The following is a 57,671-nucleotide window of genomic DNA, read 5'->3' on the forward strand; positions in this document are numbered from 1 at the left end:
TGAGCTGCAAAACGTTTCGCACCGGAATATCTTGGAAATTAATCGACATTAACTTAGCGGGTTTGCCGTCATCGGTTCTAAAATTCACACCGTCAGCTTCGTTACCAACCACGGAAGGGCTAACGGTGAGGCTCAAAATAATCAACCATAGCCAATTAAACGTTACGTACTTCGTAACTTGTGTCATTACTCAATCCTTTTATTTAAACCCATTCCGTTATCCATGTCTGGATGCATAGAGGCTTTGTCTTCTAGACTCTGTCTTCTAGGCTCTGTTTTCGAACTTAGTGCCTTTTTTATTACTGTTTTTAATGCTGCTTTTTAATTACTTGGCTCATCGCTTTCTGGCCGAGTTCATCGATAATTTCGTTTGCCGTTTCTGCCAACACCCCAGCCCATCGGGCAAGACTTCTTGAACCAACACATATTGATTGGTGACTTCGACGACCTTGCCATTATTACGCCCAATATAATTCCCCTTAGTCACCTTACTCATAATTCCTGTCGGTAAATGAATGATGCCCGACAAGCGCCCTCCACTGCCCATGACGCCGTTGAGCCTTAGCTGTTCCAATGGATATTGTTCTAATTTAGAACGTTTACTGCGAGCCTTAGGCTGCCAACAATCTAGGCTTTCATGCGGTTTAACCGCGGCCTTAGCCACTTCTGGTAATACAAAAGGTTCCCGCTTTATCCCCGCATCAAATTGAATCGCTTTGAAGGCATGGACTTGCTTGAGATCGCTCACATGCGCTTTGGCATTCAAACGAGATTGAGCAATGAAGACATCAATGGGTTCCGACTCCACCTGACAACCTACCAACAGCCACACTCCAACCACTACGATGATCCCTTTCTGCTTACTTCGCATCGGTAACCTCAGGTTTGAATTGGTAGGTGTAGGCTCGAACTCGAAAGTGTAAGGTACTGCTTTCTTGACTTACTCGCTGCCAGTCTACGTCTTCAAAGTTAATCACCCGTGGTAAAGCCGCAATCGACTCAACAAAGCGGCCTATATCGCCATAGTCTCCAGTGAGCTCGATATTCAACGGCAATTTATACAAATAGGATTGGTTGATTTTTTGTCCCCAATCAATCCGTGTAAAAGTTAAGTCGTGCTTGATGCCTTGCTCATTCACTGCCGCCAATAAGCTGGCTAATTCTTTTTGTTCTGGCAGTTGTTTCAAAAGGAACTCATAACGGCGATTAAGCTCTTCAAGCTGCTTGGTCAATTTAGGCACAGCGGTAACTCGATGAGTTTTCGCCACCAATTGGGTTTTTAGCACCTGTTCTTGGGAAATCAAACGTGTGAGTTCGTCGTTTTCTGGCGTTAAATAAAACCAACTGCCCGCACCTTGAATGATCACAGCGATGAGGGCTAACACAACCATTTGGGGTAAGCGAGGCCATTCAGGTAGATCTTCAAAGTCCAGATCTTGCCAATTCATCTGATCCCTCCTTCGGAGTACTTAGCAGTACAAATGACACCTTAAATGTTTTGAATATTTGCCCGAACAACGCTTTACCAGACACTATTGAATGTATTTCCACCTCTTCGACTGCGCCTGAACGCTCAAACCTATCTAACATGGTTGCCAGATCGGCGGTGCTATCACTGATGCCGTTGATTTCAACCAGTCGCCCATTCATATCTATTTTATCGACGTAGACCCCTTCGGGAATCAAGGTCGGCAACAGGTTCATAAATTGCGTTACCTTGTTTCGACTATGCTGAAGTGTTTCAACGGAATCCAACCGAGTAACAATGCTTTTATGGTTCGACTTCGCTTTGTCTAGCGTACGAATCTGTTGATCTAAATAGTGAATATGCGCTTTTATTTCGGCGTGACGGGCCAACTGAATGGATTGTTGCTTAATAAGAAAATAGCCCGCTAACCATTGAACTAGAATCGAAATCGCTACCACAAAAATCAGAGCAAAAAAGAAACGCTGCCGATATTGCTCCCTGCGATATTCACGCCACGGCATGAAGTTGATGCTAGTCATCTCGGCGCTCCTTTAACCAAGCTAAACCCGTTATCGCCAGCCCTAACGCCGTACTATAACCAATATTTTCATCACGATGGCGGTGATCACTCACCTGATGCTTACGGCTTTGTTTCACGGTGTTTGTAACTAAAGATAAAGATGAAAGGACAGCCACCGCCACCTGGCAGTGTGCTTTCAAGTATTCAACCAAGTCGGGGGAATTCGCTCCTCCCCCGCTCAACCAAATCCCTTCAATTGATTTATCGCCATGCACTGAGTTATGCAAGGTGATTTGCCGTTTAATATTGTCGGTTAATACCGTCATCACTTGCTTCTCGCGCCCCAAACCCGCTTGGATCTGTTTCATGCCGCATGGAATGTCCTTGAAAAACCCGCCTTCACGAGAAAGAGCATGAAATAAAGCGGTATGTTGATGACCAATATCAACCAACATCCAATGCGCTTTATCCGCATGCCTTTGGACAGCCAGCCGCCAGAGACTGCTCATCACATTACTGTGGATATCCAACGTTACTGCCTTAAGTCCCGATTTTTTAAAGGCCAATAATCGACCTTCCACGACTTCTTTTCGTGCTGCATAGGCCTGATACGTTATCGTGCTATTGCCGGCTGGCTGGGCTGACTCAAAAAGAGAAAAATCAAAAGCTTGACCTATTGCGAACTCTAACTCTCTTCCTTCTAAGCCTTGGGCAACTTGAACCATTTTGCTGTTCACGGCACCATCTGGTATCGCCGCGGCTATATTTCGGTAGCGCCAAGGTAACTTACGTTTAAGTTCTGCCAATTTCTTAACAATGCTCTGATGATCAAGTGTGTGGTTATCGGCAAAAATACCCTCAGGCATCAACAGCTCATGGAAGTGCATCAGCTCCAGTTGCTCTTTTGACTCTCGCAGCACCACCGCTTTCATACTGTAGTGCCCGATATCAATCCCTGTAACTAAGACTTTCCCCATGACGACGTTGCCCTTAAATCAGTGGTACAATTACGACTAATGACGATACTTAGAAAAAAACATAGCCGAACCATGTGGTTACTTTGTATCCTAGTCTAAAATGTTTTGTTATATATCAGCCTAATCAATCAGGGATTATTCGGTGAAACTCATAAAGAATTTATTAATATTTTCATTGGTTTGCATAATTTTGGGAGTCGGTACAATTATTGGCTTCTATTATTACGTGAAGCCTGAATTACCGGATGTTGCCACGCTACGTGATGTGCAACTTCAAACACCGATGCAGGTTTACAGCCAAGATGGCAAATTAATCGCCCATTTTGGTGAGAAACGTCGAATCCCGGTGAAATATGAAGATATCCCGCAACACCTCATTGAAGCCCTTATCGCAACCGAAGACAGCCGCTTTTATGATCACCCAGGCATAGACCCTATTGGTATTACTCGTGCCGCCTTGGTTGTCGCTATGTCAGGTTCGGCAAAACAAGGGGCGAGTACCATTACTCAGCAATTAGCTCGTAACTTTTTCTTATCCAATGAGAAAAAGATAATGAGGAAAATCAAAGAGATTTTTATTGCCATCCATATCGAACAGCTTCTCAGTAAAGAAGAGATCATGGAGCTGTACGTTAATAAAATTTTCTTAGGGCATCGTTCTTACGGTTTCGGCGCGGCGGCTCGTGTGTATTTTGGTAAAGATTTACCCGATTTAACGCTCAGTGAACAAGCAACCTTAGCTGGCATGCCAAAAGCGCCTTCTACGATGAACCCTATTTATTCGGTCAAACGCGCGACTCATCGTCGTAACGTTGTTTTGATGAGAATGTTGGATGAGCAGTACATTACCCAAGAGGAATATGATCAAGCCCGAGCCGAAGACATCGTCTCTCGTTACCATGGTGCTGAAATTGAACTCAGTGCCCCTTACGTTGCTGAGCTTGCACGAGCTTGGATGGTTGAACGATATGGAGAAGAGGCTTACACCTCTGGCATGCGTATCTACACAACGATTAAATCTGACTTACAATCATCCGCCAACGATGCCGCTATCAACAATCTATTAAATTACGACGAACGACACGGCTACCGTGGTGAAGAACGTGTTTTATGGAAAGACGGTGAAGCGAATTGGGACGAAGAAACCATCGTGAAGCACCTTAAGAAGGTACCAACTTATGGCGAAATAACGCCTGCGGTTGTGCTCAACGTCACCAACAAGAGCGCCGATGTTTACATAAAAAATGAAGGCTATGTCACGCTAGAGTGGGATGGCATAAAATGGGCTCGCCGTTTCATTACCGATAAAAAACAAGGTTCGGCTCCAAAAAGTGCAGCAGAAGTCATCGCTGCAGGTGAGCAAATTTGGGTTCGCCAAGTGCCTTCACCCGCAACGGATGAAGAGTTAGAGCAACAAACTACCTGGAAGTTAAGCCAAGTCCCGGTAGCCAATACCGCTTTCATTGCGATGAACCCTGAAAATGGCGCGGTCATGTCTTTGGTCGGTGGCTTTAACTTTGTTCACAGTAAGTTTAACCGTGCGACTCAATCTGTTCGTCAGGTGGGGTCGAGTATTAAGCCGTTCATCTACTCTGCTGCTATCGATAATGGCCTAACCCTCGCGAGCCTGATTAACGACGCCCCTATTAACCAGTGGGATAAAAGCCAAGGTACAGCATGGAGACCTAAAAACTCTCCTCCGACTTACGTCGGCCCAACACGTTTACGTATTGGCTTAGCGCAATCGAAGAACGTCATGGCCGTTCGCGTTTTACGCCAAGTCGGTTTGGATAAAACACGAGAATATTTAACTCGCTTTGGTTTTGATATCAACCAAGTACCTCGTTCTGAAACCATCGCTCTTGGTGCTGGCAGTTTAACACCAATGAAAATGGCTCAAGGATACTCAGTATTTGCTAACGGCGGTTACTACGTAGAGCCTTTCTATATTGAGCGTGTTGAAAGCCCATTTGGTGAGCTAGAGTTTGAAGCTTCTCCAAAAGTGATATGTCATGACGATTGCCAATCACCGACAACGGATAATCAATTCGACGAGCAAGATGTCGAAACTGAAACACAATATGCTCCTCAGGTTATCTCTGAGCAAACCGCATTCCTGGTTCGTGAAATGATGTACAGCAACGTATGGGGCGGAGGTAACTGGCGTCACAAAACGGGTTGGAATGGCACAGGCTGGCGCGCACAGAAACTAGGCCGTCGTGATATCGGAGGTAAAACCGGTACAACCAATGACTCGAAAGATGCCTGGTACAACGGTTACGCCCCTGGAATGGTCGCTATTTCTTGGGTAGGTTTTGATACTCATAATCGTAACTTAGGCCGTACCACTAAAAATTCGAACCTAGGTAAAGAGCAAATAACAGGCGCTGAAGCCGGTGCAAAAACAGCGCAACCAGCGTGGGTTGATTTCATGCGTGTTGCATTGGAAAACGTACCAGCCCAACGCAAGCAAGTACCCGCTAACATCGTTCGCGCTCGTATTGATCTAGAAACTGGATTGCTAACGCACAAAAGTGATGAAAGCACCATGTTCGAATATTTCCTACGTGGCACCGAGCCTACAGAGTACGTGAAGAAAACAATGACCGATACGATCTACAATTCCGGCGATGAGGGTGAGGAGTTGTTTTAACGATGAAGTACTAAAGCGGTCGCAAGCTCCCTACTAAAAGCTAGACCGCTTCGCTTCGAGTAAGAGCAAGAGCTAAACGTTCTAATTTAGCCCCTTGCTCTTCTATTCTCTTTTCTCTTCTCTTCTTATTACTTAGCTTTTATTACCTAGCTTTTAGTACTTCGCCCTTAGCACTTCGCCCCCCCCCCACCACTTCACTAATACACTTCGCCAATTGCTCAAAGCGATGTCTTAACGGTGAACCTGGGCGGTATGCCAATACAATTTGGCGGCTTGGTTTAGGCTCTGTTGCGTGTAAATAGCACACACCATCTCGTTCTTTATCTTGGGGAACGGATAACTCTGGCAATAACGTAATGCCGCCACCAGCGGCGACCATATTACGCAGCGTCTCTAAACTGGTAGCTTTAAAACGCTCATCATCTTTTGCTCCTGCGGCAAAGCAGTAACCTAATGCTTGATCTCTCAGGCAGTGCCCATCACCCAGTGAAAGCACCGTTTTTCCGTTTAGCTCTAGCATTTCAATCTCATCGAGTTTCGCCCACTCATGCTCACAAGGCACGGCCAATCGAAGAGGCTCGTCATACAAGAGAAGTTCTTTAAACGGCTCTGTTTCTTTAACCGCCGCCAATACGAGGCAATCTAACTGCCCTTCGGCCAATTGACGCACCAACTGATGTGTTTGCGCTTCATAAAGATAAAGTTCTAAGTCAGGAAAACGAGACTTAAGCTCTGGCACAATCTTTGGCATTAAGTATGGCCCGACCGTAGGAATAAACCCCACATGCAGTGGCCCACACATCTCATTGCCTTGCAGGCTAGCCAGTTCTTTAAAGCTTTTAACTTCCGCCAAAATGCGCTTCGCTTGATCGACTAACTGCAATCCCGCTTGAGTAAACAACACCCGACGACTACTGCGCTCAGTCAGCACCACATCCAACTCTTCTTCAAGCTTCTTTATTTGCCCACTTAACGTTGGCTGACTCACAAAACACGCTTCAGCAGCTTTGCGAAAATGCTGATGCTCCGCCAATGCAACCAAATATTCCAAGTCCCGAATGTTCATTACTCCCCCTTACCAATCAAGAATCCACCACTTCCAATACTTACCTCTTAGTACCTAGCTTTTAGCACCTAGCCTTTAGTACTTAGCTTTTAGTACTTAGCTTTTAGTACTTAGCTTTTAGCACTTCAATAGCCAGAACCTATCAAAACGATAACACCAAACGATTAGAGCTATCAAACGTTTTATTGAATAATAGCTTCATCGAAACAAAACGGGCTGAAGCAATCAGCTCTATAATGAATAACTCAACGCTGATTGTTGAAACTAACCAAAAATTTTAAGGGTACCAATTATGTTTACATCGAAAGAAGGCCAAGCAATCCCACAAGTGACTTTCCCAACTCGCCAAGGTGACGCATGGGTTAATGTAACAACAGAAGAACTGTTTAAAGACAAAACAGTCATCGTATTTAGCTTGCCAGGAGCTTTCACTCCAACGTGTTCTTCAAGCCACTTACCACGTTACAACGAGCTACATTCGGTATTTAAAGATCACGGCGTTGACGAGATTCTATGTGTTTCTGTTAACGACACCTTTGTAATGAACGCTTGGAAAAATGACCAAGAAGCCGAAAACATCACCTTCATCCCAGATGGCAACGGTGACTTCACAGACGGCATGGGTATGTTAGTTGACAAAAATGACCTAGGCTTTGGTAAGCGTTCATGGCGCTACAGCATGCTGGTTAAAAACGGCGTAGTTGAAAAAATGTTCATAGAAGAAGACGTAGCGGGTGACCCGTTCAAAGTTTCTGATGCTGACACAATGCTTAACTTTGTTGCACCAGAGTACAAGTCGCAGGAATCAATCACAGTATTTACTAAACCTGGCTGCCCTTTCTGTGTGAAAGCGAAACAAAACTTGATTGATCACGGTCTTCAATATGAGGAAGTAGTTTTAGGTAAAGACGCGACAACCGTCAGCCTACGAGCAATCACTGGCCGCACAACGGTTCCACAAGTTTTCATCGGTGGTAAACACATCGGCGGCAGTGAAGAGCTGGAAGTGCATTTGGGTTAACGGGTTACGGGTTACGGGTTACGGGTTACGGGTTACGGGTTACGGGTTACGGGTTGATTTTTACTCCATAGTCACTGCTGTCAACGCTTTTCCCGTGACCTGTGACCTGTAGGACAACCTCCTCCGAATTCACCCTAAGTCTTTCTTTATATAAATAATATCGGACAATAATCATGAATCAATTAAGTGTAGATGTCGCAATTATCGGTGGTGGTACTGCTGGTTTGGGTGCTTACCGGGCTGCTAAAGCTCACGGAGCAAAAGTAGTCATGATTGAAGGTGGCCCTTATGGCACCACATGTGCTCGCGTGGGTTGCATGCCATCTAAACTCTTGATTGCAGCAGCAGAAAGCGTGCATCAAATTGAAAAGGCACCGGCTTTTGGTGTTTACCCTCAAGGTGAAACCGTCATTAATGGCCGTGAAGTCATGGACCGCGTAAAACGTGAACGTGACCGCTTTGTTGGCTTTGTTATTGAAGGTGTTGATGAGATTCCAGCTGAAGATAAAATCTCTGGCTACGCAAAATTCGCTGACAATGAAACTCTCATTGTGGACGACCACACTGAAATTAAAGCAAAGCGCATTGTCATGGCAACAGGTTCTCGCCCTGCCTACCCGGGAGTTTGGAATGAACTGGGTGATCGCTTAATTGTGAACGACGATTTGTTTGAGTGGGACGATCTTCCTGAGTCTGTTGCGGTATTCGGCCCTGGCGTTATTGGCCTTGAGCTCGGCCAAGCGCTGCATCGCTTAGGCGTGAAAGTGAAGATGTTTGGTCTTGGCGGTCAAGTTGGCCCAATCACTGACCCAGAAGTCATGGCTTATGCCAATAAAACATTCCAACAAGAGTTTTACTTAGACGCTGATGTAAAAGTAGAGAGCATCAAGCGCATTGAAGACAAAGTAGAAATTCAATTCATCAACCACGATGGTGAACTGGAAACATTTAATACTGACTATTTATTAGCGGCAACGGGTCGTAGACCCAATGTTGACAAGCTAGCACTAGAAAACACAGACGTCGCTCTGGATGAACGTGGTGTGCCAACGGCCGACCACTACACATTACAAACATCAGTGGAAAGCATTTTTATCGCTGGTGATGCAAGCAACCAATTGCCGCTGCTGCACGAAGCCGCAGACCAAGGCCGAATTGCGGGTGACAATGCAGGTCGCTTCCCTGACATTCGTGCTGGTTTACGTCGTTCATCGATTTCAGCCGTATTCAGCGACCCTCAAATTGCGATGGTCGGTGAAACATACAAACAAATTACCGAACGTCTTGGTAACTGTGGCTGTTTTGCAACGGGTGCCGTTTCATTTGAAAACCAAGGTCGCTCTCGTGTGATGCTGCGTAACAAAGGCGTTTTGCACGTCTATGGCGAACAAGGCACAGGCCGCTTCCTAGGTGCTGAAATGATGGGACCAAATGCGGAACATTTAGCGCACTTACTGGCATGGGCTCACCAAAATAAGATGACGGTATCTGAAATGCTAGACATGCCTTTCTACCACCCAGTGCTTGAAGAAGGCGTGCGTACTGCACTACGTGATTTGAATGCGAAACTGCATTTAGGCCCAGAGATGGTGAAACATTGCCTAGATTGTGGTCCAGGGTGTTAATAAGCCGCTGCGCGGTTTAGGTTCTAGAGCGGTCGCAAGCTCCCTGCTAGGGGCTGGGCCGCTTCGGTTCTAAGTTCTAAGTTCTAAGTTCTAAGTTCTAAGTTCTAAGTTCTATAAAAATGTTACAACCACCGATAACCAATATTCTACATTCTTCCTCGACTAAATTTCCCTATCTCGTTATCCTATTCCGCTTTCTTATAGATAAAGTTGTTCCTATAAATGCAAGATAAACACGGATTGCTGACCGCACCGATTGATGTGGTTCTGCGTCAAATGACAGTACCTATGGTGTTTGGCATCGTTGCAATTTTAATGTTTAACTTAGTTGATACCTTCTTTATCTCTTTGCTTGGTACCCAATCGCTTGCTGCTATTAGCTTTACCTTCCCTGTCACCTTTACGGTGAACTGTATTACGATGGGGATCGGGATGGGGCTTTCAACCAATATAGGCCGACTTCTAGGCCGAGGGGATAATCAACAAGCAGCTCGATTCTCTTCTCATGGCCTATTACTTGCTGTGCTGTTGGTCATCGTCGCCTCAAGCTTTGGCGTGACTTCTATAGAGCCATTATTTCGATTATTAGGTGCAGAACCACAACTTATTCCACTCATCGAGCAATACATGCAGGTTTGGTATTTGACCATTCCATTGCTTGTTATACCAATGGCGGGCAATGCCGCGATTCGCGCTGGCGGCGATACAAAAACACCGGCAAAAATCATGATGTTAGCGGGGTTGATCAACGGTATTCTCGACCCATTATTAATTTTCGGAATTGGCCCTTTTCCTGAACTCGGCATTCAAGGCGCAGCCATCGCCTCAGCACTCAGTTGGTTAGGTGCACTCACAGGCTCGCTTTATGTCCTGATCAAACGCGAAAAATTGCTGGCGTTACCTTACTTCCCGACTCTGTTTTCAGACTGGCGACAGATCTTAAAAATAGGCACACCAGCGGCAATTTCCAATGCCATGACTCCGCTTTCTGGCGCAGTACTGATGATTCTGTTAGCCAAGCACGGTACCGAAGCTGTGGCTGCTTATGGTGCGGCTCAGCGAGTGGAATCGGTATTATTGTTGGTGATGATGGCGCTGACCTCCGCCTTAACGCCATTTATGGCGCAAAATATCGGCGCCAACAACTACCAGCGAAGCTTCAAAGCGCTTTTCTTAAGCATGCGTTTTTCTATTGTTTTTCAACTGCTGATATTCATCATGATGGTGCCTTTAAGCCACGCATTATCTGAACTCTTCTCCCAAGAGCAAAGCGTTCGCGACCTACTCTGGCACTACTTACTGTTCGTACCTTTCAGCTATGGTTTCCAAGGCATCATGATGGTATTAATCAGCGGATTAAATGCAATGCATAAACCGATGCAGGCATTCTGTTGGAGTGGTTTTCGATTATTCGGATTAACCCTCCCCTCCGCATGGATAGGCAGCTTGATATACAGCATTGAAGGCTTGTTCATCGGTATCGCCGTTGGCAATATCCTAGGTGGGATTTTAGGGTATTTGTATGCGGTGAAGTTGAGGAAAGAGTTTGAGTGAAGAAGGATCTTAGATTACAGAGACGGGCTTTGCCCTGAGATTACAGAAAAGTGCGGAAGCACTAGATCGGCCGCTGGCTCCCTGCTAGAAACTAGAACGCTTCGCTGCTATAAGAGCAAAAGCAAAACTGCATCGTTTCCCCTCTCACCCCTGCTCTTATAGTCTCTAGTCTCTAAGTAAGCGAAGCGCATTCTGTAATCTGTATTCCGCTTCTATATCCCATCCCCACCCACAAACGTTTGTGATTTACCATTAAACTGCTGATCCATATCCAGTGATGGTTTGTCTGTTTGTGGTTTACCAACGATTTTTGCAGGAACGCCAGCCACTGTGGTATGCGCCGGTACGGCTTGTAATACGACGGAGCCTGAACCAATTTTAGCGCCTTGGCCGACTTCGATATTCCCTAGAATTTTCGAGCCTGCACCAATCATAACGCCTTCTCGAATTTTAGGGTGTCGATCACCGCATTCTTTACCTGTACCACCCAGCGTCACGTCTTGAAGAATAGAGACGTCATTTTCTACAATGGCCGTTTCACCAATAACAATCCCGGTAGCGTGATCGAGCATGATGCCGTGACCAATGCGCGCCGCAGGGTGAATGTCGACTTGGCAAGCCACTGAAATTTGATTTTGCAAATAGGTCGCTAAAGCACTTCGCCCTTGCTTCCATAACCAGTTAGCGACACGGTAGCCTTGCAGTGCATGGTACCCTTTCAAATAAAGCAATGGCATGGAATACATAGCAACTGCGGGGTCACGATTTACCGTCGCGCAAATATCACAAGCCGCTGCACCAGTAATAGACGGATCGGCTTTAAACGCTTGCTCGACAACTTCACGCACAGCCATCGCAGGCATTGATGCCGTCTTAAGTTTATTGGCTAAGATATAACTTAACGCAGCGCCTAGGCTATCGTGATTGATGATCGTGGCGTGATAAAAACTCGCCAACATCGGCTCTTGTTCAGACTGCTCACGCGCCTCACGAACAATCGCTTCCCACACTACTTGTTTTTCACATCGCTTCATTGTTTTTTCCAATCGTCCTTGGAGAGATAAGAGTATTAGAGTACAGAGACGGGCTTCGCCCTGAGAATACAGAAATGAGATCGCTTCGCTACTAGAAACGAGACCGCTTCGCTCCTATAAGAACAAAAGCAAAACCACCTTACGGCCCCGCTCTTATAGTCTCTAGTCTCTAGTAAGCAAAGCGTATTCTGTATTCTTTACTCTTCCCCACCTACGCCTCTGATTTCTTATCTCGAGCTAATAGATCTTGCGCAGCCATACGTGCATCTTTTCCTTGATACAGTACTTGATAGATTTGGTCAACTATCGGCATCTCTACACCAATGCGTTTTGCTAGTACCCACACCTCTTTGGTGTTGCGGTAACCTTCAACCACTTGGCCGATTTCTTCTTGTGCTGTATCGACGTCTTTGCCAGTACCTAGCGCCAAACCAAAACGTCGGTTACGAGATTGGTTATCGGTACAAGTGAGCACCAAATCACCTAAGCCGGCCATGCCCATAAAGGTTTCTTGCTGCGCACCTAATGCCGTGCCTAAACGAGTCATCTCTGCTAGACCGCGAGTAATGAGAGCTGTTCGGGCATTAGCACCAAAACCAATACCATCAGACATGCCAGCACCAATCGCAATCACGTTTTTCACCGCGCCACCCAACTGCATGCCGATAAAGTCGGTATTTGCGTAAACACGGAAGGTTTTGCTGCAGTGGATTTTTTCTTGCAGATCTTTTACAAATTCTTCATCAGGAGAGGCAACAGAAATCGCGGTCGGCATGCCCATAGCGAGTTCTTTAGCAAATGTAGGCCCAGAAAGCACCGCTAACGAATAACTTTCACCGATGATGTCGTGAGCCACTTCTTTTAATAGACGGCCGGTTTCTGGCTCTAGCCCTTTCGTTGCCCAACACATACGAGTATCGTCACGTAAATGCGGTTTCAAACTTTTTAACACAATACCAAATACATGGCTTGGCACGACCACCAGCAAATCTCGGCTAGCGTGTACCGCTTTTTCTAAATCCGATTCAACAATCAAAGATTCAGGAAAGTCGATACCAGGCAAAAATTCATGATTAGCACGATCCGCTTCTAGGCGATCCATATGCTGTTTTTCATGGCCCCAAATCACTACATTTGCACCGTTACGCGCCAATGAAATCGCCAGAGATGTGCCGTAAGAACCTGCGCCAATCACCGTCATCGCAATGTCTTTGCCGTAAACCTGTTCGCCGAAAGCTTGTGTCATTTTTCTGCCTGATAGGTAGGAGTCAATTAAGACTATTCTAAAATAAAAAAATGCACATCGCATCGAAAGATTTGATGTGCATTCAGTAGGCGCTAGGCAACAGGACGCTTCGCTACAGGCTTCAGGGATTTATGCCCTTCGCCTTAGGCCGCTTGCCTTAAGCCTTAATTACGCTTCTGATTCTGCTTCTGCAGAGCCTTCAGCTTGGTTTTGTAGGTAGTTCATGAACAATGCATCAAAGTTAACTGGTGCTAGGTTCAGTTGTGGGAACGTACCTTTAACCACTAGGCTTGAGATAGTTTCACGAGCGTATGGGAATAGGATGTTAGGGCAGAATGCGCCTAGGCAATGTGCTAGTTGACCCGCTTCCATTTGACCAGCAGTGAAGATACCACCTTGCTGAACTTCACATAGGAACGCTGTTTCTTCTTCGTTCTTAACCGTAACCGTTAGACGAAGGATGACTTCGTAAACGCCTTCACCAAGCTCACGGCTTTGCGTGTCTAGGTCTAACTTAACATCTGGGTTCCATTCTTTTTGGAACATGTCAGGAGAGTTAGGCGCTTCAAAAGAAACGTCTTTAAGGAAGATGCGTTGGATAGCGAATTGTTGTGCTTCTTGAGGTGCTGCTTCAGCCATGATTAAAGTCCTTTAAAATATTGTATCAGTTTGCACCGAGCCTAACCGAGCCGAAATGGTTTGACTAGGAAACCTTGGCAGTACGTGCCAAAGCTCACATCTCTTCGCCTTGGTTGACGAAAAATCACTCAGTGCAATAAAAATCGAGTGTGTGCTACTTATTGTGTGACGGTTTGCTAGAGCCCACCGTATTTAACAATCGTCTATTTTTTGCCACGTACTAGCGGCATGTTTGCTTCGTTCCAAGCAATAAGACCATTCTTCAATAAGTGAACGTTTTCAAAACCTGCTTTAGCCAGCTCATTTGCACTTGCTACTGCGGTTTGGCCCGTCTTACATACAACTGTAATTGGGCTCGATTTGTACTTTTCAAGGCTAGAAATAGAGCCATTTTTAATATCAGACGGCAAAATGTGAACTGCGCCCGTAATGTGACCCTGTTTGTACTCATCAAGTGAGCGAATATCAATCACTACGCCTTCATCACGGTTGATGAACTGAGTCACTTCAGCTGGCGTCACTTCTTTGTAACCGGCCGTTTTAGCTTTAACAATGTTCATAATAAGGGCAACAAAAAGACCAGCCCATACCACAACCATAATCATATTTTGAGAAATAAAATCCATGTACTCTTGCATATATTACGCTCTTGCAATGTGTTTGCTTAAATTATGAGGGCACGAGTATAGCGTGAGGGTGCGATAGATGCGAGAGGTGTGGGCAGAAATGAGAATTCAGGATGCGCTTTGCTTATTTAGATTACAGAGACGGGCTTTGCCCTGAGAATACAGAAAAGTGCGAAGAGGCTAGAGACTATAAAAGCAGGAACCGAAAGCGCAAACGAGGATAGATGAGAGATTGATGCTTTTTGCTTCTGCTTCTGCTTCTGCTTCTGCTTCTGCACTTATAGGAGCGCAGCGCATTCTGTATTCGCTTTCAATCCCTCTCGCTTCTGATTTTTTTTGTTAAAAACTTTTACTACCGAAATATAATTAGGTCATTTATTGACGCAAAGCGGTAAAACTGTAGTAAAATTACGCTAATTTGTTTTGTAAGTTACTTTGAATTTGACGAGGTCGGAAATTATGTCTACTAAGAAGCCAATGGCTTTAGTAATCCTAGACGGTTGGGGATACCGTGAAGATAACTCTAACAATGCGATCGCTAACGCGAAAACGCCAGTAATGGACGCATTGTTTGCAAACCAACCAAACACGCTAATCTCTGCATCAGGAATGGATGTGGGTTTACCAGATGGCCAAATGGGTAACTCTGAAGTGGGTCACACTAACATTGGTGCTGGTCGCGTGGTCTATCAAGATCTTACTCGTATTACTAAGTCTATTGCTGACGGCGAATTCGAGCAAACTGAAGCGCTTGTTAACGCTATCGATAAAGCCGTTTCAAATGGCAAAGCCGTTCACCTAATGGGCCTAATGTCTCCTGGTGGCGTTCATAGCCATGAAGATCACATCTACGCAGCCGTGAAAATGGCAGCAGCACGTGGCGCTGAAAAAATCTACCTACACTGCTTCCTAGACGGACGTGATACTCCGCCACGTAGCGCACAGAATTCCCTACAACGTTTCCAAGACCTATTCGCAGAGCTTGGTAAAGGCCGTGTTGCTTCTCTTGTGGGTCGTTACTACGCAATGGACCGTGATAACAACTGGGATCGCGTTCAAGTTGCTTACGACTTACTGACTCAAGCAAAATCAGAGTTCACTGTTGATAGCGCAGTAGCAGGCCTTGAAGCCGCTTACGCTCGTGACGAAAACGATGAGTTTGTTAAAGCAACAGAAATCAAAGCTGAAGGCCAAGAGTCTGCCGCTATCGTTGATGGCGATGCCGTTATCTTCATGAACTACCGTGCTGACCGTGCTCGTCAGATCACACGTACTTTCGTTGAAGACTTTGCAGGTTTTGAGCGTGCGGTATTCCCCGCAATCGACTTCGTAATGCTAACTCAGTACGCAGCAGACATCCCGCTAGCGGCAGCATTCAAGCCAGCTTCTCTTGAGAACACATTTGGTGAGTGGCTATCTAAAGAAGGCAAAACTCAGCTTCGTATCTCTGAAACTGAAAAGTACGCGCACGTTACTTTCTTCTTCAACGGCGGTGTTGAAAACGAATTTGAAGGCGAAGTACGCAGCCTAGTTGCTTCACCAAAAGTAGCCACTTACGACCTACAACCAGAAATGAGCTCTGCTGAGCTAACAGAAAAACTGGTTGCAGCGATTAAGTCTGGCGAATACGACAACATCATTTGTAACTACCCTAACCCAGATATGGTTGGTCACACTGGCGTTTACGAAGCAGCTGAAAAAGCAATCGAAGCCATTGATGAGTGCATGGCGAAAGTCATCGCAGCAATCAAAGAAGTCGATGGCCAAATGCTAGTAACCGCTGACCACGGTAATGCAGAAATGATGGTTGACCCTGAAACAGGCGGCATCCACACAGCGCACACTAACCTACCTGTACCGCTAATCTACGTTGGTAACAAAGAACTAGAATTTGTTGAAGGCGGTAAGCTTTCTGATCTAGCACCAACAATGCTTAAGCTAACAGATATGGAAATCCCTGCGGAGATGTCTGGTCAGGTTATCGTTAATCTGAAATAATCATTCCCAGTATCAAGAGCCTAGCCCATTCTCATAACGATGAGTATACGCAGGCTCTTTTATTGGCGATAAGATGATTCAGATGTCCCTGATTAAGCAAACAGTATTCTTAAACGCCAGTGCCCTACGCACTGGCGTTTTGTCATGTCTAATAACTGTCGGTCTATGCTCTGCACTACCAGCAAATGCCAACCAAGCAGAACTCAAAGGCGTAAAGTCTGAAATAGCTCGCCAGCAACAACAACTGTCCTCAAATCAAAAGAAGTTCAACAAACAACAAAACGATCTTAAAAAGCACGAGCTGGCTATTTCGAGCCAAACTAAAAAAATTCATCAAACTGAACAACAACTCAAAACGGCCAATAAAAAACTCTCTCAGTATCAAACTCAATTTGGTCAACTTGAAGAACAAAAACAGCAGCAACTCGAAACCTTAAGCGAGCTGGTAAAAACCTATTACATCACTCGTCGCAAGTACGATACGGCAACGCTTTTCCAAGGCAATAACAAAGCCGAGTTAGACCGAATCAGTCATTATTTCCAACATCTTGCGACCCAGCGCGCCGCTGCCATTGAAGATTTAAGCCAAACAGAAAGCCAAATCGACTCAACGCATCAGGCGCTCAAACAAGAACAACAGCAGATCGCCAATTTACTCGACGCACAAAAAAAGCGCCGCAGTGAACTGCAGCGCTCTCAATCTAGCCGTAAAAAGACCTTAGCAAAAATTCAAACCAACATCCGTAGCGACAAAAACTATCTTGCCGAACTGCAAAAAAATGAAAACCGCCTAAAAGCCGAGATAGCAAAAGCCGCCAAACGCAACGCCGTATTAATGGACGGCCTCGCCAAACAACGCGGTAAGCTACCGTGGCCTCTAAAAGGCAAAATACTGCACAGCTTTGGCACCAAGCAAACTGGCCAGATCAATTGGAAAGGCGTCGTAATAGCCGCCAAGTACGAACAACCAGTGAAAGCCGTTTACTCTGGCACGGTGGTATTTGCAGAATACTTACGTGGTTATGGGTTGTTGGTACTGCTTGATCACGGAAAAGGCGACATGACCCTTTATGGGTTTAACCAAACCTTGATGAAGAAAGAAGGTGATAAAGTGAGGGCCGGAGAGACGATTGCTCTTGCTGGAGATACCGGAGGGCAAGATCGCGCTTCGCTGTATTTTGAGATTAGAAGGAATAGTGAAGCGCAGAATCCGAAAAGGTGGTTGATGAGGTAGGGAAAAACACTACAGAAACCACATGAAATTTCGACCATAGCTAGCGTCCAAGAGCCTTACTTAGGTAGTATTCATCCAACACGCACTGCATTCGTTTACAATTAATACCACCCTTGAGGCCCTTGTCACTATTTAAAAGGTTCAAGCATACCTGCCTGCTCCTAGCGAAAGCCTCTGTGCAAGCGCGTTATATCATGCAATTCTTTTACACTTAACGCTCTCCAACAAAGCTTTGCAGCACTGACTGCTTATAATAAGCGGTGTTTTTCAAGCTAGTTGTCACTAGATGCTTAATCTAGTGTTCCTTGACTACCTCTAACGGTCAAGAAATAGTCTGGGCATTTATTCACTATCTATTGGGTTACTTTACTGCATCACCAGAGCCATTGCCTGTTGCAGTCATAATTATGTATTTAAAGTAAGACTTTATCGTTAAAGTATCAATCATCTCCTTATCTGTTTTAGCCAATAACGCAGGAGTCGACATATCAATATTTTGCACTTGTGCTAAACCAGTTACTCCTGGTAGTACATTATATACACCTAGTGCGTCACGCTCCTTTATTAACTCTTCTTGGTTAAATAAGTTTGGTCTAGGACCAACTAAGCTCATTTCGCCTTTTAGCACATTAATCAACTGTGGTAGTTCATCAATTTTTGTTTTACGTAAAAAATAGCCTAACTTTGTAATGGGTACATTGCTTACTAAGTGGCTAGCTACCGACTTAGTTTCTACTGGCATAGTACGAAACTTAATTAATCTAAATGGTTTTTTATGGCGCCCAACTCGCTCTTGAATAAAAACAGGAGAGCCTATATCAAACAGACCAATAATAATAACAACAAGCAGAATTGGCCATAAAAGAAGCAAGCCAAAAAACGCAGCTATAACATCAATAACTCGTATCATATCTTATTACTTCTTTCGTGATTTTAAAAATTCATTAGCGGTGTCATTAAAACCATCCTCAAAACTATAAGGTGGCCTCCAACCAAGCACTTCTTTTGTATGTGAAATATCCACCTGCAAAGACCCGAGTAATCTATCAATAATATCTTTTTTTCCACATATGTTACCCATAAGATTATAGCAACACTTGGGAACAGGTAATTGCCACTGGGGCTTACCTAAAGACTTGGCCATTTGGCGAACCATTTCTGATGTTGAAACATCGTGATCATCAGAAACCAAGAAAATTTGGTTAGATGCTTGGGGATGTTCAATACAAGTGATAACAAGATCAACTAAGTTATTTACATATACTAGACTACGTTTATTACTAGTAATACAACCAAATGGTAACGGAACACCTCGATTAACCAAATTAAGTAGAGAAGCAAAATTTGCTTTAACCTCAGGGCCGTAAATTAACGGAGATCGAATAATAACCACCTCTAAGTCTGATTTACTCGCAAGCTCCAAGAGTTTTTCTTCAGCTTCAGCTTTAGACTGACCATAAAAATCCTCTGCCGCCGGAATGTCAGTAGAGGTATATGGCGCCCCTAATAAGGTAGATTCTCCATTAACTTTAATTGTGCTAATAAATATAAACCTCTTAACCCCTGAATCGATAGCTTGCCTTGCTAGATTAAGCGTTCCAAGCGTATTAACATCTCTATATTCTGCTAAAGAATCTGAAGATTCATCAGACATAACATGAACTCGAGCAGCGGTATGGATAATAACGTCTACACCAGTTAGAGCGCTTTGCCAATTTGTAGAGCCATTAATTGAACCAACTTCCTGTACATTTTCACTTAACGTTATGTTTTCATCACATACCCGAACAGCACTTTTGACTAATGAATACTTATTACCTAAAGATTGAACTAATTGTTTTCCCAGAAAACCATTAGCACCTGTTATTAAACAGCCTTTATTTATCACCAAAATCACCCATCAACTTTTTATATTCGTCAACCACTAGAGAATTAACCTGGTCTGAACCAAAATATTTTATCGCTCTATTCCTAGCATTTACTCCCATTTCAGACCTTAATACATGGTCAGTTAAGAGTAAGTGAAGCGCGCTAGCTAATGACTTAACATTTTTTGCCTCTACTAGTACCCCTGTTTCTCCATCTTGAACAGCATCACTCAATCCATAAATATTAGATGCAACAGAAGGTATTCCCATAGACGCTGATTCAATAATAACAGTACCAAATCCTTCTCTATAGCTAGGTAAACAAAAAACATCTGCTATGGATAAGTACTTTTCAGGGGAATCCGTAAACCCTGTAGATATAACTCTCTCCCTTGAAGAAATATAAGTACTTAAATCTAACCCATCAACCTTTAACTCTTCATCAATCGGGCCGACCAATAGCAATGACACATTAACTTTGTCAGCAATTAGCATTTCAAAAGCTTTCAATAACTCTAAAATCCCTTTATCTCTGGTTATTCTGCCAACAAAAATTAGAACTACAGCATCTTCTGAGATGTTTAAAAGGTTACGAAGTTCATTTTTCGTACTATCGGGAAAACGATCCCTATTAAATCTGCTTAAATTTACTCCTGCTAATGAACCTTCACCTAAAACGGTTAGGTCATCTTGTTTACATACTCCTTCAGATATAAGAAACTGCTTTTGACTTTCACTATCAGCATAGCAATGGTGATTAAGCTTGATCATTAATTTATCAAGAAGTTTTAACAACTTCCTTGACCAGCCTTTTTTCTCTGCCCACACCTGTCCAGTAAAGGTGTGTATTCGAACTGGTGTCCTAGCTAAAAAACCAGCGATAGATGAAAGCAAACCAGCCTTCGGCGTCGTTGAGTGTATAATATCAAATCTTCTAGCCCGAAAAGCTACATACAAGTCAACTAGCGCCTTGAAGTCATTAACAACTTCTATTTTTCTAGGAATTTTCACCTCAATTGTAGAATGCATTGCATCAAACAAAATTTCATTTTCATAGGGTTCAGCAGGACTAGTAATTATAGATACATTGCCTCCCGCAAGGTGGATATCTTTCAACTGAGTAGACAACTGCGAATACACAAAAAAAGGAACTGTTGATACTCGGGCAATATTAGTATTTTCTATACCATTCATTTATCGAACCTTAACAATTAAATAATCACTTACAAATCAATACTAAATAACTAGTCCAATTTATGCCTAACTTTCAGTAGACCATTGATTCTATGACAACCGTACTAACATCCCCCGCTGTTACTGGTTGAACTTTACTTTGTCAATTAACACCATTCACTTAAAGACCAGCCTAAATAATGGTGTCATTGAGTTCTTATATTTTATTCTTCACATTCCAAACCAAATCTCCAATCCCATCTGTCGGATTGAACCCCGTTGGCGTTTCCAGAAAAATATCGCGAATATCTTGATGCTTAAGTTCATGGCACGCTTTATCGAGCCTATCGAGTACAACAGAAAACTCATCAAGCGCTAAATAGCTTTCATTGGCACTCATGATTCGTTGATGTTGAGTCTGAACCACATTGTCTCCAATCAGCAACTCCTCGAAAAGCTTTTCACCAGGGCGAAGACCTGTGAACTTAATTTCCACATCGCCATGTGGGTTTTCAGCAGATTTCACTTCAAGGCCAGACAGCTGAATCAGGTTCGTCGCTAGATCGACAATCCTAACTGGCTCGCCCATATCGAGTACAAACACATCACCACCTTTACCCATCGCACCGGCTTGGATAACCAGTTGCGCAGCTTCAGGGATAGTCATGAAGTAGCGGATGATATCGGGGTGAGTAACTGTGATTGGTTTACCTTCGGCAATCTGTTTTTTGAATAGTGGGATCACCGAACCTGAAGAACCAAGCACATTACCAAAGCGAACCATAGCGAACCGGGTGCCCTTTTCTTTTTCCGTTTCTTGCTCTGCAAGTGCTTGCAAACCCAGTTCGGCCATACGCTTGGTAGTGCCCATTACATTAGTTGGGCGCACCGCTTTGTCTGTTGAAATAAGTACAAAGGATTCAACTCCGGCCTCAATCGCGGCTTTTGCGGTGTAGTAAGTACCAAAGACGTTATTGCGAACGCCTTCCACCACATTGTACTCCACTAATGGAACGTGCTTGTACGCGGCAGCATGGTAAACCGTCTGAACCTTGAACGACTCCATAACTGAAAGTAAGCGATCACTTCGCTGAACTGAACCTAAAATAGTGACAATTTCACAGTCAATCGCATGAAGCAGAGCGTACTCTGATAGCTCTTTATCTATTTGATATAAGCCGAACTCAGAAAGCTCAAACAGAATCAGTTTTGTTGGTTCTTGAGTTAAGATTTGACGACAAAGCTCCGATCCGATAGAGCCACCAGCGCCAGTAACCATGACAACTTTATTAGAAATGTTTGCAGAAAGTAGCGATTGTTCAGGAACAACTGAATCGCGCCCCAACAGATCTTCTATCTCAACTTCTTTAAGTTGATCAATCGAGATCTTCCCATTAACAATGTCTGCAAAGTTTGGGATTGTCAGCACATCTAGATGCTTATCGACAATGGACTCAATGACCTCTCTGCGCTCAGTGCGACTTGCAGACGGCATTGCCAATAACACTTTTTTAATACGATGTTTTTTTACCATGCGATCAAGATATTTACGCCTATAGACAGGAATCCCCTGAATACTGGTCTTATGAATTTTTCTATTGTCGTCAATAAATACAACTGGATTATAGTCATTGCCTTGACAAAGAACATTCGCTAGCTGCCTTCCAGCAGAGCCGGCTCCATAGATAAGCACTGGTTCTTTGTGCCTACCAATTAGTTCAGAAACTAGCAAACGCACAACTAAACGTGAGCCTCCACAAAGCAAAACGATAAAAGTCGCGTAAATAATAGGTACAGAACGAGGCAAAAACGTCTGGTCATAGTAAGCAAACAGTACAAATGATAACGCAGACACCGCTGCGGAGATGCAAATGCTTACGACTGCATATAAACTTAAATAACGTAATATAGCTCGATACAAACCACTTTGTGCAAATAGTAATAATGTAAATAGTTCAACTAACGCTAACAATCGCCAATAATCTGATTCATTAATATAGCCATCTAAATAACCTAAACGTACGTAAAAGCTCCCCCAAAAGGCAAGACCGATAAAAGCAAGATCAATACACACGCTCACAATGCGCTTTAATAGCCTTGGCATAGTCCAAATTGGATTTAAAAATGTCACTAACACTATCTCTCATGATTACTTAAGCTCATACTACCAAAAAGAGCCACGTTATGCGGCTCTTATCCAATACACACTCACCACCCGCCCCCTAACGATATACTTAAAGTAATCTTTGAAGCAAAGCTTATCGAGCATCTGTCTATCGGTTCTTGCTAATAGTTCTAGACTAGACTCATCAATGTTGTTGTTCTGCGCCAGCCTCATTAGACCAGGTAATACATCATAGATGCCTAGCTTATCTCATTTTTGTCGCATCAAATTAACCACTCGTTCTAGTTCCACTTAGCCTTTGTCAGGGCATCTCCAACCTAACGTAGGAACGATGACCAAATCAGAAAACACCAACATTGGACGAACATCACTTCCAAACTGCAAGATAATGGCCTTTCTATTCCGATCTTTGGCCAAGTTATGCTTTGCGAGCTTCTAGAGGTGAGAATAGAAAACCAAGAGACAATAACTATGTATACTCTTTTTAAACTAAGCCAACCCCAAATATAACACTTCGTTCATATTCATCATTTCAACCCCAACAGAGATAGCCGTGCGAATCTTAAGAGATTTGAAAAAAGTACAATAAAGACATATTTTTCTTGTTTTGATTCAATAAGAAATTGGCTGCTCGCCATTAACGATCTTAGAGCAAGCGCTCTTTTTCCGGCATTGTGCCCCAAAGAACTCGCCATTACACGATATCTGACCAACGGAGAGCCGAGGTGAATCAAATGACTCGCTTCTTTGTTCAGCACAGTTAACCAAAGTAAATAATCTTCACACGTGTTCATCTCTTTACTTTCATTAAAGCGCGAGTCACCTAGAAGCCCTTTAGAAACAACCACAGACGAAGTCGTAATTGTATTTCGGAATAGGAGAGCTTTTAATCCGTAAGTGCGGTTCTTTTTGGGTTTCTCACCAGTCGCCTTGTTAAGAAATTCAGATTCCTCATCGATATAGCGAGAATTGGTACAAATCAAGTTTGCATCATCTTCAATATAACACTTCACTTGTTCTTCCAGTTTCGATGGTTCCCAAACATCATCAGCATCAACAAAAGCAATTAGCTCGCCATTTGCTTGTTCAATGCCATCATTACGTGGGGCTGCGGGTCCACCAGAATTGTTCTCCCGCTTGATTACATTAAGCTTAGAGAACTGGTCAGAAAACTCATTGACAAGAGCAAGACTACTGTCCGTTGAAGCATTATCTACAACGATAACTTCATAACTATCATAAGTTTGATTTGCTATTGAAATCAAAGTCTCACGTATATAACTCTCTGCGTTATACATAGGTATAACAATACTAACGACAGGATTAGTGCTCATTATCTGCTCTCAGTAATGATAAAATGCTTATAATTTCTTCATCAACTTTATCTTCAAATGAATAATCAATAACAGTCATAATTTTTTCATTAGAAACCGTCAAAGGCATTGGTTTTGTCGAATCAGAATGATTAACTTCGAGATCGATATTATTTTCACCGAACTGACGACGAACTCGACTCACCAAGTCGAGCACTGATAGTGTGATACCAGAAGATAAGTTCAAGACCTCATTTCGAGTTGAGCTGTGAATTAACTTATCAACAACCCGAACTACATCACCCATCCAAATGTAATCCCTACGCGCTAGCCCATTACCCAACAGCACAATTTTACTTGTTCGGAATGCTTGTCGACAAAGATCGTTAAGAACTAGGTACCATTTATTAGTATCAACAGTGCTTGGGCAGCCGTAGCTATTTGTTAACCTTAAAATCACATAGTTGAGACCAGAAGCTCTTTGATGCTTCTCAATATACTTTTCAGCAAAGTAATGGGTAAGACCATAGTCATTTGCAGGTCTTACCTCACTTTTTTCGTCCACAAAACCATCACTCGCGCCATACACATGGAATGTACTAAAATAGATTAACTTCCCAACACCGTGGCGTTTCAATACTTGGCATAAATATTCAGTACCAAGCGCATTGATTAACAAAGCATCCTTTGCGTAGTTTTCTTTAAAGTGCTCGTTGAAACTTGCTGTATGAATACAAACATCATAGTAACAATCAACCGCATCACGAAGTAACTCTAAGTCAGTTAAGTCAGCTTGAATAAATCTATAATTAGGGTGTGTAATGCTGAAGGACTCATTTCTCGATAACACGGTAACCTGATGATCATTCAGAAAATGCTTGGTTAGCCAACTTCCTAAATTCCCTAGGCCTCCAGTGATAAGAATTTTCATTCGTCACTCCAGTTATACTCAACTTGACTAATAGGTTGGCTCATACTTTCTTCAGGATCATGCTCGATACTCGCAATATTCAGAAGTAAATTCAGTTCACAGCCTACACCTTGAAATGCCAACCAAACACCATGAGGTACCGTTAACCTAGCATAGTTTTCTGGACTAAGAGTAAAACGACTGAATTGGCCATAAGTTGAAGAATCAGGTCGATCATCATAAATGACAAACTTAATCGCCCCAACCGGAACGATTAAATTAAGCACCATTTTACGATGCTTCTTCCACCCTTTAATTTCACCATTAGTGATACTACTAAAGTAAGCCTCTCCAAAAGAAGAGAAGCTCGGCTCAGAAGCTTTAAGCCCCCGAAAAATATCTCCTTTAGGATGCTCTATGCGTAGTAAAGGAGTATAAACAACACCCTCAATCATCTACTTACTCCATGATAGCTCTTGATCTATCGCCGACTGTTGGTATTCATCAATCTGTTGTTCAGTGAACATCATCATATCAGCACGACCTTCGTAAAACTTAAAGTACCATTCGCTAACAAATTTGATGCACTGCTTATAGTTAAGGTTTGCTTCCCAATGAAGATGGAACAATGCCTTATCACAGTTAAGTTTTAGTAAACCCGCCTCATGAAAGGGAATATTATCAGTCACCTCATACGCTTTTTCCTTACCATCGAAATCCCAGTATGCACTCAGATCGGAAAGCAAATCGACAACGGTATGATTTTGTTCTGATTTAGGCCCAAAGTTGTACTGCTCGCCGTGGTGTTTAATATCATTGTCTAATGCCTGCCCTAAAGCTAAATAACCACTTAACGGTTCCAAAACATGTTGCCATGGACGGGTCGCATTAGGGCATCGGATCTCGACTAAGCGTTTTTCACTCCACGCTTTCATACAATCAGCGACAATTCGATCTGCCGCCCAATCACCGCCGCCGATCACATTGCCAGCCCGACCCGTTGCTAGCCTTACTTTGCTATCAGGGCTCGAGAAAAATGAATTTTGATAAGCATGGAAGATAACTTCTGCGGCACCTTTAGAGCCACTATAAATATCTTTTCCACCAAGGTGGTCAGTTTCCTTATACCCCCAAACCCACTCAACATTTTCGTAGCACTTATCACTCGTAATAATTACCGCATTACAGCGTTCATTATATTGTCTAAGTACTTCAAGAACATTCGCGGTACCAACTACATTTGACGTAATGGTCTCTAAAGGATCGCTGTAAGAAAGGGAAACGATAGGCTGTGCTGCGAGATGGAATACAAAATCAGGCTTAAACTCTATCAAGATAGATTTTAGCGTCGCGAGATCGCGGACATCAGCAATATGGTGCTCGATTTTCTGATCAAGTTTTAACTCTTGAAACATTGAAGGCGTTGTTGGAATATCTTTAGACACACCACAAACCTTAGCTCCTAACTTCAAAAGCCATGCGGTTAACCAAGTACCTTTGAAGCCAGTATGTCCTGTAACAAGGACTCGTTTATCTTTGTATATATCTGCAAACATTGTGATTACCATGTTTTCCATTTAGCTTTATTACTCACAAACATTTCATTGAGCTTTTGCTTGTCATTTAAAGAGTCCATACACTTCCAGAACCCATCATGCTTAAACGCCATTAGCTCACTGTCTTGTGCCAATTTCTGTAACGGTTCTTGCTCAAATACAGTGCTATCACCACCGGTAATGTAATCAAAAACATTTGGGTTACATACAAAGAAGCCCCCATTAATCCATGAGCCATCGCCCTTTGGTTTTTCTGCAAAATTTTTAACTACAGAGTCATTGATTTCCAAAGCACCAAAACGACCATCCGGCTGGACTGACGTCATTGAAATAGATTTTCCATGGGATTTATGAAACTCGACCAATTTGGTGATATCGACATCTGACACACCATCTCCATAAGTTAGCATGAAGGATTCATTACCGATAACTTCTTGTGCTCGTTTAATACGACCACCTGTCATGGTATGTAACCCAGTATCAAGCAGAGTCACCTTCCAAGGTTCCGACGTGTTTTTATGGATCTGCATTTCATTTGTAGATAGGTCGATCGTAACATCACTTTGATGTAGGAAGTAATTAGCAAAATATTCTTTAATGTAATAGCCTTTATAACCCAACAGGATAACGAATTCGTTAAATCCGTGCTGTGAATACATTTTCATTATATGCCACAAAATCGGCTTGCCACCAATCTCAACCATCGGTTTTGGGCGAATATCTGTTTCTTCACTTAATCGAGTGCCAAAGCCTCCGGCAAGCAATACGACTTTCATATAAACTCCATATAAAAATAACGCTAATAAGTACAATCTTAGACGCGAGAAAAAGAACAATAAGTATCAAATAACTTTCTTTTAAAACTACTCATTTCAACTGAAACGTTATTACTTTCAGTAAAACTACGAAGTGTATCCTCTACCTCACCAAGCGTCGTATTATACACAGTTGTCGGAGATAACAACTCGTAACCAGCACTAACACGTTCATTTAAGTGAGTAACTAAATCGGACATCAAGTCTAGTGAATAACAGTAAGTCATAGGATAGTTACGATCATAAACAACAATTTCCTTATCATTATTAAGATTATGCATCCAAGTCGCGATCGCAGAGTTGTGGTTTGGCTTACTCCCAGGGCCAAACATGTGTGGTAACCGATAAACCCAAACCTTTGCACAACTAGTCTCACAATATTTTTTCAACAAAATCTCGGCTTGTTGCTTTGTCTGACCGTAGCCATTCTTTGGTGCACTAGCATGTACACTGGAAGCAAACACAATTGGTATCGCCTTTTCAGCCTTGCGAATACTATCAATAATAATTTGAGTTAACCCTACATTGCTACGCTCAAACTCCGCTTCATCACTATTAGGTCTCACCTCGCCTGCGAAGTGGTAAATGATATCAGACTCTTCAACCATGGCATGCAGTTCATCAATATTATTCTCTCGATTAAATGTAAATAGCTTAGAGTTAGGGGTTTTATTTACTGCCGCACTGAACTCCTTCCCAAGGAACCCCCTGGCCCCTGTTACAAGAACCTTAATCATATTCTATCACCCTTCGATTCATTAACATCAAAAACCCGATCGATCCACCCAAAAATACTATAGTTACTGATATCAGTTTCCATTATAGACCCCCTATCAGAAAACAAGTCACTATCATAATGAAGCTTATTACGATCGATTACGGCCATATTTTTCATATCATAAAAATCGTGTTCTAATATGTTATGATTGGTTGTTATCAATTTCAACCCTGAACCTAAAACCTCAAAAGTGCGCATACTAAGCCCTGTTTGGATATTTAACTCCACATCAAGAACAGCTTTACTAAATGAGTAGTTATCAACGACGTCCTTCATAGTAAGTGAGTATGTCTTAATATATTTAACATCCCTAAGTGAAATCTCGCCGCTAATTAACCTCACTAGAAGAGGGATTTTTTTCAAATATAAATGGTAATGAAACTTCAGCCCATCTTTCTCCATTTCCTTATCAAAAAATTTAATAATATTTAATCGATCGCTATGATAGGCACCAACAAAACTGAGGTCATATTTCTTTTCGTCGCCTTTTGACAACCCTACCCCTTCATAAATAGGCAAATAAAACAGTGGTTGATACGGAATATTTAGCTCTTTTGAGTCTGCAACATCAAAAGATGACACAAAGTCAAAATAGGGGATAATATCTCTATAATCATTCTGCCTATAAGAGTCCCATTGATATAGAAAAAATTTAGCATTAGCTTGGCTAAGTTTTAAATATTTCATAAAATCAGTAGTTAACCCAGCCCCCCTGATTATGAAAACATAGTCGAAATCATCATTATTCGCAGCAGTGGATATTTTTTTAAGGTTTTTTCTTTGTAAGCGACTCCAATAATTAGAGCTTACTTTCTTAGCGACTCTAGAAAGAAAAGAATTGTCCATTTCTGGTAGAAATGTAACTTTAGCCCCCAGTGAAGTGAGCGCATCAGTAATATGTTTCTCATACCCATAAAATACAGGCGCAATAAATAAAATATCTTTACCTTGAAACATCATACACGCTCCCACATTTGTCGTTCAACACTGTAGCGTTTTATAACTTTTGCAGGAGAACCAACTGCTACCGAAAAGTCTGGTATATCTGAAGTAACAACAGAATTTGCACCAATAACGCTATTTTTACCAACAGAACAGCCAATAATTGATACGTTTTCACCGATCCAAGCTCCATTACCAATCGAAACTATTCCGCAGGAAAGAACTGGTTGCTGAATAATTGGAAGATCAGTATTCTTGTAATCATGAATGTTATCAGAAATGTAAACCTTGTCGGCAATCAAAACATCACTCCCGATATAAATACCTTTGGCAGCCACAATATGAGAAAAACGCCCAATATAAGTGTTGCTACCTATTTCAATTTCCACATCAGAATCAGAGTCCAAAGCCATTAACCAACACATAGAGTTTATAGAGACACCATCACCAATGCTAATACAGTCTTCTCCCTCAATTATATCAGGTCGATAAATCGATACCTTTTCCCCAAACTTTTTAAATCTTCGAGAAAAAAGTAAGTTAAAAATAGTAGTTCGGATAACCCTTTTAGCTCGACGAACAGATTTGCATGAAAGCATGTATTAAACTCTTTTGATTTGTTTTATAAACTCATCCGGATCTTGAAAGTACTCAGAATAGCGTTCCAATACATCGCTATCAAGTTCCCACCATTGACTTTGAAGAAGTTTTTCGATCAAAGACTTGTCAAAACGGTATCTGAGATGGCGAGCTGGATTTCCTCCTACGATACTATACGGTTCGACATCGTTCACCACTATTGACCCAGCGGCCACTATTGCACCATGACCTACGATTACACCAGACTTGATAAAAGCAGAGTCCGCGATCCATACATCACTTCCAATCGTAGTTCTCGTAGGTTTTTTTGACCTTAAGCTACTTGTGTAAAATCTTGGAAGCGGCTGTGATGCGTCATAAAACATGGGATTTGTACTAAGGTAGGTCATTGGATGATCAATTAAGCCAATAGATACATTACTCGCAATAGAACAATATTTCCCAATGTCAGAATGAAGTATAGTACTCGCAGTTTGTACATAAGTTCCGGTATCAACCGCTACATCAATAAGTGTAACACCAGAAAACACTACCGAGTATTGTGACAAGCTACAATTCGCTGAAAGCGTTGAACCAAAATACACTTTTGCTCTTCGGTATTTTAATGCATAAATAAACCAACGAATACCATCTTTTATACTATTGAGCATCATTAGCACCTATTAGCATATTTATATAGTTAACATTACGCTCTAAGCTCTTTCCATCGAGTGGGCCTACATATTTTTCGAGTATATTTTTATCAAGGAACGTATCGTATCTTGAGTCTCTTGATTTAAAATCTATCATCGCTTGTAATAAATCAGGAATATTGTCAACGGTAACAAGTTCTGATTTATTATCAAAAGGTGGGGCACCAAATTCATTGTCCTTTCTATAATATAGAGAAGGAACACCGAGACTAGACGCTTCGATCAATGTTTGTGAATATATTGAAACGTAAAAATCTGATAGCCTCAATGCATCCATCATAGATATATTATCGACGATTTTCACATCAACATTAGGGAAATATTCACTGACAAATTTCTCGTATTGTTTTTTATATCCATTCGGTCTACACTTGATTATAATTTTATCGAATTGACCAAATCGCTCAGCAGCAGAAAGAACATCAAACATAAAATCAAACTCAACCGCAACATATGAATTAAGGTCGACACTATTAAAACCAGAGGTCCCTATAACAAGCACCGGCTGTTCATAATTAATTTCATTCGTTAAACCATAATATGCATCCATTCTTGGATCACCTAAACATACAACATGGTCATCATTATTAAAATAATTCACCTTTATACTATTCGAGTAACAATTGATATGAGATGCTAGTTTACTTTCGTCCGAATAATCGGGGCCGAGCATGCCATTAATGATAAGAAACGTAGGTTTACCTTCAGCACGGCAAACACAATCCAATAACGTGACATTTTTACCAAGATTGGAAATAATCACATGCAAGTCTAATTGATTATTTCTAACATATCTAATGTAATTATTTAGACTTGAAACATAATCTTCTATACATGACTCTACTCTGCTATTAATAATAGACGTTACGACTGAAGTAATATCCAGGCCATTATTTAAAATTAACCTTGAATGTATCCCCCTATTATAATTAAGAAGAATCTCGCTTATTTCAAGACCAAACGCGCCATTGAAAATAGGCTCTGGAATTATTCTATAGTCAGATATATTAATAATATCTTTCACATTATTGAAGTTAGTTTTTACAACTTGTATATTTTTATTTTTCAACATACCATTAATAATGGGTTTAGTTGGATGGTACTGCTGTATACAAATATACTTTTTATTTTTATTTATTGTCTTATCAAAAATATGTGCAACTCTAGAATGGAGATTTCCAACAATGGAACGTAACTTATATTTAAAGTAAGTAAAACCATTCGGTCTTATTTTAGAATCCAACCACTGAGCTATCGGAAAGTAATATCCACCATTTTCCTGATCATTTCTTAATTTTACAACTTCATATTTCAGACTTAATATATCAAGCGCACTAAATACATATTTATCATTAGAGCATACAATAATTTTCTTACTCTCAATTGAACTCAAAGCGTCCATATTCAAAATGAGTCTAATTATATAAGTATAATCATTCCAATATTCCAACCTGAATGAAATTCCGAAATCAACACCTTTATAATTAAATAAGTCATTTCCATTCTCATCATAATGCCAAGATTCAAAGAACCTATAAATATTATGATTTTCAGACTCCATCACTTTGTTATCAATAAGGTGATCGATATACATTGCATTTTTAGAATCTAGATATTTTACTAACGCAAAGTCAAAAGTTAGAACCAAGTCTAAATCTGAATCATATTCATTTGAAATATTCAGCCAAGAAGACAGTGCATCACATATATAAACATGACGATAATTACCGTGTAATTTACTCACCAGAACCTCTGTTCATAATTACCCTATTAATAAGTGCATTGATAGAACTTCTCTCCACGCCAAAAGGAGAAGGAAAGATAAAAAAGACGATTAAAGATAACAGCCCATATATAACAGCATAAATAGTCAAATCTATATATGGTGAGATATCCATAGTAGGAATAGTAGAAGACACTAGAGCAATAAAACAGAGAATCAAGCAGCAAATAAGTTGATTCTTTATCATCAAAGAAAATTTAACACCAATATACCGACAAGTAAAAAACAACTGTACATTAACACTAACCAGTTGAATTAAAACCATTTTTATCGCCAACCCATATGCTCCCAAATTTAATAGGTATATCGTTATAACAGAGACTAATCCGCCCAGTACTGAGAATACAAAACCAATATTTTTGTAAATCTTAGTTTTATTCATTGCAAAAAGTACAGAACTGGTAAGTTGACCAAAGGTTTGATGTATAGGGTATAAAGCTAATATCATTAAACTATATTTTGCATTGTAAAACTCATCACCAGCAAAGAGCCGAACAAATATATCACTGTTGAAAGAGATAAAGAACCCAATAAATGCCGAAAGTGAAAATAGTACAGGGACATATTTAGTAAATAAGTTTGCCACTTCGCTCATATTCCCCTGACCGTAGAATTTAGCAAACTCTCTAGATATTACTGGTGTCATTGACGCCGTAAATATAATAGACAGTGTAGCAATTGAGAAAGACAAACCATAAAATCCAGTTTCAATTGAACCAGACTTATTTTGAAGAAGCCATATATCAAATATATTAAACAAAATACCAACCAGGCCAAATTGAAATATTGGATATGAAAATTCAAAGAATGATTTTATTTGAATTTTCCATTTTACATTTACTGAAAAAACACCTTTAAACAATGTTTTATTTCTATAAAAAGCAACTGCCATACCAATAATAAAACCAAGCAGCATTATTATGTTAAAGAGGTAATACCCAATGACATTTATATTAACAACTTTAATTAAAACCCACAAAAAACACAAACTCATGATCCTGTAGATTATCTTAACTAACTCTATAGAAGTAGTTAATGCATAGGCATCAGCAGCTTTTATTGCTACCTGAGATAACCAAACAAAGAAGCAAAATAATGCAGCCAAAGCTATTTCAGCATTAGAGACTCCACCATTGAACATATAGCCAAGTTCAAAAAGCCAAACACAGAACACAGCGGTATTAACGATTAGAAATAATAGAAGACAAACCGTCGAGTAAAACACTATTATTTCATTTTTTTCTTTATTTGCACTGAGCTTCGTAAAAAAGGCTGTTGATGTGCCAGCATCAATTAGAGCCATTATTTGAGTAAACATTTGTGTGAGGTAAGTATAATTACCAAACACAGCGGGCCCGAGAAATCGAGGAACTAAAACCAAGATCCCAGCATTTACTAGCCCAGAAGTAATGCTTGAACCAAGTTTTACAAGGTACCTTCGCCTTAAACTATCTTCCAAATTATTAACCCAATCACTTTCATTGACATATTATTAATAAAGCAGAATCTTATCGAAACCATATATCATGCTCTAATAAACGCCGAGTTTATTGGCAATAAAACGCCGAAAAACAAATCCATCCAAAAAGATATAGATTTTAAATTTCGGCGTTCTAAAAAACTTCAATAACTATTATACTTTAGATATTAGTTTGTCATTAAGTACTAAGTGACGTAAACCAGAGTTCTCAAATACATGGATTGCATCCTCTATATCATTTACAACAGGTAATCCATGTAAGTTATAGCTTGTATTAAATAATGCCCCGATTCCGGTAAGTTTTGAAAACGCCGTAATTAACTCATAGTATTCGCTGTTTTGTTTCTTCGTTAAAATCTGAGGTCTTATCGTTTCATCGTACGGGTGAGTACCGGCTTTGATATCATTTAAATATTCTTTTCTTGTATCCATAGCGACAGCCATGTATCTAGCATCAAATTTCTTATCGTTCACTAAATATTTATCTGAAAAAGTGTCCAAAACAGTTGCAGCGAAAGGCATCCAAAAGTCTCTTCCCTTAATCAACTCATTGATATGTTGAATAATATTAGGGTTAGATGGGTTTGCCAGGATGCTTCGATTACCTAAAGCACGAGAACCAAATTCCATTTTCCCACATACTCTTGATACGACTTCACCATCTGCCAACAACTTGGCAACTCGATCATTAGTAGCTTCCGATACCTCATATTTTTCAGCTAGCTTATACTCTAAAATATAGGATTCAACTTCATCTGTTGTATTTTCAGTGCCTAAATATAGGCTTTCCAGTGGCATGTTTGTAATGCCATTTTCATAGTTTGCTAGATAACATGCGCCAATACATTGAGACTCATCTGAAGCTGAACCAGCAACAAACAAATCATCAACAAAATCTAATTCCCCCAATGCTTTACTTGCTTTGACGTTCATAGCTACCCCGCCGCTAAAGACAAAGTTGGTGAATCCAGTTTCTTTGTAAACCCTTGAAAACATTTCTGTAAGTATGTTTTCTGTATACTGTTGAATACCACCCGCAATATTATCAAAGCGGAAATATTGTAGCTTTTCATTTAAAAATTCGTAAAGGTCATTTGGTCTATTTTTATGTACAACGTTCATACCTTCGAAATCTAACAGCTCTTCAAAGATCGTTACCACTTCATCTGAATATTTTTCTTTGGCATAAGGAGCTAAACCCATCACCTTAAATTCGTGTTCAAGCGGCTTCATTCGAAGGTACAGTGTTACCATCCTGTATAGTCGCGCTATTTCACATTGACTGCTTTCGCTAACCAGCTCAAATTTATCGTTTTCAATTTTCCAGACAGTTTGGTTTTTACCGTCACCATATGCGTCAACTGTTATTGCTGCCGTTTTGTTCTTCTTATTGGTATTAGCAAAATAACCATACATTGCATGGCATGTATGATGGTCATAGAATTTTATCTTTTCTTTATTTATATTAAGAAATTGAGCAATATCTTGCACAATTACTTCTGTTACCTTTTCTTGTTTTTCTTCGACACTAAGGTCGTAATAGCTATCAGGAATATTATAGAATGTTTTCTCATTATCAAATTTATTTTTGAAAACTTTTTTCACATAATCCTTTGGAAACTCATCACCTGCAAGTTTAGGCTTCCAATAATTCTTCATCATATCTATATGATCGTTTACACCAAAAACTGTATCAAGCGGGTATTTGATATTATTGATATCGGTTCTATCTATCGTGGACATCGCAACGATATCAAGGTTTTCGTTGCAAAGTTCAAACTTTTCCATAATGTATCTTACGGCATTAGTAGGGAATCCCACTTCATTCTTTCGTTTGGTAAATCTCTCTTCTTGTACTGCACATACAACTTCCCCATTGATAGACAATGAAGCCGAAGAGTTATGCCCATCATATATACCTAATACGTTCATCTTGATTCCTGTTTCTTTTTGTGAATATTAAAAGATACCTAGCGGTAATGTGCTGTTTGATTATACAATCAATCGTTTATTATTCAGATAATTAATCGAGCCGAATTTATTTTACAACCTATTATTGAGCATTTTTGTCACTAATTAATTTAGCCGGATTGCCTGCAACAACACAATAATCAGGTACTGACTTAGTTACAATTGATCCTGCCGCAACTACAGAATTAGTTCCGATAGTCACTCCTGCCAATACCGTTACATTAGCACCAACCCATGCACCTTTTTTAATCTTTACCGTTTTAGAAGAAGTAAAACCTTGCTCAGATATTGGTTTATCTATATTACCAAACGCATGATTATCAACATAAATATGCACGCAAGAACCAACTAAGACATCATCTTCAATTACAATTTCAGAACCACCTAAATGGGGATCAGAAAATAGCATACAACCAGGCCTTATAACCACATTTTTTCCCAGTGAAATATTATGAGTTTCTATGGCATACGCTCCAGGCCTAATTGAAGCACCAACTCCAAGATATTTTAACTTTTTTTCGCATAATAATCGTCCCAACCATCTAGAATGCAGCATCCAATGCGTCAAAAGCATATCTGGACCAATACGATTAGCCCTTGTGAGAAAAGTTAGTTTTTTTAAAATACGCTTAATCACTTAGATGTTCCAAATTCTTTTTTAAGTGATACTTCAATTTCCACTTACCATCCTCCGATTGTTCCCATATATCATGATTTCTAAATTTTTCAGCCGTCTCCCAAAACTGGTCTTCTGTAATATCGTGAAATCGGAGGAAATGCTCAAAATCATTACTTGGAAACTCATCTTGTAATCTTGTGACAATATCGATCGCTTCATTTCGAGTCATTCTATCATTCCAAATATCATAGCAAGTCTGATCTGTAGCTCTCCAAAACCCAAACTTCAAATACTTAAACCATATATTAATTTCACATAACTTCTCATCAATATTGTCATAATCAAGGAAGTTGCCTGGAAGTGTACCTGCTCGACGGCCAACAAAGCCTCTTTTTTTGACAAATTCATAATTATTTCTTCCATACCAGCGCAGGAAGTGGCCAAGATAAATACTCTTTACGCCTGCGTTTTGTAACTTCTGGTAATCAGGATATTTATAGAAGAAAATATCTCTTTCTGAAATATCATTATCCAGCCAATCATGAATAGTCTTTTCCTTAATAAGGTCACTTTTATTTATCGCAATAGCTGAAGGCTTGCTATCTGTCCGTTGCAAACCACCGAACTCAAATGCAATATCTTCCCCCCATACGACCAAAGGAACATCGTAGATTAAGGCCGTATTAACTACGCTTGAAAACATAGCGCAGTGTTCCGCCCAATTAGGCTCACCTTGGCGGAGGAAACACTTTTGTCTAATTTTTCGGAAAACACTTGGCTTAATAGTAATTTTCATATGATCGACGTTTAAGTCTTTGATCATTTCATTTAAATTATCAATACCTTCTGTTGTTGGAACATGTGCTGCTAGCGTCACACATAGAACTTTTAAGCCATACTCTTCAGCCAAAACAGCAGCTTGATACCAACTGTCTTTCCCTCCACTAACCGCTACAATACAGTCATAGAACTGATTATTCTGTGCTTTAATATCATCCACTATTTTATCGAGTTCTTTACGCCGCCCTTTCCAATCAATTGTCTCTTTAACTTCTTTCGTTCTACAAGCATTACAAAAACCACGTTCATCAAGAACAATACCAGGCTTCGTATCAGGCATTACACAATTTGAACAAAATTTCATAATTTACCCTTCTTTCGCCTTAAAGTTTTCTTCATCGATGTAGGTACGACCCAGTAAAATATACTCATCATCAAAAGATTGAGATTCAAGTAGCTCTGTTTGCTTGTACTCGCGAGGGTCTTCAACAGCAAGCTCTTGCTCACTCTCTGTTAACTGAATATCCAATACGGTTTCTTTTAACACCCAGGTTCCCGCATCGTCTTTTGCCCATGCTTTAGGGTCGCGAAATTTATCTATGTACTGATAAAATATTTCTTCTGTTAGCTCTGCCCACTCTAAGAAGCGGCTCAATGCTTTTGGTTTTACGGGTAAATAATGGCGAATTAACTCTAGACCTTGTTTGCGAGTGATACGCTTCAAGCGGATATCTCTGGCAACGTGATCGTTCACTTTGGCATAGCCAAACTTTAGATATTTAATATAATCATGAACACTTGCATTGTTGGCGCACGCGATTGACTCATAACGGTTATACGTACGCTCTTGTTCGTGCGTCTCATAACCATAGCGTTCAATCATGTTTTCAATTTGCTGCTGAGAATCCCATAGAACGTAGTTTCCTACATATAGGCCACGCACTCTCGACTTTTCTAACTGCTCATCCGAGGGGTAAGTAAATGCTTGTAGATCTTTTGCGGAAACCTTTTGACTCCCACCGATAAGGTGCTCTGCGTCCACACCACGCAGAGCATGCTCTTTACGCACTTTTTTGGTCATCTCTACTCGGTCGTGATGACTGAACATGCCGACTTGATCTAGCCAGCCATTGCCCCCCCAAATGATCAGTGGGATATCGAGCTTTGTTGCAACTTGAACGGGGAATGTTTGACTCCCAGCCAATACATGCCAGTACATATCACCCATGTTTTCTAGTGTTTTGCGAGTGATCTCTTTAACGGTGTCCGGTCCAACCGTTGATGTCATATGGTCGCAATCGAGTTCGGTAATTAGGCGGGCTAAGTTTCTTATTCCTACTTTAGTAGAAAAATGAGTATTGTAGGTAACAAGCAGTGGATTAAGGCCGTATTTATGTTTAATTAAATCAACAACAAAGAAATCATCCCCAACGCCTGTTACAGGAATCACACAGTCATAGTGAGAACCAGCTCTAACCTTATAGTGAGACAAGAGTTTCTCTAACTCCTGTTCTTTTTCCTGCCAGTCAATTTGGTATTTTTCTTCATGTACGCGGCAACCACTACATACTCCATCATTATCGAATATTAAATTAAGTGCGTGGTTTTCTGGATACAAACAACGTTTACAATATTTCATAGTTTATACACTTAGTAGGGGCGACCAAGGAAATCCAACTCAAAGTTTTCATACTTAACTTCAGAGCTTAATCTCACGTTTAAATTAGCACTTCTCATCTGGGCTTTAGCCGCAATGGTACTGTGTTCCATATGTTGGAAGATGTTTGCCGCTGCCAATGCTTGACACCCACCCGCAATCGCACCGTCTGCAAGCTGATCAAAACGACCAATTCCCCCAAGAGCAATAACAGGAACAGAAACATTGTCACTCACACTTCGGAGTAATTTCGTATCGTACCCTTCTCGACTGCCATCTCTGTCGACGGAATTAAGTAGAATTTCACCGGCACCAAGTAACTCTACTTTTTTGGCCCAGTCAACGACGTCTAAATCTAATGGAGCACCTTGCTGATAGTCGTAGACTTTATAACAACCATCTTGTTCAAGAGCATCAATGGAAACGGTAATACACTGGCTACCAAAAATGGAAGATGATTCAGTAATAAAGCTCGGGGTTTCCATCGCAAGTGAATTGATAGCAACTTTATCAGCGCCTGCTTTTAGGAGTTGACGAATATGCTCAATGCTCTTGATTCCGCCACCGACAGTTAAGGGAACAAAACACTCTTTTGCCGCCCAGCTAACCAAATCAAAATTAGGCTCTCTACCATCTTTTGTTGCATCAATATCGTTAACGACGATTTCATCGACATCCCAGTTTACAAAAAAGTCGATGGCTGTTTTTACGTTACCAATAGGCAAGTATTTGTTAAAGCCGAAGCTCTGAACCACGAGCTCCCCTTTTGTAACAATGCATGGAATTAATCGAGTTTTAAGCATTATTACCTCCTGTTGCTTGAGTTTGAGCCCAATCTAAAAAGCTCTTCATTGCTGCCAAGCCATTCTTCTGACTTTTTTCTGGGTGGAACTGCATACCAACCACATTGTCTTTTTGCACCGAGGCTGTCATTTCTACACCATAGTCAAATGTCGCTAGCTTGTATTCTGACGGGCAATTCACCCACAAGCTATGTACAAAGTAGAAATCTTTATCATCATGAAGGTAATCAAATACGCTCTGTTCTTTTTGTAAAATCAGCGAGTTCCAACCAACATGAGGTACGCGAAGTCCCTGACCAGGCGTCATATACTCCACTTTACCTGGAATCCAACCGAGCCCTTTTGTCAATTCAATTTCTTCTGAAGACTCAAATAACAACTGCATACCAAGACAAATACCGAGAGCTGGTTTTTTCTTGGTTATAACTTCATGGGTAAGCACATCCACCAACTGCTTTTCGTGCAGCTTTTTCATCGCGTCTGGAAAAGCACCAACGCCAGGTAAAATAACACAATTTGACGCTTCAATGATGGCAGGATCATTAGTGATTTGAATGTCGTACTTTCCGACATGGTTGATCGCATTTTCAATGGAGCGAACATTACCCATATCATAGTCAATTATTGCTATTTTCATTTTATTCACTTTGAATGTTTTCGTTACAGAATAAAGCCATCGTCGACAACAATGTTTTGCCCAGTGACATACTTAGATTGTTGTGAAAGTAAAAAGAGTACGGAACCAATGACTTCTTCGACGTCGAGCATCCCCGCTCCATGAGTCTTACTTTTATAAGCTTCCAAAAACTCTTCTGGCTGATGATCAAAGATCCCCCCCGGACTGATACTGTTAATCCGAAATCTGCTATCATCAACATACGCAACTGCATACTTATTCATATGCAAAATAGCCGATTTAATTGCTGCGTATTCCACCGGCATCGTCATAGAGGTACCAGCATAGACATCAAATTTAGGTGCAATCACACCATATATTGATGAAATATTCACTAATGAAAACGGCGACTGGTTTCTATTAAAATATTCAGCACATTGCTGAGTAAACAAAAACGCACTGCCTAAATGTAAGCTCAGGTTTTCATTAAAACTCTGTAATGTCACATCAAAAAAATGAGAACCATAAGTTTTGTTACGCGGGTAAGTACTATTTACCGCTCCAGTAATCCCGTCATGTTCAGTAAAAAACGCTTTCACTTCCGACTCATTTGTGACGTTAAGTTCAACCAATTTAAGTTTCGGATTGTTTGTGTCGACTTGCTGTTGCACGAGCTTAGTATCCATTGCTTCTAGCTCAAGATCGGCTGCTATTACTTCTGCTCCTTGAAGTAATGCCTGATGAACAATTTTTGTACCAAGCAAGCCAGCAGCACCAGCAACCAAGACTTTCTGATCTTTCAATAAGTCTCTCATCATTTTATATCCTGTAAGATAGCTTCAGCCAGCCTGAAATCATAGATATCATCAATATCAACCGCTCGTTCTTTTGGAACATCAATACTCGTTACTTTACCAGAAAAAATACCATATTGGTCGAGCACAAATTTCGGCGTAGCGACATATACAACCGTTGTAATATCAAATACTTTTGGGGCATCTTGTCGACGTGCGACCTCAGATTCAGGTTGGTTGACGAGCTCTACTAAGTCGTCTCCAGTGTACTTAACCATATTGAAAAATGGGCTACGCGAGGCCGGAGTTGTTGAAATACAGATGTCCGCACCTACGTTTTCACGTTGAGCTATTGCCAATTCGATATCTTCAACGCTACGCAATGGGCTCGTTGCCGGTAAACTTACAAAACCATCAAAATGGCCGTAATTTTCGTTCACCCATTGTATCGCATGCCGCCATGAGAGCCACTCTGGACTCGTATCGGTAGCGAGTTCTTCTGGTCGTTCTATCAAAATTGCGCCAGAATTCAGTGCCACCTCAGCAATGCTTTTATCATCTGTAGAGACAAACACTCGGTCAATCGAAGGAGAAGCTAATGCTGAATCTACAGAATATTGTAACAATGGCTTCCCAGCTAAAGGTTTTATATTTTTACCAGGCAGCCCTTTTGAGCCTCCTCGAGCAAAAATAAATGCGTAATTTTTCATTTTAATCTCTACTCTCGCTCAGTTTGTCGTCTGATGTCATCAATCAGCATCACTGTACTTTGAGCTTCTTCAATTGTGATGCAAGTATGCGGCAAACCTTCTATCATTTGTATAAAGTCATCAATCATGGCCAAATACATCTGGTTTTTATCCCACATTGGATCTTGATATACGACAGAGCTATTGGTCGCGGTTGTAAATAACAATTGATTCTGAATTAGATCCCAGTCAATTCGCCCTTCACTTCCAATAAAGCTGCATTGTCTATGTGCCTTGCGCTGAAGAAAGTCCAAGTGAATCGTCGTCACTACATTTTCGTTATTAGTAGTTAATATATCAGCGACATCTTCAACATCGAGTTTTAGTTCTTGTGATGATCGTAAAATTGCATGCTGCACAGTAAGAGGACCAAGTAACCACTGGGTATAATCCAATTCATGGCTCAATTCAAAAAGCGCTCCCCCACCCAGATTTTTGTTTGCTGAAACGCACTGGCGGTAGTCTTTATTTGGGCGCCAGTCTGGTAAATACTGACCAATTTCAATATGAGCATTATACATTGTACCAATCTTACGCTGAGCCAATAGCTCTTTTAACTTCAAAGCAGAAGGCAAATAACGTAAACAATAGCCTATCGCTACCGGAGTTTGGTAGTAGTTAATAGCTTGTTGAATTAGCTGCGCCTCTTCAACTGTCGTCGTTACTGGCTTTTCAATTAATGTCGGAATGCCGGCTTTAATAAGTGGTATGGCATGCTTTGCATGGAACGGAGCTGGTGAGGCGACAATCACTAATTGAACTTTTTCTTTGATTATATCAGCAATACTAGAAACCAGTTCGTCACAACACTCTATGCTCTCTGTTGGTATTCGACCGCTCGAAGACATCGAAAACAGTTTCGCAGCTGGAAAGCGTAACTTTAAATTACGTCGATGCCGAGTAGCAATATTACCTAAACCAATGACTGCAAGCCTTTCCATTTTTAATCAAACCCCAATGTATGTATGTCTGTTTGAGCTCGGTTAAAGTCGTCAATTCGCCCAATATCTAACCAATATTCATGAATAGGGAACATCAATATGTTTTCTCTTTCATTCATATGCTGTTCAAGCAAAGTTGGCATATCAATATGATGATTCGCAGGAACAGATTGAATGACACGCGGAGACACTACATAAATACCCGCATTAACAAAAAAACGTTGAATCGGTTTTTCCACCATACTCGTAATTTTATGGCCTGTTCCATTGATAACCCCGTAAGGGATCTGATAGTCGTACTCTCGTACACACATAGTCGCATCTGCTTGGTTATCAGTATGAAACTCTAACAGGCGTTGAAAGTCGACTTTAGTAAGTACGTCTCCATTCATCATTATCAGTGGCAAACCTTCCGGTAAATCTGCTGGCAACAGCCCCAAAGCCCCTCCAGTACCTAAAGGGGATTCTTCATGCACATAAGTGATCTTGACCCCTAAGCCAGAACCATCGCCAAAATACTGCTCTATTTGCTCTGGCATGTAATGGGTTGATATATAAAAATTAACAAAGCCCGCTTTAATAAAACTGCGAATAACCGTATCTAAAATTGGCTTGTTACCAACCTTTAGCATTGGCTTCGGGCAATCATCTGTCAAAGGGCGTAAGCGGGTGCCAAAACCACCAGCCATTAAAAATACGGGATTATAGAAAACTGGCTTACTAAGCATGCTATGTAAGGTTTCAAGACCAACTACCTTCCCATTAGCTAGCAGCGGTATTGACAGAATCTCTTTACTTTCCATCATCGTAACAAGTTTTTCTTTGCTCGTATTTACATCCGCGGTTTCGGGCGATGAGTTCATGACAAGCTGAACTTCAGCACTCAACGGTAAATTATTGAGCAAACCACGTCTTATGTCGCCATCAGTAACAACACCTAGTAATCTATCCGAATCATCCACAACCAATACAACACGCAATGACTCATTATTTATAATTTCTAACGCATCGCGCAGCGTACTCGTCGGTTTTATTAGTACCTTTTTCCAACTGTGGCTCATGAGTAACCTTTATTTTTTAGTCCATCTACACTTTTCTTAACCGTTACTCTACTTGGGTAACAGGTTTCGCCCGCTAGCAAATTTCTTATAACAACCGCACCTGCACCCACAACTGCATGTTGTGCGAGTTTAATACCTTGAATAACCGTAGCATTCGCACCAATAAAAACATTTTTTTCTGTTTCTACCTGCCCACAAAGTGTCGCGTTAGGGGCAATATGATTATACTCACCGATGCAGCAATCATGCTCGATAATCGCTCCAGAGTTAATAACCACATGACTTGCTATACGTGCACCGGCCTGAATGATAGCGCCAGCGAATACTTGCGCTCCAGCCTCTACTGTCGCGTAAGGCGAGACTTGTGCTGTCTCTGCGATCACAGTTTCAAACTGATAGCCATGTGCGAGATAATACTGATTCAGTTTTTGTTTAAAATCAGAATTTGGTAATACGCCAATCCCGTTGACCAGCAACACATCCTCGTTCGAAAACTGAAACACATCATCATCATTTCTAAAGCGCGTCAGTCCTTTAAATACAGTACGCCTATTCGGGTCATCAGGGCTCACAATAGCGACAATGTTCCGTCCTTGCATTCTCAGTATATCTACCAGCACGCTGGCATGACCGCCACCACCAATGATAATCAATGGCTTTAATTTCGGCTTACTCAACAATTATGTCTCCAGCCATATAGTTTTGGGTTGCAGGTTTATTAATCAGCGTCCAAAATCGATAAGGCGACATCCCCGTCCCCGGACGTTTAATTGTAAGGTTTTGCTCACTAAAACACTCACCCGTTTTAATTGGCTTCGCTGCCACAAGGCTTTTACGTGCAACCGCTTTATTTTTGACTTCAGATACCGTGGGAGTTTTTACCCCACCACCTAATGCAACTTCAACCTGACGAATACTCTCGACCATAGCCGCAAGCTCATTCGGCTCTAGCGACGCTTTATGATCAGGCCCTTCCATGGTCTTATCTAAGGTAAAGTGTTTTTCAATCAACACCGCGCCACGAGCCACTGCAGCTACAGGGATAGTAATCCCTTCGCTATGATCTGAATATCCAGCAGGCAACTCAAAAGCGCGACCCAATGTATCCATCGCTTTTAGGTTAATTTCGGCCATTGGCGCGGGGTATTCTGTCGTACAATGGAGTATGGTTACCTTTTGCTTAAGCATTTGCTGGCCAGCGATTGAAGCATAAGCTTGCTGAAAAGCACCTACACTCGGCAAAGCTGCGTCATCGGCCGTATAACCGAAGGCAATTACACCAAGTACCGCTTCAACTTCCGATAGCGTCGCCATACCTGTTGATACAATTAAATCACATCCAGTGCGAGCATGCTCCAACACCAAAGGCGCATTGGTAATTTCACCTGATGGGATCTTTAATCGAGTTAAGCCTAAATCATTTACCAAGAAATCGAGACTTTCAGAGTCAAATGCGGTTGAAAGAAATTCAATGCCTAGCTTCTGGCAATGCTCAACCAGCTGATGATGCACTTGATAAGATAACTCCAAGCGACTTAACATCGCCAGTTGTGACTCCTGCTTTTGGGTGTTAGTTACTTGATATTCAGCTTGTTTTGCATCTTCCGTGACTAGATTCTTTGCTTTAAACGTCTGAAATTTAACGATATCAGCGCCCGCTTGATGCGCAGCATTAACCAGTTCAAAAGCCAGTTTTTCATCACCATTATGATTAACACCAGCTTCTGCAATTATTAACGTCATAGGGTTCTCGCTTGTTCTCGTTAACGTAAGTTATTGTTCGATTTCTTTGTGCTACTCAGATCGTAAAAAGCTTTGCTCGGCTCAAATTGTAGCGACTTAAGCATATCAATCACTTGCTTGCTAACATCCCCTTGCCCATATGGATTATAAACAACCTCATCCGTCTGCTTATAATTACGGCTCACAGCAGTACCAATAGCAGCCGAAATAGCTTCTTGATTAGAATCGCAATGCAACACACTTTTTGCAGCTAAACGCCCTTTTTGTCTGACCCCAATATTAACCGTAGGGACATCAAATGCCGGAACCTCGATAATACCGCTTGAAGAATTACCAATCACCGCAGTCGCATGCTTCACCGCACTTAAATATCGAACTTGTCCTAAAGATGGAATTGCCAATATACGCAATGGTCTTTCACGCGCATACCGTTCCAAAATGGGTATAATACGCCGGCCACCGTCATCCGCATTGGGATAAGTCAAAATTACTTGATGATCGGGGAATTCGTCTAACGCATCTAACAACGCTTGAAAGCTGACTTCTGGCAATTCTTCTCCAAGCGTTACTGGGTGATAGGTAACTAAAAAGAAAGGTTGAGATAGTGGAAAATTAAGCGACTTCGCTAACCCTTCAACCTCCATGAAGTCGGCACGTTTCAAGTGGTCAAGCCCAATAGCCCCAACATTACGTACTCGATCGGGGGCTTCACCTAACTGGATCACTCGTTGACGGTATTCCTCCGTAGAAGTGCCGTGCAAGTAACTTAACTTAGTAATTGCATGACGAATTGCATCATCATAAGCCCCTTCGGTGATCTCCCCACCATGCAAATGTAAAATAGGAATACGCAGAATCATCGCTGTTTGTGCGGCGGCTAAAGCTTCAAATCGGTCACCTAGAATCACTAACACATCTGGCTGTAAGCGTGCTAATGCATCAGCAAAACCCAACACCCCTAGGCCCATACTCTTTGCCGTACCCACAGCAGAATCAGATGAGAGTAATATCTCGATTTTTTCATCAATCTTAAAACCATCTATCTCTATTTGTTGGTATGTTTCGCCAAACTCAGGGGATAAATGCATCCCAGAAACCAACAGTTGAAGATCAAGTTCACGATCACTTTGAATGTCTTTTAACAGCCAAAAGAGCAGACCATACTCAGCCCTTGTACCTGTAAATACCGCGATTTTTTTATTCATTACTTTTACTCGCTACCAAAGTGATCATCAAAATTAACGACTTCCATCCCATAACTCAATTAGAGCAGCCTAGAACGATACGGGGCTACTCGGCAAATTAACTAAATGTGCTTCAATATGCTCAGAGTGCGTTAAATCACCACGCGGTGCATCTTTAAACATAGGTAAACGATGCATCAACTGCCAAATTGGGCGAGTCATGACCCCTGCATCATTAGTCTGCTTGAGCAGGGCATCACGCGAACCAACAGAAGGGCAAATAACTGCATTCAACCAGTAATTCGACTGAGCGTATTCAGGCTCAATCACAAACTCAAAATCACTTCCATCAAAGAAGTTTTGGTACTTATTGGCTAAAGCCCGTTTACATATTAGGTACTGCTCTAACACTTCCATCTGCGCGCAACCTAATGCCGCATTGAGGTTTGGCATACGATAATTGAACCCCGCCACATCATGATAAAACTCATAAGGATGTGGTACTTTTGCAGTGGTGGTTACATGCTTAGTGTGAGCACCTAACTCAGAGGTTTTGCACAACACCATGCCGCCACCGCCTGTGGTAATAATTTTATTACCATTGAAACTCACCGCACCAAAATCACCCAGAGTACCGGTATGTTGCCCTTTGTAGAATGATCCTAAGCTCTCTGCCGCATCTTCAACTAAAGTAATGTTCCATTTACGACAAACGGCAATGAGTTCATCTAGTTCAACAGGGTGGCCGAAGGTATGCATTGGCACGACGGCACGTATCGGACGTTGCGTCTGTTTATGAACACAGCCTGTCGATGTTAACTGAGCATGCTCAGTAAGATAACAATCCATTGCTTTAGGGCATAAACCTAAACTGATAGGCGACACATCGACAAAAATTGGTTCAGCTCCCATGTGGTAAAGAGCATTACAAGTCGCAACAAAGGTCAGCGCTTGAGTAATAACAAAATCATCTGGTTTTACGCCTGCCATATACAAGGCGGCATGTAATGCTGCCGTGCCATTTACTGTGGCAACCGCTTTGGCCGTGCCCGTATAGGCTTCAATTTGTTGCTCAAACTGTTCAACAAACTTACCAACACTGGATACAAACGTGCTTTCTATCGTTTGTGAGACGTACTTCTGCTCATTACCATTAAAGCTAGGGGCATGTAGGGGGATGAAGTCGTTGGTTTGATATACATCACGAACAAACTCAACAATCGATGTTTGGCTCATTACTCAACTCTCTAGTTAGTGCGGCTTCAGTATTTACTTCAACAACAGTGATAACTACATTTTGCTATCAAGGTATTTACCGGTTTCTTTATGGCCAAAGTCTGGGATCATGGTAAAGACCAGCTTAACAAGCTCATCCTTACTCCATTCACGACCCAACTTCATTCGGCTTACTTCTTGCTCAAACAACGCCAAAAGCTCTTGCTCATAAAGCGGTTCGTTCTTAATGATGCCTAAGTTTTCAAAGCGCGCCATATCCAACGTTTCTTGATCAGTAAAGAACTCTTCGAAGTCTTTTTCGCCCGTAGTATCACTCGACGTAAATAAACAAGGCCATTTACCCTGTGCAGGCAGAGTTTTTGCTAGTTCTCGCGCTTCATCTTCTGTTTCACACAAGTGAGGTTCAAAACCACGTTGCTCAAGGTACTTTATCGCAATATCTGCAAAAGAAATAAGATGCAGGGCTTCACTTAATTTAGGAAAAAAGATGTCGCGGTTTTCACCAAAAATACAAGACATTAAGCAGAGCTCGCCAGACTCTTGCGGAGTCACGAAATAACGTTTGATATCATTTGGGGCAACTATCGGTTGATTTTTCTGAATACGCTGATTAAAGCCATGCAGTAATGAACCGTCTGAAAACGCTACGTTTGCAAAGCGCGCGGTTGAAATCGCTATCTGTTCACTTTTACGCATTAAGAACATTTCCATAATACGCTTAGAAGCACCCATCATGTTGACAGGGTTTGCTGCTTTGTCTGTCGAGACACAAAAGTATTTTTTCACACCTGCATCAATTGATTGCTGAATGGTTTTATCGGTATTAAATACATTCACATCGATCATACGCATTAAGGTAAATGGGTCTTTCTCGCTACGAACATGCTTTAATGCAGATAGATTTAAGACGTAGTCATACTGACCATCGGCTTTGATAAACGCATCGTATTCGATGGAGCCAATGTCTAACGCAAAGGTTTGGAAGTCGCCATCGATATAACCAAACGAACTACGAATATCACGAACCAGCTCAACCATATTGTTTTCGCTAATATCGACCACATGCAACTTGTTAGGATTACGCTTGAAGATCTCTTTTGTGACCGCCTGACCAATGGAACCTGCACCACCTAAAACCAAAAAACGAGCATTAGAAACAATACTTTTCAATTGCTGCTCATTGCTTTGTATATCCGTATTAAATAGCGCTTTTTGTCGCCCAATTAAAGAAAGTATCGTATTCATATGCCATAAACCAAAAAGAAAAATGTACGCTACCGCCCTAAGGTTAAACGTACCCTCAAGACGCATTAACATGCTAGGGCATGTATAAGAATTTTATATCTGCGATTATACCCCGATTCCCTGACGAAACACCAATGCACCGCGACCAATCCAACAATTTGTGCGAGAACTGTGCTTGTGGCCCACAGCACATCTCATTTATTCAATAAAGTCGGTCCCAATACGGTTAAAATTCTTCTTTTTCATACCTTGCTTTTCATCAAGCCCTGTACGATATTTAGACAATAGTAATCAAAAGGATTCGATTCTGAGAGGCGTTTATGTACACATCCACTTAACCTTAGCTGAATGATTCTAATAAAAAACAATCACAATCATCAGCGGTAGGTACATCATGGCTTTTACACTTCTGGGCGTATTCGTATTCGCGAGTGTGCTATTAATTTTTGGGCGCAAGCTCGCCCAACAGGTTCAACTGGTTGACAAACCTAACCACAGAAAACATCACTCTGGGGCAATTCCACTCATTGGTGGTATTGCGATTTGTATTGCTCTCTGCTCTATGCTGGCATTCCAACCAAGTTTTATCGACAACCAACAATGGCTTATCTTTTCAATGCTTGTTTTAACAAGCATGGGCGTATGGGATGATAAAAACGAGTTATGTTGCAACATTCGTATGGCCGTTCAGGCTTTACTCAGTATCGGCATGATCTTTATAGCCGAAATAGAATTACACTCATTCGGGAATCTATTTGGTCATGGTGAAGTTGATTTAGGCGGCCTACTGTCTACTGCCATCACCATCATTGCTGTTATTGGTGCGATTAATGCGTTCAACATGGTAGATGGTATAGATGGTTTGCTCGGTGGGCTAAGTATCATTACCTTTTTAGCTATGGGTATTTTACTCACTATTAATGACCAGCCAGCCTTAGCTATGATCTGCTTTGCCCTCATCGCGGCACTTATTCCATTTATGGCGTTCAACCTTGGGCTGTTTGGCCAAAAACGAAAAGTATTCATGGGAGATGCCGGCAGTATGATGATTGGCTTTTTAGCCATTTGGTTGCTGCTGCAAATGAGCCAACCGAACCAATTAGCTGCAATTCGACCAGTGACCGTCCTTTGGCTTATTGCAGTACCGTTGACAGACATGGTCGCGATTATGTATCGCCGAATTCGGCATGGGCAGTCGCCACTCAAACCAGACAGAGAGCACCTACACCACATTTGCCAACGCATTGGTCTTTCAAATACACAAACATTGGCCTTTATTTACGCTGTTGCTATAAGTTACGCCGCATTTGGTATTTACGGCGAAATCGCCGAGATAGCACAAAGCACCATGTTTATCACCTTTTTGGCTTGCTTTGGCGTTTACGCTCTTGGGCTAAGCCACATTTGGCGCATTACCTCATTCATTCGAGCCAAGCGAGGCGACCAACAGCAAGCCTTTGTTAAAACCAACGACTAACTCAATTAAGGCCAGTGAGACCTCACTCCTTTTCTGGCCTAATATCATATCTAGAACACCATCAAACATTGTAACAACTCACGGGTATCTATGCTTTATAATCAAACTAAAATCGACTAGAATATCGCCATAAAAAATACAATCACACGGACACGTTGGCTACCTCATGTTGTTAGAACTTTCTTTCACTTTCTTCTTTTCCTTTGCCACTCTTTTTTTGATGCGCAAAGTAGCAAAACAAATAGGCTTAGTAGATAAACCAAACGCGCGTAAGTTCCACACTGGAGCTGTGCCATTGGTTGGTGGTATCTCTATTTGCATTACCTTAGCTCAGTTTATTTTTAACAAACCTCATATTATTCACCATAGCCAACTATTTTTGGGCTGTATTGCCTTGTTAACAATTTTAGGCGCATTGGATGATAAATACGACGTGAGCTTTAAAGTTCGTTTGCTAATTCAAGCGGCTCTTTCTATCACCATGATCCTGTTTGCAGACTTAAACCTACACTTTTTAGGCAACATGTTTGGTTTCGGCGATATGTGGCTTGGTGACGGTTATATCAGTGGTGTTATCACCATATTTGCGGTCATTGGTGCGATTAACGCTTTCAATATGGTCGATGGAATCGATGGCCTGTTAGGTGGACTTTCTATGGTTACCTTTGGCGCACTAGCAATACTGCTAAAGCTCGATGCACGGCAAGGCTTGGCCTATTTATGTGTAGTTTTAGTGGTAACCATGGTTCCCTATATTTGCATGAACTTGGGCTTATTAGGTAGAGAGCGCAAAGTCTTTATGGGCGATGCGGGCAGTATGCTGATTGGCTTTACTGTGATATGGATTTTGCTCAGTGCAAGCCAAGCAAATGAAAGTACTGGTGACATGCTAATGCGACCGGTAACTGCACTCTGGATTATTTCGATACCACTGATGGATATGGCCGCCATTATGATCCGACGCGTGCGCCGTGGCGACTCACCATTTAAACCAGACCGTGAACACCTACACCATATATTCCAACGCCTAGGCCTTGGCCCACGCGCTACACTACTCACAATATGCAGCTTTGCGAGTGCTTTCGCAGGCTTTGGCATTTACGGTGAGGTCACCAATATTCCTGAGCCGGCTATGTTCTGGCTATTTATTGCTACTTTCGGCGCTTACGCCGTACTGCTTTCTTATGTGTGGCGCATTACCACCGCAATCAGAAAGTGGCGAGGGATGCCAGAAAAGGCGTTTTGAGAGTAAGCGCTCTAACAAAATCTAAAAAATGGCACCTGCATTTAGGTGCCATTTTTGTACTTATTGTAATTTAGAAATCACTTAATTTTAATGCCATATTCTTCAATATGGGCAAGTAAATCGCTAGAGGTTACTTTCCTCTTTACTAGTAAATCGACTTTAAATGGTAGTGACGATTGCTCTAAACGGTCTTGAAAACCTGCCACGACGCTAAAGGATGTACCTTCACCTTCAAGTGCAATGTCTATATCAGAACTGTCTTGATAGATGCCCAATGCTCTAGAGCCGAAAACCCAAGCATGGACAACCAAAGCGTTACACTCAACAAAATATCGTTAATCAATTGATACTGATGTGGTTTAAGGCCGATAGACGATGGCACGAATAAATGACTATTGACCACTTTTAGCCTCGAAGGCAGTTTTAATGACACTGAGTGGAGAAGAGACATCGAACCCTTCGTATTCAAGTAAATCTTTTAGCGTTTTCCAAGTCAACTCAAAAGAAAACTCAAAAGAAAACTCAAAAGAAAACTCAAAAGTATGGACAAGCCCGGCTAACTCGAGTTCATTATAGCTTTCTTGCATACAAGCTCTATTGAGCCGTTGCTGCGCCTTTTTCAGATTCTGCAATCGCTGCGTCCAGAAAAAGCCATAAATTGCTATCATAGTAGCAATTTAATGATTAAAACGATAAAAACCATTACTATAGTATCAATTTTTTATCAGGTAATATTGCTGGGAAATATGAGTATCAATCGTCGAAATTAACACATTGGACAAACTGAATTGCCTTGCTTCTTGTTTAAAACTTCGAGTTTCATGATAGATCTCTTCAATCATATGCTGTAATGACGTCGCGCTTGCCAATGTCTCTTGATGTCCATCCGAAAAGGTTCTTTTTACAATCAGAGGCGTATTAAGCATGCTTTAATACCTCATCAATACTGCTTGGCGCATGACTAGGCTACTCGATAATATTCTTTATACCGTTAAGATGCCCCACAGCTTCAAGCAGCATAAGAAACTGCCTTAAAGAGATGTTCCCCGTTCTTTCAAATTTTCGAATGGTGCTATAAGGCACACCAGAGCGATCCGCTAACGCCTCTACACTAAGTTTTTGTTGTTTTCGTCGCTCTTTTACAAAATCTTTCAATTCAAGCTGAACGTCAAACGCGGTATCAAGAGAAAGCATATCAAACCCCAACTGTCACTATGGTGACATTATTATAGAAATAAACTTGAAAAGTGTCACCACTGTAACAACAACTAATTGTATTAGTATGTCTATCATAGATAATACTGCCCAGAAGCGACTCGTAGTGGTCAACTAAAATCTCATACTCTGCAATAAAGAAGGCATCATGAGCGAATATCAATTCTATCGATTTGAACGTCTAGAAGGACAGTTAAACCGCAAACAACATATCGCCCTAAGAAGCATTTCTAGCCGTGCCGACATCACGGCCTCCTCCTTTATAGTGTATTACCATTACAGTGGCCTAAAGGCAGAGCCGCACGACGTCATGCTTAACTACTTTGATATTGGTTTCTTCTATGCCGATTGGGGCTCTATCCAGGCCTATATTAAGCTGCCAATAGGCACGCTACCTGAGGCACTATTACCGCGCAATGATGACAGCTTCTATGTACATGAAACAAAGCAGTGGCAGCTATTAACATTCTCGATAGAAGAATATGGTGAGTATTTTGATGATGAGCAAGCGGATGATTTTTTTCAGCACCTTGCTACACTTCGCGCCGAACTTTTACAAGGCGACTGGCGCCTAATCTATTTCATTTGGCTAAACACGTTAGAAAGTGACGATGATTTAGAAGCAATTCCAATGATAGATTTCGACTTTCATCAACTCAGCCAAGCGCAACTGGCTTTTACCCAGTCATTCGAGACTCCACAAGAGTTAATAAAATCCTTAGCTCTGGCTCTAGAAGAAAACTCTAGCCACCGCCCTAATCAACACCGCTTTAATTTCGATAGCTGGCTAAAAGAGCGAACCAGTTTAGAAAAATACCAGCTATTAAAAGCCCTATTTCAGCAAGGGCAACTGACGTCTCAGCAAGCATTAATGATGACCAATAAAAAGCAAGCCGATACACAACCAGCCTACCAACACTGGCTAACTGCCGCAGTTGTTGAGCCGTATATTGAAACTGCTCACCAGCAAGTAAAGCAAGAACAAGCCGAAGCACTCGCCCTAAAACTGGCTCAAGAAAAAGCGCAAAAGGAAGCCACACTGACTGAAACTTACAGGCAACGTGAAAACTTATGGCAGCAGGCACAAGAGCAAGCTAACCGTACTTGTGCCAGTGGATATGACCAAGCCTCATTCAATATGCATCAATTGGCAGAGGCATATCAACTCAAAGGTGACGACTGTGCCTTTGCACTTCGCTTTAAACAGTTCGTATCAGAGAACAAAAACCGACAAGCGCTACTAAAAAGACTGCACAAATTACGAAATTAACCCTTTTATGCGCATTATAAACGGAGCTTAAGAGATTTATAGATTGGCTTTACTTCTAATTCATCTTCAACCCCTTATACTTATTGGAACCACATGGAGCTATTGCACAAGCTGTACATCCAAAGCAGTATGAAGAGAAACTTGAGTGGAGTGTGATTGAGTTACCCTGACCACCAGTGAACAAAGTCTAAACAGATAAAGTAAGCCTAGTTGGCAATTTTAAGGGCTTCAAATATATGGGTGACCTGTATTTTTCTTGCATGGGCCGACTTATTACTCAGACAATAAAAACGCCACCGCTTTATCCGTAAACTCCGCTAACGTTAGATAGTGACCTTCACGTAAAATATCTTCAATAATTAATAAATCGATATTTAAGTAATCGTGCACTAAGCCATTACGCATACCGATAACCTGCTTCCAAGTACGTAACTCATTACTAGAAATTAGGTTATGTTCCTTTAAGATAGAAAAGGATTGATACGCCTCTGTCGCACTCCTACTTTGAATTTTCTTCACCATGTGCTTAGATAAGCCAATGCACATCTCTGTAAAAACCTGCAATAAACGCTCTGCAGCTAAATAGTCACGACTTTTTAATTCCGACTGATTTAAATCAAAGCGAAGTTCATCTAATTCTTTAAGATACTTTGCTTTATGAGATGCCACCTCCGCTAGATATAACTCAAGGCCTTTATTCATATGATGCCTCTCTCTTACTTTCAATCAACTGGTATTCAAACATAGAGTGAATACGGTTCTGCTCTTTATAAAACAGTAATGGATTATTGTTATAAATCAGGTCCCCATATTCAATAACATTGAAAGCGAGCGCAATAGGTATGCGATTAATGTCAACAATACTCAGTTTATCTAAAGGTAAATTTAAGTGTTCTGCCCACTCTATCGCCAAACATTCAGGGCGAGTCCGTAAAGCTAAAGTCGACAAACCGTGATCATGAAATGCCACCGCTAAGTCAAAGTCACTTTCTTCATGATAGGTACCTTGAGCGCGAGAACCATATAACCACACAAGTTCAATACGTTTATCCATTTTGGCCAAGCTAACGATAGAATCAATCATACTCAATCCATGGTTGTTTATTAAAACTATAGCAAGATTGAAGGCGCATTACTGCCCTCTATTACCCGATACTGTAGCAGTCATGATAATGGAAAACCCTAGAGACCACATACGCTCATTGAACACTTCCCCGAAACCCACGCTCTGCTGGTATGCCGCGCATAACTTTCTAGTTCTTTAGCTCAGCCCACTGCACAACGAAACTTGCCACCAAAGCTTTCAGAGAACTTTAGCCATTCCTCAGCATTCATACTTAACCGCTCAAGGAGAGAGTTTTGGCTTGGCTGAATGCTTCCACTAAGGCTAAGTAATCCAGCAAAGAAAACTCAATACCACCTATCTTGAAATACACCGACATAGACCATGCAACTGAGTAGTGCTTAATTGTACTTGTTACATGCCTAGCACGCACCTATAATTAGTGCGCATAAACTATACGCACAGGGTGATCCTATGAGAAACGCATTCAATGCACAACCCCCGAAAAAAGCGACCAACTTAAGTTTAAATAGCGAGCTGCTAGCCGAAGCTAAACGCCTGAAGATTAACTTGTCCGCAACAATGGAAAAGGCACTAGAGAAAGAAGTAAACCAACACCTTAAAGCAGAATGGCTAGAACAAAACGCTGAAGCCATTAATGCATGTAATGAGCTGACTGAAAACCATGGCCTGTTTTCTGCTCCCTACCGAGTATTTTAATGTCACAATTTACGCTATACCAAAACAACGATAAGAACACTTCAACGGCTTACCCTTACTTCGTAGATGTACAGAGTGAACTGCTTGACACACTAAACACTCGGCTCGTCATCCCACTCACCAAATGGCAAGCGTACCGACCAAAATTCTGCGTAAACCCGTTGCCGAATTAAGTACATTCAGAAATGAGATCATAGAGGCTATCGACTTTCTTATTACTGGCATATAACACAATATACTTCTCTGCCCGTGCCACTTCCGGCTCAGTAACAAGAAGACAACAGACATTCATCATTACCCTCACCCAGCTCATCTTTGGTATAAATCGTAACACCGTTGTTAGGTAAATATTCACACTGATGTATCTGACAAGGCATATCACTTCCTTTCAAGTTTCAATCGAACGCAGGACCAATAAAAATGATACCCCCCTAGAGGTCATATAGGCTCATTGAACATTTTCCAGATACCCATGCCCTGTTCGTATGAAGAGCGTAACTTTCAAGCTCTTTAGCCGAGCCCACTGCACAACGAAACTTGCCACCAAAGCTTTCAGAGAGGGTTAGCCATTCCTCAGCATTCATATTTAACCGCTCAAGGAGAGAATTGTGGCTAGGTGGAATATAACCGCGCTTGTTTGGCCGAACCACTTGGCCTAGTTCTTCGACTAGCGCCAAATAATCCAACAGTGAGAACTCAATACCCCCTCTCTTGGACAACACCGAGGACTGCGTTTCTCGCTCGTTGTCTAAAAAGCCAGTTAGGCCTTTAGCGGGTAATGACGCAATCTCGCCCTTGCCTGTATCTTGCTGACAAGCGAACGAATGAATACGTTCGTAAATGGAAGTGAATTCTGACTCTTCAAGGGTTTGCGCCATATCGGCCCTAACAGGATTTAAATCTACGTAAGCCATACAGCTGAGCAGGGCTTTTTCATCCAATAGGGCTTGTGACTTAAAGCACCCTTCCCTAAATCGGCCTTTACAACCTTCTTCTTTATTGGCTTCACGTGCAATAAATTCGTTAAGGTTACGCATTAACCAAGAAATATCCGTTAAGCGTTCACGCCATTCCTCTATAAGTTCTAGAGTTTTGTTAATTTCCGCTTTGGATTTTAACTCACCACTAAGCCAACGGCTGACCAACAACGGCGCTTTGTATAACGTTGTCCAACGCTTAGCGACTTCTTCGTTACTCCAGGACTTAGCCAACGCTGTGTCTACATGCAGCACTAAATGATAGTGGTTAGACATAATGGCATAGGCGCATACGTCAATCGAAAATACTTGGCTTAGCAAGCGCATTCGCTCTACTATCCACACTCGGCGATGCTCAAAGCTTTGCCCTGAATAGTTATCTTCGCCGCATAAAAAAGCACGGCGCACACACCGTGAAATACAGTGATAATACGCCGTGTCTTGAAGCGAAACTTGAGTTGAACGTGATTGCGTCATCCTGACCACCAGTGAGCGAAATCTAAGCAGATAAAGTAAGGCTAGTTTGTTTATTTCCGCTTTGGATTTTAACTCACCACTAAGCCAACGACTACCCAATAACGGCGCTTTGTATAACGTTGTCCAACGCT

General features: G+C 41.4%; 55 protein-coding genes and 3 pseudogenes (2 of these 58 running past the window's edge). 11 read left to right on the forward strand and 47 right to left on the reverse strand.

Translation table 11 applies throughout. The annotated features are described in order from the left end of the window. From VTAP4600_RS13900 to pilM, 5 genes are all read right to left on the reverse strand, one after another. A protein-coding gene (locus tag VTAP4600_RS13900; protein ID WP_172443122.1) for a type IV pilus secretin PilQ crosses the window boundary here: on the reverse strand, nt 1-187 show its 5' portion. The gene continues 1,229 nt to the left of window position 1, outside the view; only the first 187 of its 1,416 coding nucleotides appear in the window; the start codon lies at nt 185-187; the stop codon falls past the left edge of the window. A 147-nt stretch (nt 188-334) separates the two neighbouring features. After that, entirely contained in the window at nt 335-871 is a 537-nt protein-coding gene (locus VTAP4600_RS13905) for a pilus assembly protein PilP (protein ID WP_102523339.1), read from the reverse strand. Then, nucleotides 861-1,448, reverse strand: coding sequence for a type IV pilus inner membrane component PilO (locus VTAP4600_RS13910; RefSeq protein WP_102523340.1), 588 nt, complete (start codon nt 1,446-1,448; stop codon nt 861-863). The genes VTAP4600_RS13905 and VTAP4600_RS13910 overlap by 11 nt, the downstream gene beginning before the upstream one ends. Beyond that, nucleotides 1,423-2,007: a PilN domain-containing protein gene (locus VTAP4600_RS13915; protein WP_102523341.1), complete on the reverse strand. Its 585-nt coding sequence runs from the start codon at nt 2,005-2,007 to the stop codon at nt 1,423-1,425. Before VTAP4600_RS13915 ends, VTAP4600_RS13910 begins: the two co-directional genes overlap by 26 nt. After that, on the reverse strand, nt 2,000-2,965 hold the full coding sequence (gene pilM / locus VTAP4600_RS13920; RefSeq protein WP_102523342.1) for a pilus assembly protein PilM: 966 nt from the start codon (nt 2,963-2,965) through the stop codon (nt 2,000-2,002). Before pilM ends, VTAP4600_RS13915 begins: the two co-directional genes overlap by 8 nt. A gap of 142 nt (nt 2,966-3,107) precedes the next feature. On the opposite strand from pilM, the gene VTAP4600_RS13925 reads away from it, so the two are divergent. Then, entirely contained in the window at nt 3,108-5,618 is a 2,511-nt protein-coding gene (locus VTAP4600_RS13925; RefSeq protein ID WP_102523343.1) for a penicillin-binding protein 1A, read from the forward strand. A gap of 142 nt (nt 5,619-5,760) precedes the next feature. Here VTAP4600_RS13925 and oxyR read toward each other — a convergent pair whose 3' ends face one another. Next, a complete protein-coding gene (gene oxyR, locus VTAP4600_RS13930; RefSeq protein ID WP_102523344.1) occupies nt 5,761-6,684 on the reverse strand; it encodes a DNA-binding transcriptional regulator OxyR in 924 nt (307 codons plus the stop codon). A gap of 292 nt (nt 6,685-6,976) precedes the next feature. Here oxyR and VTAP4600_RS13935 point away from each other — a divergent pair, with 292 nt between their 5' ends. The 3 genes from VTAP4600_RS13935 to VTAP4600_RS13945 all read left to right on the forward strand — a co-directional run bounded on the left by VTAP4600_RS13935 (nt 6,977) and on the right by VTAP4600_RS13945 (nt 10,884). Then, nucleotides 6,977-7,705: a redoxin family protein gene (locus VTAP4600_RS13935; RefSeq protein ID WP_102523345.1), complete on the forward strand. Its 729-nt coding sequence runs from the start codon at nt 6,977-6,979 to the stop codon at nt 7,703-7,705. A gap of 173 nt (nt 7,706-7,878) precedes the next feature. Continuing rightward, nucleotides 7,879-9,330, forward strand: coding sequence for a dihydrolipoyl dehydrogenase (locus VTAP4600_RS13940; RefSeq protein ID WP_102523346.1), 1,452 nt, complete (start codon nt 7,879-7,881; stop codon nt 9,328-9,330). A 222-nt stretch (nt 9,331-9,552) separates the two neighbouring features. Then, the gene (locus VTAP4600_RS13945) at nt 9,553-10,884 is read left to right on the forward strand and encodes an MATE family efflux transporter (RefSeq protein WP_102523347.1); all 1,332 of its coding nucleotides are present in this window, start codon (nt 9,553-9,555) and stop codon (nt 10,882-10,884) included. A 212-nt stretch (nt 10,885-11,096) separates the two neighbouring features. Here the strand turns inward: VTAP4600_RS13945 and cysE are convergent, their stop codons facing one another. The 4 genes from cysE to VTAP4600_RS13965 form a co-directional block, all read right to left on the reverse strand. Continuing rightward, nucleotides 11,097-11,918: a serine O-acetyltransferase gene (gene cysE, locus VTAP4600_RS13950; RefSeq protein WP_102523348.1), complete on the reverse strand. Its 822-nt coding sequence runs from the start codon at nt 11,916-11,918 to the stop codon at nt 11,097-11,099. 211 nt (nt 11,919-12,129) lie between these two features. Next, nucleotides 12,130-13,164, reverse strand: a complete 1,035-nt coding sequence (gpsA, locus tag VTAP4600_RS13955; protein WP_102523349.1) for an NAD(P)H-dependent glycerol-3-phosphate dehydrogenase — start codon at nt 13,162-13,164, stop codon at nt 12,130-12,132. Nucleotides 13,165-13,332: 168 nt separating this feature from the next. Beyond that, complete coding sequence (gene secB / locus VTAP4600_RS13960) at nt 13,333-13,803, reverse strand: protein-export chaperone SecB (RefSeq protein ID WP_102523350.1); 471 nt, start codon at nt 13,801-13,803, stop codon at nt 13,333-13,335. A 203-nt stretch (nt 13,804-14,006) separates the two neighbouring features. Further along, the gene (locus VTAP4600_RS13965) at nt 14,007-14,441 is read right to left on the reverse strand and encodes a rhodanese-like domain-containing protein (protein WP_102523351.1); all 435 of its coding nucleotides are present in this window, start codon (nt 14,439-14,441) and stop codon (nt 14,007-14,009) included. Nucleotides 14,442-14,888: 447 nt separating this feature from the next. Between VTAP4600_RS13965 and gpmM the strand changes: the two genes are divergently transcribed. Together gpmM and VTAP4600_RS13975 are read left to right on the forward strand one after the other, a co-directional pair. After that, nucleotides 14,889-16,427, forward strand: coding sequence for a 2,3-bisphosphoglycerate-independent phosphoglycerate mutase (gpmM, locus tag VTAP4600_RS13970; RefSeq protein WP_102523352.1), 1,539 nt, complete (start codon nt 14,889-14,891; stop codon nt 16,425-16,427). Between the two features lie 82 nt (nt 16,428-16,509). Further along, nucleotides 16,510-17,661, forward strand: a complete 1,152-nt coding sequence (locus VTAP4600_RS13975; protein WP_102524000.1) for a murein hydrolase activator EnvC family protein — start codon at nt 16,510-16,512, stop codon at nt 17,659-17,661. 361 nt (nt 17,662-18,022) lie between these two features. Here VTAP4600_RS13975 and VTAP4600_RS13985 read toward each other — a convergent pair whose 3' ends face one another. The 30 genes from VTAP4600_RS13985 to VTAP4600_RS14130 all read right to left on the reverse strand — a co-directional run bounded on the left by VTAP4600_RS13985 (nt 18,023) and on the right by VTAP4600_RS14130 (nt 49,095). Further along, entirely contained in the window at nt 18,023-18,571 is a 549-nt protein-coding gene (locus VTAP4600_RS13985) for a sugar transferase (protein ID WP_102523353.1), read from the reverse strand. A gap of 6 nt (nt 18,572-18,577) precedes the next feature. Further along, nucleotides 18,578-19,549, reverse strand: a complete 972-nt coding sequence (locus VTAP4600_RS13990; protein ID WP_415239661.1) for a UDP-glucose 4-epimerase family protein — start codon at nt 19,547-19,549, stop codon at nt 18,578-18,580. Further along, nucleotides 19,539-20,723 carry a glycosyltransferase gene (locus tag VTAP4600_RS13995; RefSeq protein ID WP_102523354.1) on the reverse strand — a complete coding sequence of 395 codons (1,185 nt, stop codon included), beginning with the start codon at nt 20,721-20,723 and terminating at the stop codon, nt 19,539-19,541. The genes VTAP4600_RS13990 and VTAP4600_RS13995 overlap by 11 nt, the downstream gene beginning before the upstream one ends. A 196-nt stretch (nt 20,724-20,919) precedes the next feature. Continuing rightward, nucleotides 20,920-22,833: a polysaccharide biosynthesis protein gene (locus VTAP4600_RS14000; protein ID WP_102524002.1), complete on the reverse strand. Its 1,914-nt coding sequence runs from the start codon at nt 22,831-22,833 to the stop codon at nt 20,920-20,922. Nucleotides 22,834-23,354: 521 nt separating this feature from the next. Further along, complete coding sequence (locus VTAP4600_RS14005; RefSeq protein WP_102523355.1) at nt 23,355-24,161, reverse strand: glycosyltransferase family 2 protein; 807 nt, start codon at nt 24,159-24,161, stop codon at nt 23,355-23,357. Beyond that, nucleotides 24,151-25,071 (reverse strand): NAD-dependent epimerase/dehydratase family protein, encoded by a 921-nt coding sequence (locus VTAP4600_RS14010; protein ID WP_102523356.1) that lies wholly within the window; start codon nt 25,069-25,071, stop codon nt 24,151-24,153. The genes VTAP4600_RS14005 and VTAP4600_RS14010 overlap by 11 nt, the downstream gene beginning before the upstream one ends. Then, entirely contained in the window at nt 25,068-25,505 is a 438-nt protein-coding gene (locus VTAP4600_RS14015) for a dTDP-4-dehydrorhamnose 3,5-epimerase family protein (protein ID WP_102523357.1), read from the reverse strand. The genes VTAP4600_RS14010 and VTAP4600_RS14015 overlap by 4 nt, the downstream gene beginning before the upstream one ends. Continuing rightward, nucleotides 25,506-26,606 carry a CDP-glucose 4,6-dehydratase gene (gene rfbG, locus VTAP4600_RS14020; RefSeq protein WP_102524003.1) on the reverse strand — a complete coding sequence of 367 codons (1,101 nt, stop codon included), beginning with the start codon at nt 26,604-26,606 and terminating at the stop codon, nt 25,506-25,508. It lies immediately after the preceding gene. A 5-nt stretch (nt 26,607-26,611) separates the two neighbouring features. Then, on the reverse strand, nt 26,612-27,382 hold the full coding sequence (gene rfbF, locus VTAP4600_RS14025; protein ID WP_102523358.1) for a glucose-1-phosphate cytidylyltransferase: 771 nt from the start codon (nt 27,380-27,382) through the stop codon (nt 26,612-26,614). 38 nt (nt 27,383-27,420) lie between these two features. Then, on the reverse strand, nt 27,421-28,158 hold the full coding sequence (locus VTAP4600_RS14030) for an NAD-dependent epimerase/dehydratase family protein (RefSeq protein ID WP_102523359.1): 738 nt from the start codon (nt 28,156-28,158) through the stop codon (nt 27,421-27,423). Then, a complete protein-coding gene (locus VTAP4600_RS14035) occupies nt 28,155-29,159 on the reverse strand; it encodes a WaaS/CpsH family glycosyltransferase (protein WP_102523360.1) in 1,005 nt (334 codons plus the stop codon). The genes VTAP4600_RS14030 and VTAP4600_RS14035 overlap by 4 nt, the downstream gene beginning before the upstream one ends. Further along, nucleotides 29,156-29,740 (reverse strand): acyltransferase, encoded by a 585-nt coding sequence (locus tag VTAP4600_RS14040; RefSeq protein ID WP_102523361.1) that lies wholly within the window; start codon nt 29,738-29,740, stop codon nt 29,156-29,158. The genes VTAP4600_RS14035 and VTAP4600_RS14040 overlap by 4 nt, the downstream gene beginning before the upstream one ends. Nucleotides 29,741-29,743: 3 nt before the next feature. Then, nucleotides 29,744-30,394 (reverse strand): CatB-related O-acetyltransferase, encoded by a 651-nt coding sequence (locus tag VTAP4600_RS26280; RefSeq protein WP_102523362.1) that lies wholly within the window; start codon nt 30,392-30,394, stop codon nt 29,744-29,746. Continuing rightward, nucleotides 30,381-32,177 (reverse strand): hypothetical protein, encoded by a 1,797-nt coding sequence (locus VTAP4600_RS14050; protein ID WP_102523363.1) that lies wholly within the window; start codon nt 32,175-32,177, stop codon nt 30,381-30,383. The genes VTAP4600_RS26280 and VTAP4600_RS14050 overlap by 14 nt, the downstream gene beginning before the upstream one ends. Beyond that, on the reverse strand, nt 32,170-33,675 hold the full coding sequence (locus tag VTAP4600_RS14055; RefSeq protein WP_102523364.1) for a lipopolysaccharide biosynthesis protein: 1,506 nt from the start codon (nt 33,673-33,675) through the stop codon (nt 32,170-32,172). Before VTAP4600_RS14055 ends, VTAP4600_RS14050 begins: the two co-directional genes overlap by 8 nt. 174 nt (nt 33,676-33,849) lie before the next feature. Further along, entirely contained in the window at nt 33,850-35,628 is a 1,779-nt protein-coding gene (locus VTAP4600_RS14060) for a carbamoyltransferase C-terminal domain-containing protein (RefSeq protein ID WP_102523365.1), read from the reverse strand. Nucleotides 35,629-35,749: 121 nt separating this feature from the next. Next, nucleotides 35,750-36,304, reverse strand: a complete 555-nt coding sequence (locus VTAP4600_RS26540) for an acyltransferase (RefSeq protein ID WP_102523366.1) — start codon at nt 36,302-36,304, stop codon at nt 35,750-35,752. After that, the gene (locus tag VTAP4600_RS14070; RefSeq protein WP_102523367.1) at nt 36,297-37,430 is read right to left on the reverse strand and encodes an N-acetyl sugar amidotransferase; all 1,134 of its coding nucleotides are present in this window, start codon (nt 37,428-37,430) and stop codon (nt 36,297-36,299) included. Before VTAP4600_RS14070 ends, VTAP4600_RS26540 begins: the two co-directional genes overlap by 8 nt. A gap of 3 nt (nt 37,431-37,433) precedes the next feature. Continuing rightward, entirely contained in the window at nt 37,434-38,705 is a 1,272-nt protein-coding gene (locus VTAP4600_RS14075) for an N-acetyl sugar amidotransferase (RefSeq protein ID WP_102523368.1), read from the reverse strand. 11 nt (nt 38,706-38,716) lie between these two features. Further along, the gene (locus VTAP4600_RS14080) at nt 38,717-39,526 is read right to left on the reverse strand and encodes a HisA/HisF-related TIM barrel protein (protein WP_102523369.1); all 810 of its coding nucleotides are present in this window, start codon (nt 39,524-39,526) and stop codon (nt 38,717-38,719) included. Further along, the gene (hisH, locus tag VTAP4600_RS14085; protein WP_102523370.1) at nt 39,519-40,163 is read right to left on the reverse strand and encodes an imidazole glycerol phosphate synthase subunit HisH; all 645 of its coding nucleotides are present in this window, start codon (nt 40,161-40,163) and stop codon (nt 39,519-39,521) included. Before hisH ends, VTAP4600_RS14080 begins: the two co-directional genes overlap by 8 nt. 23 nt (nt 40,164-40,186) lie before the next feature. Then, entirely contained in the window at nt 40,187-40,957 is a 771-nt protein-coding gene (locus tag VTAP4600_RS14090; RefSeq protein WP_102524004.1) for an oxidoreductase, read from the reverse strand. Then, complete coding sequence (locus VTAP4600_RS14095; RefSeq protein ID WP_102523371.1) at nt 40,957-41,646, reverse strand: acylneuraminate cytidylyltransferase family protein; 690 nt, start codon at nt 41,644-41,646, stop codon at nt 40,957-40,959. The genes VTAP4600_RS14090 and VTAP4600_RS14095 overlap by 1 nt, the downstream gene beginning before the upstream one ends. An 8-nt stretch (nt 41,647-41,654) precedes the next feature. After that, nucleotides 41,655-42,626 (reverse strand): Gfo/Idh/MocA family protein, encoded by a 972-nt coding sequence (locus tag VTAP4600_RS14100; protein WP_102523372.1) that lies wholly within the window; start codon nt 42,624-42,626, stop codon nt 41,655-41,657. A gap of 2 nt (nt 42,627-42,628) precedes the next feature. Then, entirely contained in the window at nt 42,629-43,687 is a 1,059-nt protein-coding gene (locus tag VTAP4600_RS14105) for a nucleotidyltransferase family protein (RefSeq protein ID WP_102523373.1), read from the reverse strand. After that, nucleotides 43,684-44,364 (reverse strand): acetyltransferase, encoded by a 681-nt coding sequence (locus tag VTAP4600_RS14110; protein ID WP_102524005.1) that lies wholly within the window; start codon nt 44,362-44,364, stop codon nt 43,684-43,686. Before VTAP4600_RS14110 ends, VTAP4600_RS14105 begins: the two co-directional genes overlap by 4 nt. Next, nucleotides 44,357-45,430 (reverse strand): N-acetylneuraminate synthase, encoded by a 1,074-nt coding sequence (neuB, locus tag VTAP4600_RS14115; protein WP_102523374.1) that lies wholly within the window; start codon nt 45,428-45,430, stop codon nt 44,357-44,359. Before neuB ends, VTAP4600_RS14110 begins: the two co-directional genes overlap by 8 nt. 20 nt (nt 45,431-45,450) lie before the next feature. Next, on the reverse strand, nt 45,451-46,635 hold the full coding sequence (neuC, locus tag VTAP4600_RS14120) for a UDP-N-acetylglucosamine 2-epimerase (protein ID WP_102523375.1): 1,185 nt from the start codon (nt 46,633-46,635) through the stop codon (nt 45,451-45,453). 69 nt (nt 46,636-46,704) lie between these two features. Continuing rightward, nucleotides 46,705-47,850, reverse strand: a complete 1,146-nt coding sequence (locus VTAP4600_RS14125; RefSeq protein WP_102523376.1) for a LegC family aminotransferase — start codon at nt 47,848-47,850, stop codon at nt 46,705-46,707. A gap of 54 nt (nt 47,851-47,904) precedes the next feature. After that, nucleotides 47,905-49,095 (reverse strand): UDP-N-acetylglucosamine 4,6-dehydratase, encoded by a 1,191-nt coding sequence (locus tag VTAP4600_RS14130; protein ID WP_102523377.1) that lies wholly within the window; start codon nt 49,093-49,095, stop codon nt 47,905-47,907. Nucleotides 49,096-49,489: 394 nt separating this feature from the next. On the opposite strand from VTAP4600_RS14130, the gene wecA (VTAP4600_RS14135) reads away from it, so the two are divergent. Continuing rightward, nucleotides 49,490-50,572 carry a UDP-N-acetylglucosamine--undecaprenyl-phosphate N-acetylglucosaminephosphotransferase gene (wecA, locus tag VTAP4600_RS14135; protein WP_102523378.1) on the forward strand — a complete coding sequence of 361 codons (1,083 nt, stop codon included), beginning with the start codon at nt 49,490-49,492 and terminating at the stop codon, nt 50,570-50,572. Nucleotides 50,573-50,738: 166 nt separating this feature from the next. Continuing rightward, a complete protein-coding gene (wecA, locus tag VTAP4600_RS14140; RefSeq protein WP_102523379.1) occupies nt 50,739-51,818 on the forward strand; it encodes a UDP-N-acetylglucosamine--undecaprenyl-phosphate N-acetylglucosaminephosphotransferase in 1,080 nt (359 codons plus the stop codon). Nucleotides 51,819-51,895: 77 nt separating this feature from the next. Here the strand turns inward: wecA (VTAP4600_RS14140) and VTAP4600_RS14145 are convergent. From VTAP4600_RS14145 to VTAP4600_RS14160, 4 genes and pseudogenes are all read right to left on the reverse strand, one after another. Then, a pseudogene (locus VTAP4600_RS14145) lies at nt 51,896-52,221 on the reverse strand (nucleotidyltransferase family protein). Between the two features lies 1 nt (nt 52,222). Further along, nucleotides 52,223-52,486: pseudogene (locus tag VTAP4600_RS14150) on the reverse strand (nucleotidyltransferase substrate binding protein); the annotation flags it as partial. Between the two features lie 45 nt (nt 52,487-52,531). Then, the gene (locus VTAP4600_RS14155; protein WP_102523380.1) at nt 52,532-52,744 is read right to left on the reverse strand and encodes a hypothetical protein; all 213 of its coding nucleotides are present in this window, start codon (nt 52,742-52,744) and stop codon (nt 52,532-52,534) included. Nucleotides 52,745-52,784: 40 nt separating this feature from the next. Then, nucleotides 52,785-53,012, reverse strand: a complete 228-nt coding sequence (locus VTAP4600_RS14160; protein ID WP_102523381.1) for a helix-turn-helix domain-containing protein — start codon at nt 53,010-53,012, stop codon at nt 52,785-52,787. A 169-nt stretch (nt 53,013-53,181) separates the two neighbouring features. Between VTAP4600_RS14160 and VTAP4600_RS14165 the strand changes: the two genes are divergently transcribed. Next, nucleotides 53,182-54,303 (forward strand): hypothetical protein, encoded by a 1,122-nt coding sequence (locus VTAP4600_RS14165; protein WP_102523382.1) that lies wholly within the window; start codon nt 53,182-53,184, stop codon nt 54,301-54,303. A 273-nt stretch (nt 54,304-54,576) separates the two neighbouring features. Here VTAP4600_RS14165 and hepT read toward each other — a convergent pair whose 3' ends face one another. After that, nucleotides 54,577-55,005 carry a type VII toxin-antitoxin system HepT family RNase toxin gene (gene hepT / locus VTAP4600_RS14170; RefSeq protein WP_102523383.1) on the reverse strand — a complete coding sequence of 143 codons (429 nt, stop codon included), beginning with the start codon at nt 55,003-55,005 and terminating at the stop codon, nt 54,577-54,579. Next, a complete protein-coding gene (gene mntA / locus VTAP4600_RS14175) occupies nt 54,998-55,387 on the reverse strand; it encodes a type VII toxin-antitoxin system MntA family adenylyltransferase antitoxin (protein WP_102523384.1) in 390 nt (129 codons plus the stop codon). The genes hepT and mntA overlap by 8 nt, the downstream gene beginning before the upstream one ends. A gap of 453 nt (nt 55,388-55,840) precedes the next feature. Here mntA and VTAP4600_RS14180 point away from each other — a divergent pair, with 453 nt between their 5' ends. Then, complete coding sequence (locus tag VTAP4600_RS14180; RefSeq protein WP_102523385.1) at nt 55,841-56,086, forward strand: type II toxin-antitoxin system CcdA family antitoxin; 246 nt, start codon at nt 55,841-55,843, stop codon at nt 56,084-56,086. Next, nucleotides 56,086-56,315, forward strand: a pseudogene (locus VTAP4600_RS14185) (CcdB family protein). Before VTAP4600_RS14180 ends, VTAP4600_RS14185 begins: the two are co-directional and overlap by 1 nt. A gap of 202 nt (nt 56,316-56,517) precedes the next feature. Here the strand turns inward: VTAP4600_RS14185 and VTAP4600_RS14190 are convergent. Further along, nucleotides 56,518-57,671, reverse strand: partial view of a transposase gene (locus VTAP4600_RS14190; RefSeq protein WP_231897808.1) — the 3' portion only. 55 nt of this gene lie beyond the right edge of the window; the window shows 1,154 of its 1,209 coding nt (coding positions 56-1,209); its start codon lies beyond the right edge, outside the window — the gene reads right to left on this strand; it ends in the stop codon at nt 56,518-56,520.

Source organism: Vibrio tapetis subsp. tapetis (assembly GCF_900233005.1).
GTDB classification, from domain to species: domain Bacteria; phylum Pseudomonadota; class Gammaproteobacteria; order Enterobacterales; family Vibrionaceae; genus Vibrio; species Vibrio tapetis.

Coding starts and splice junctions, on each gene's coding strand:
- VTAP4600_RS14095 (WP_102523371.1), bottom strand. CDS start 41,646: ATGAAAAATTACGCATTTATTTTTGCTCGAGGAGGCTCAAAAGGGCTG.
- cysE (WP_102523348.1), bottom strand. CDS start 11,918: ATGAAGCGATGTGAAAAACAAGTAGTGTGGGAAGCGATTGTTCGTGAG.
- VTAP4600_RS13915 (WP_102523341.1), bottom strand. CDS start 2,007: ATGACTAGCATCAACTTCATGCCGTGGCGTGAATATCGCAGGGAGCAA.
- VTAP4600_RS14090 (WP_102524004.1), bottom strand. CDS start 40,957: ATGAGAGACTTATTGAAAGATCAGAAAGTCTTGGTTGCTGGTGCTGCT.
- oxyR (WP_102523344.1), bottom strand. CDS start 6,684: ATGAACATTCGGGACTTGGAATATTTGGTTGCATTGGCGGAGCATCAG.
- VTAP4600_RS14180 (WP_102523385.1), top strand. CDS start 55,841: ATGAGAAACGCATTCAATGCACAACCCCCGAAAAAAGCGACCAACTTA.
- VTAP4600_RS14010 (WP_102523356.1), bottom strand. CDS start 25,071: ATGAAAATTCTTATCACTGGAGGCCTAGGGAATTTAGGAAGTTGGCTA.
- rfbG (WP_102524003.1), bottom strand. CDS start 26,606: ATGTTTGCAGATATATACAAAGATAAACGAGTCCTTGTTACAGGACAT.
- VTAP4600_RS13905 (WP_102523339.1), bottom strand. CDS start 871: ATGCGAAGTAAGCAGAAAGGGATCATCGTAGTGGTTGGAGTGTGGCTG.
- VTAP4600_RS14015 (WP_102523357.1), bottom strand. CDS start 25,505: ATGATTGAGGGTGTTGTTTATACTCCTTTACTACGCATAGAGCATCCT.
- hepT (WP_102523383.1), bottom strand. CDS start 55,005: ATGAATAAAGGCCTTGAGTTATATCTAGCGGAGGTGGCATCTCATAAA.
- gpsA (WP_102523349.1), bottom strand. CDS start 13,164: ATGACACAAGCTTTCGGCGAACAGGTTTACGGCAAAGACATTGCGATG.
- VTAP4600_RS14165 (WP_102523382.1), top strand. CDS start 53,182: ATGAGCGAATATCAATTCTATCGATTTGAACGTCTAGAAGGACAGTTA.
- VTAP4600_RS13995 (WP_102523354.1), bottom strand. CDS start 20,723: ATGAATGGTATAGAAAATACTAATATTGCCCGAGTATCAACAGTTCCT.
- pilM (WP_102523342.1), bottom strand. CDS start 2,965: ATGGGGAAAGTCTTAGTTACAGGGATTGATATCGGGCACTACAGTATG.
- VTAP4600_RS14060 (WP_102523365.1), bottom strand. CDS start 35,628: ATGAACGTATTAGGTATATATGATGGGCATAACTCTTCGGCTTCATTG.
- VTAP4600_RS13975 (WP_102524000.1), top strand. CDS start 16,510: ATGTCCCTGATTAAGCAAACAGTATTCTTAAACGCCAGTGCCCTACGC.
- VTAP4600_RS14035 (WP_102523360.1), bottom strand. CDS start 29,159: ATGATGTTTCAAGGTAAAGATATTTTATTTATTGCGCCTGTATTTTAT.
- VTAP4600_RS14075 (WP_102523368.1), bottom strand. CDS start 38,705: ATGAAATATTGTAAACGTTGTTTGTATCCAGAAAACCACGCACTTAAT.
- wecA (WP_102523379.1), top strand. CDS start 50,739: ATGTTGTTAGAACTTTCTTTCACTTTCTTCTTTTCCTTTGCCACTCTT.
- VTAP4600_RS14100 (WP_102523372.1), bottom strand. CDS start 42,626: ATGGAAAGGCTTGCAGTCATTGGTTTAGGTAATATTGCTACTCGGCAT.
- VTAP4600_RS14130 (WP_102523377.1), bottom strand. CDS start 49,095: ATGAATACGATACTTTCTTTAATTGGGCGACAAAAAGCGCTATTTAAT.
- VTAP4600_RS14105 (WP_102523373.1), bottom strand. CDS start 43,687: ATGAGCCACAGTTGGAAAAAGGTACTAATAAAACCGACGAGTACGCTG.
- VTAP4600_RS13935 (WP_102523345.1), top strand. CDS start 6,977: ATGTTTACATCGAAAGAAGGCCAAGCAATCCCACAAGTGACTTTCCCA.
- mntA (WP_102523384.1), bottom strand. CDS start 55,387: ATGATTGATTCTATCGTTAGCTTGGCCAAAATGGATAAACGTATTGAA.
- VTAP4600_RS14040 (WP_102523361.1), bottom strand. CDS start 29,740: ATGCTTTCATGCAAATCTGTTCGTCGAGCTAAAAGGGTTATCCGAACT.
- hisH (WP_102523370.1), bottom strand. CDS start 40,163: ATGAAAATAGCAATAATTGACTATGATATGGGTAATGTTCGCTCCATT.
- gpmM (WP_102523352.1), top strand. CDS start 14,889: ATGTCTACTAAGAAGCCAATGGCTTTAGTAATCCTAGACGGTTGGGGA.
- VTAP4600_RS14080 (WP_102523369.1), bottom strand. CDS start 39,526: ATGCTTAAAACTCGATTAATTCCATGCATTGTTACAAAAGGGGAGCTC.
- VTAP4600_RS14070 (WP_102523367.1), bottom strand. CDS start 37,430: ATGAAATTTTGTTCAAATTGTGTAATGCCTGATACGAAGCCTGGTATT.
- neuB (WP_102523374.1), bottom strand. CDS start 45,430: ATGACGTTAATAATTGCAGAAGCTGGTGTTAATCATAATGGTGATGAA.
- VTAP4600_RS13945 (WP_102523347.1), top strand. CDS start 9,553: ATGCAAGATAAACACGGATTGCTGACCGCACCGATTGATGTGGTTCTG.
- VTAP4600_RS13910 (WP_102523340.1), bottom strand. CDS start 1,448: ATGAATTGGCAAGATCTGGACTTTGAAGATCTACCTGAATGGCCTCGC.
- secB (WP_102523350.1), bottom strand. CDS start 13,803: ATGGCTGAAGCAGCACCTCAAGAAGCACAACAATTCGCTATCCAACGC.
- VTAP4600_RS13985 (WP_102523353.1), bottom strand. CDS start 18,571: ATGATACGAGTTATTGATGTTATAGCTGCGTTTTTTGGCTTGCTTCTT.
- rfbF (WP_102523358.1), bottom strand. CDS start 27,382: ATGAAAGTCGTATTGCTTGCCGGAGGCTTTGGCACTCGATTAAGTGAA.
- wecA (WP_102523378.1), top strand. CDS start 49,490: ATGGCTTTTACACTTCTGGGCGTATTCGTATTCGCGAGTGTGCTATTA.
- VTAP4600_RS14030 (WP_102523359.1), bottom strand. CDS start 28,158: ATGATTAAGGTTCTTGTAACAGGGGCCAGGGGGTTCCTTGGGAAGGAG.
- VTAP4600_RS13965 (WP_102523351.1), bottom strand. CDS start 14,441: ATGCAAGAGTACATGGATTTTATTTCTCAAAATATGATTATGGTTGTG.
- VTAP4600_RS14155 (WP_102523380.1), bottom strand. CDS start 52,744: ATGCTTAATACGCCTCTGATTGTAAAAAGAACCTTTTCGGATGGACAT.
- VTAP4600_RS14125 (WP_102523376.1), bottom strand. CDS start 47,850: ATGAGCCAAACATCGATTGTTGAGTTTGTTCGTGATGTATATCAAACC.
- VTAP4600_RS26280 (WP_102523362.1), bottom strand. CDS start 30,394: ATGATGCTCAATAGTATAAAAGATGGTATTCGTTGGTTTATTTATGCA.
- VTAP4600_RS14160 (WP_102523381.1), bottom strand. CDS start 53,012: ATGCTTTCTCTTGATACCGCGTTTGACGTTCAGCTTGAATTGAAAGAT.
- neuC (WP_102523375.1), bottom strand. CDS start 46,635: ATGAATAAAAAAATCGCGGTATTTACAGGTACAAGGGCTGAGTATGGT.
- VTAP4600_RS14005 (WP_102523355.1), bottom strand. CDS start 24,161: ATGAGCACTAATCCTGTCGTTAGTATTGTTATACCTATGTATAACGCA.
- VTAP4600_RS13940 (WP_102523346.1), top strand. CDS start 7,879: ATGAATCAATTAAGTGTAGATGTCGCAATTATCGGTGGTGGTACTGCT.